Here is a 55,701-nt window from a genome sequence, read left to right on the forward strand (position 1 = left end):
CAATGATAGCATAGACAGTAATTATTTCGTTTAGCATTTTCCCCTCCGTTTTTATTCCTGGAGGGGATTTTATTGCCTTTTTGACACAAATGCGCGAGTCTCAATTTATAACTAGCAACTTGGGTTACTACAATACTACTGAAATTTTTCATAAATAAAGAATTAATCAGGCAAATCAGCAGCACTTTGGATATTTTTTAATATTAAGTCAGGGCTACTACGTTTAATTAAACCAGTTAGCACTTTACCAGGGCCAATTTCTATTACTTGCTGAATGCCGTTGGCTGGTAATTGCAGAGAAATTTCTCGCCATTTTACAGAACCAGTCATTTGTTTATTCAAGCGCTGCTTTAAAGTCGCGGCATCAATAGACGAAATTGGTTCTACATTAGACAACACTGGCACAGTAGCTGGCTGAAATTCCACAGATTCTAGAATGTCTTGGAATTCCGCAGCTGCTGGTGCTATTAAATGTGAGTGAAATGCTCCAGAAACTTTTAGGGGAATAGCACGCTTTGCTTTAACTTGACCCATCACTGCTTGTACAGCCTCAGTCGTACCTGAAATTACCACCTGAGCCGAACTATTATCATTTGCTATTACCACATCAGGCGTTTGGGCAATGACTTTTTCCAACTGTTCGCAATCAAAGTTCATCAAAGCCGCCATCATCCCACCGACGGCACTATCCATGAGTTCTGCACGGCGCTTTACTAGATATAAACCAACCGACCACTCAAAGACACCCGCTATATAAAGGGCAGTATATTCTCCCAAACTGTGACCAGCAACTAAATCTGGCTTGTGTCCTCGTTCCCGAAGCAGGTCAGCAAGAATGCTTTCAACCACATAAAGACTTGGCTGAGTGTATAGCGTCTGTGATAACTTTTCTTCTTCGTTTTTACAGATATTTATTAGAGACCAGCCCAAAATTTCCTCGGCTTGGGCAAATCTGTTTTTAGCGGAGGGTATATCTAATAAATCTATTCCCATTCCCAGCGCTTGGGAACCTTGGCCGGGAAACACCCATGCAGTTTTAGTCATTGGTCAAGAGTCAGAAAAGTGAAAAGTTAGGAGTTAGGAGTTAGGAGTGAGGAGTGAGGAGTTAGGAGTGAGGAGTTAGGAGTTAGAAGTTAGGAGTGAGGAGTTAAGAGTTAGAAATTAAAATTCATAACTCATAACTCATAACTCATAACTCTTAACTCCTAATTCTTTACCTTCCCCATTGGAAAATTGCTGCACCCCAGGTAAGACCGGCACCAAAGCCGGATGCAGCAACGATGTCATTGGGTTTAATTTTACCTTCCCGCACTGCTTCATCTAAAGCTAAGGGAATAGAAGCAGCAGAGGTATTGCCGTACTGGGCGAGATTACTTATAACTTTATGTTCTGGGACATTCAGGCGTTGGGCAACAGCATCGATAATCCTCTGATTAGCTTGATGCAACAGCAGCCAATCTATTTGGTCAACACTGAGGTTGGCTTGAAATAAAGCTTTATCAATGATTTCGGGCACTTTTTGCACAGCAAAGCGGTAGACTTCTTTGCCGTTCATAGTAATCGGTTGGTAAGTGCCTTTGGTGACATTGACACCAGTGAGCAGTTCTTGGGAAGTGCCTGTATATGCAAGGTTGAGGTGATGGTTTTGAGTGCCATCACTTTTAAGGGCAAATCCTAATAAGCGATCGCTTTTGTCAGCTTGCAATACTACAGCCCCTGCACCATCACCAAACAATACACAAGTGCGCCGATCTTCCCAATCTACCCAGCGAGAGAGGATATCTGCACCTATCAACAGCACATTTTTATAGACACCTGTTCTAATGTATTGGGCTGCTGTAACTAGACCAAACACAAAGCCAGAGCAGGCTGCTGTCAAGTCAAAAGCTACTGCGTTGGTGGCTCCCAATTGAGCCTGTACTTGACAAGCACTACCAAACAAATCATCAGGGGTGGAAGTCGCTAGCAGAATCAGGTCTAGGTCTTTTGGTTTAATTCCCGAAGCTGCGATCGCCTGACTGCTGGCAGCAGTAGCAAGTACACTCAAGGACTCAGATGGCAGCGCTAATCGCCGTTGACGAATTCCAGTTCTTGTAGCAATCCACTCATCTGATGTTTCAACTACTTCACTCAATGTCTGGTTGTGTAGGGAAGTTGCTGGTACTGCCGAGCCACTTCCGGTAATTGCTACGCCTAAGTTTTGCACTCCTAATCTCCCAAGCTATCAGCTTTTTGTCTTTTGTCTTTTGTCCTTTGTCATTTGTCCTTTGTCATTTGTCCTGTACCAGTTGTCCTTTGTCCTTTACAAATGACTAATGACTAATGACCAATGACTAATGACTAACCGCTCTCGCGCTCTAGGATATATTGGGACTGAATTCGTTGTATCACTTGGTTGTCAACGGCTTCTTTGGCCATGCGAATTGCATTAAAAATTGAAGGAGCTTGTGAGCTACCGTGACCGATAAAACAGACACCTGCCACGCCTAACAGCAAAGCCCCACCATGTTCTGCGTGATCCATCCGCTGTTTAATCCGCTTCAGGTTTGGTTTTAAGAGTGCTGAACCGATTTGACCATGCAATCCTTGGGGTAATTCTTCCCGCAGAATTTGTAGAATCACTTCTCCGACTGCTTCGGCAAATTTTAATAATACATTGCCCACAAAGCCGTCACAGACAATCACATCAAAGCGACCAGAAAGCACATCACGCCCTTCGGCATTGCCAATAAAATTAATTTGGGAATTTTCGCGTAGTAGTTGGTGGGCACGGACGGCTGCATCATTGCCTTTAGAGTCTTCTTCACCGATATTCAGCAAACCTACTTTAGGTTCGGTTGTACCTAAAACATATTGACTGTAAGCCGATCCCATGACGGCAAACTGCTCTAAAAACTTCGGACGGCAATCTACATTCGCGCCGACATCAAGTACCAACACTGGCTTACCAGCAACAATTGTCGGAAAAACAGTCCCTATGGCTGGGCGGTCAATTCCTGGCAATCGTCCTAAGCGGAGCAAAGCTGATGCCATCGCTGCCCCAGAGTGGCCGGCAGAAAATACGGCATCTGCTTTTTGCTGCTTGACTAAATCCATCGCCACATTGATAGAAGCCTTGCGTTTGCGTCTAACTGCATTTAAAGGCTCCTCATCCATAGCGATCGCTTCCTGTGCAGTCACGATCTCCACCTGCCCTAAATTCGTTTTTGGCGGCAAGGCAGCTTCTATTTGTTGAGGATCACCAACCAGTAATACATCTACACCCAATTCTTCCCTTGCTCGCAATGCGCCAGCAACGATTTCACCGGGTGCGTGATCCCCTCCCATTGCGTCAATTGCGATCCTTACGCGAGTCGATCCCATTGCTCACAGCTTCTAGAAACCTTACAAATTTTACCAGATGGCTTTGCCGAAAAAGCTTAACTTTCTGACTGCCAAATTATTTCTGTTACTATTGCAACAATTTTTGCTGGCAAGCTCAAGATAGCACGAATTTGGGCATTGGGGATTGGGCATTGGGCATTGGGGATTGGGCATTGGGCATTGGGGATTGGGCATTGGGCATTGGGGATTGGGCATTGGGGATTGGGCATTGGGCAATAGCCCGCCTCCCCTGCTCCCCCTGCTCCCCCTGCTCCCCCTGCTCCCCCTGCTCCCTGCCCCCTGCTCCCTACTCCCTACTCCCTACTCCCCACTCCCTTCTACCCAGTTAACTAGCGTCCGAACGCCGTAGCCGGTTGCCCCAGCGCCGTTGTAGCCATTTTCTTTATCTGTCCACACTGGGCCAGCAATATCTAAGTGCGCCCAAGGTGTGTCTTTGACGAATTGCTTAAGGAAAAGGGCGGCGGTAATGGAACCACCTGGACGCGGGCCAGTATTTTTCATGTCCGCAATGCCAGACTTTAGCCCTTCAAAATATTTTTCTTCCATTGGCATCCGCCAAATCTTTTCTCCTGAAGTTTGGGCAGCTTTCTCTAGCTGGGAAGCGACAGCATCATCGGGGGTGTATAAACCAGCAATATCTTCACCCAAGGCAATGACGTTAGCACCGGTCAGGGTGGCTAAATCCACGATCGCATCTAATCCCAATTTGTCGGCAAACACCAAGGCATCTGCTAGGGTCAAACGTCCTTCAGCGTCGGTGTTGTTAACTTCGATTGTTTTGCCGTTTGATGCTGTAAGAATGTCTCCAGGGTGCATAGCGCGACCGCTAATCATGTTTTCAGCCACCGCCGAGATGAAGTGAACCTCAACATCTGGCTTAATTTGAGCAATTGCTTTTGCCGCGCCCAAGGTAGCAGCTGCACCGCCCATATCCATTTTCATGGTTTCGATGCCGCTACCTGCACCTTTAATATTGAGTCCACCGGAATCGAAGGTTACACCTTTGCCAATAATTGCTAGTTTCTTTTTGGGTGTACCTTCTGGTTTGTAAGTCAGGTGAATGAATTTAGGTGGCAACTCGGAAGCTTGCGCTACCCCCAAAAAAGCACCCATACCCAACTTTTCACAGTCTTCTCTTTCTAGAATTTCTACTTGTAAACCGTATTCGTTTGCGATCGCTTGAGCAGTTTCTGCCAAAGTAATTGGTGTTACTGCATTAGCTGGTGCTGCGACTAACTCCCGTGCCAAGTTTACCCCTGACACAATTTGATTGGCGCGGGTGATGGCTGCTTCTTGTCCACCGAATCCTAGTAAATCTACGGTTTCTATTTGTGAACCTTTATCTTCTGGTTCTGATTTAAAGCGAATATCTTGGTAAAGCGCCAATTCTACACCTTCTGCGATTGCTTGGGCGCTTGCGGCTGGATCGTTATTCCACAATGGGAAACTAAATCCCAGAATTTTGCTTTTTTGCTTTTTTGCTACTCTGGCTACGGCAGCAGCAGCGCGTCGTAAAGTGTCGAGTTTTAGTGCATCTGGTTTACCTAAACCTACGAGAATCAATTTACGCACTGGGCTACCAGGATTCACACGAGTAAAGATGGTAGTGTTGGCTTTACCTTTAAATTCTTCTTCAGCAATTAGTTCTTTTAAGACCCCGGAAAACTTTTCATCTAAAGTTGCCAATTCTCCAGTTAACTCTACTGCATCTTCAAATAATCCAATTGCCAAACTATCGCCTGCCCACTCTAGCAAAGGCTTATCACTAGGTTGAATTGTCATGTTGGGATTTTGTGTAAATATTCCTTCTTGTACCAGTATTGCTCAAAATTCTTGTTTCAGGCTGAAGGGAGTGGGGGGTGAAGGAGATAAGGGAGATGAGGGAGTAGGGGCCAGTAGCTATAATTTAGTACTGAGAGTGTCAATCCATATACTCTTGAAAATGTATGACATCTTAACCATAATAAATTAGTGGAATGGCAAGTTGAGTTTCATCATGATTTCGAGTCTGAGTTCGATGCTCTACCTCAAGAAGTAAAAAATGAGTTGCTTGCTACGGCTCAGGTATTAGAAATGTTTGGCCCACAAGCAAAACGTCCTCATGTTGATACGCTCAAAGGGTCGAAGTACGGAAACATGAAAGAGTTACGATTCTCAGCTTTTGGTGGTGTTTGGCGTGTGGCGTTTGCTTTTGACCCATTGAGGCAAGCCATTTTATTGGTAGCAGGTGACAAATCCGGCGTTAGCCAAAAACTTTTTTATAAACACTTAATTCAAAAGGCTGATGCACGGTACAAGAGCCATCTTAAAAAACTAAAAGAATAAGGGTAAGAAGAATGGGCAAAAGCCTAAGAGAAAAAATTAAAGAACAGCTAATAGAAAACCAAATAAAAATTGAAAGCCGCGCTCAGGAATTAATAGCTCAGGAATTAACTAGACAAAAAATTAGACTAGAGAAACAGCAACTTAAAGTTCGAGTTAGAAAGGGAAAAGGTTTTAAAAAAAGAGAGGTAGTTATATTTGGAAAGATTAATGATAGAACATTAATTTAGTAAAACACTACAAAAGCCTGCCAAGCCGTTGGAGTTTGGCAGGCTTTAAAGTTATTAAAAATGGCTAGTTCTGGGTCTGATACTCGTGAACTCCGCTGATAACTCCACTTTTTTACCTCCTCTGCCCAATGCCCAATACCCAAAGCCCTATGCCCCAATTCCATTTTTGTCAATATCAAATTTGCTGGCGATCGCTTCTATTATTTCTTGCTCAACTGGTGTAGTCTTATTGTCAAGCTGGGCAATTTTGTAACACTGAGCCAGCAAGGGTATAGCAAAATCACGATTTAGCTGATTGAGCAGTATATCTAAAGATTTAGGTGATTTGATATTTCGCGCAATGGCATCCAAGGAGTTAGGGCTGAGGTTTAGAGTTTGTAATTCTGGCAAAATTTCTTCCCAAGTCTTCTCTGGATGACTAGCCAGGATCATGTGAACTAAAATTTGATCCATGACGGCTTCTTGAGCGATCGCAGTTTCTAAATACTTTTCACTCTCTGCTTTTAATGTTGCCAGAGTCTGAGGCGATGCTAGGGAAGTTGATTCATCTAGCTTGGCTTCGTAAAATCGACAAGCAGCATACCCCAATGAATAGATCATCGTCGCATTTGAACTAGCTGCGATCGCTGCACCTGCCAAGGGTATATTTCGCAGCAAGCCTAATCCCGCAGCTTTCAACAGACGGCCTCCACCCAAGGCCAGACCAAAAATTGCCAAAACTTCACCTTTACGGGCAGGATCTTTTAAATCTAGCCCGTAGACAGATGCAATCTGATAAAGCATTTCTGACTGTATTTTGGTTGTGGCTGTTAAATCAATTGCCAACAATGCAACTGCTATTCCTGGCAAAACACTTGTTGCTAGTCCAACTGTGCCTGCTTGAGTTGCTTTTTCGACCATGATTCGGTGAGCAATCTGGCTAGCTGATTCATTTGGATACTGTTGCTTGAGCTTGTTTACAGCTACTTCTGCTTTTTCCAAATCAACAGCGTCAGTAGTACCAATTAGCCAATTTAGATTTAATACTCCAGATAGTTTTCTAATCAGCCAATTTTCGCTCAGGCGATTCACAACCTGACCGCTACTTTGAGTTGTTTGCTCAATAAACTTGTGTGTTTCTTTCGCTGTCGCTTCTCCCACCCCTACTGCTGTGTCTAAAACTGCTTTGCCAGTCTCAGCAACAGTTTTAATAAAAAACTCTACTATAGACGGTTCATTTTCTACTGATGATTGAGCCTGGATTTGTCCTTCTGAAGTTTTTCTGGGTGAATTAACTGATTTATTCACTTCTATTTCTTGTGGTTTGTCTGCCATTGCTTGACACCATCTTGTAAAGCCTCTCTTTTGGTTGTAGCGAAAGTGTAAGTGGCTTGACATCTGCCGACAAGTACAATTTGTCAGAGTAAATAGGAATTATTCTGAGCCTTAACTATAGACATCCGAATGGTGACACAGGTTCTGATTTTATAATTGATAACCTAATGTCAACAACACTTTACCTTCCAAAATAGTGAGTATTTCTGGAGTCAGAGTCGCCACTTTTCTTTGCAATCTTGTTTTATCAATTACCCGCAATTGGTGGCAAAGAGCAACTGAATCTCGTTCTAATCCACCTTCACCACTTTCAATTAATAAACAGGTTGGCAAAGACGCACGACGTAAATTTGTTGTTAGAGGAATGGTGATAATAGTGGTGGAAAATTCGGCAATGATATTATCTTGAAAAATAATAACTGGTCTTGTGCCTCCTTGTTCAGAACCCTTGGTAGGGTCTAAATTGGCTAGCCATACTTCACCTCGTTGAACCCTCATTTCAAATCTTCTTGTATAAGAAGTTCTACATATTCATCTAATCCTGCTTCAGCTAATTGACGATCTTCCTGGGCAAACTCACTGTAAAGAACAGCCATTTGATTTTTATCTATTTGCCAGCTAATATTTCTGCTGCGGAATTTGAGGAAGGCAATAAAATCACTAACTTGTTTGAGTTGTTCTTCATTCAATTTATCTAATTCTAGAGTTAGTAACTCTTTAAGAGCAACCATTTTAGAGTCTCCAATAAATATGTGGTCAAGCTTTTTAAGGACGCAAATATTATTTGAATGTGACGAGATAATTTAGATGCCGTTTACCCTAATTTTTCACCGAACAAGGCAAAAGAAAGGTTGTGATACGCCTGAATTTATGTGAGGCAAATTTTTAGTTTTTAACTCTACCTAAATCAGCATTACTTTCTAAAAAGTCGTTATCCTTAAGAATTTCATAGAGATTAATATCTTCCTCTAGCAAGCAAGCATGTCCGCAATTGGGCAATACCACAATTTTGGTATTTGGTAAGATATTCCCTATCCGCTTCACTTCAGTTACAGAAGGTAAAAGGCGATCGCTACCACCAGCAATCAGCAAAACTGGTTGAGTTAAGCGACCTAACTGCTTGTTATCAACTTCAAATTCTCGCAGTAAAGACAACCGCCAATGAACGGTTTCTGGCGGCACAGAACGCATAGTTTTTAGCAGTTCATGGCGATCGCTCCGAGAAATGCGTGGCAAAGATGCTAAAAACGGCAACAACCCCAGTGCGCCAACATCATACAACTCGGATGGCACCAAGTAAGTGAGTTGGGATGCCCAATGCAACCAAGGGCGAAGACGAAAGGACGAAGCTGGGTTAATTAAGATAATTCGCTTAAATAAATGCGGCGTTTGGATCGCTACTTTCATTGCCAAGCAACCACCAAAGGACTCACCACACAAGTAAACTGGCCTCTGAGAGCTTTTTTCTAATTCGGCGTAGATTAAGTCCAATACACTTTTCGCTAGCACATCCCAAGTGTTAAGGTCTTTGCGTGGGATCGCTAAACAACGGACATCAAAGCCAGCTTCTAATCCAGCAGTTTGCGATCGCAATAGTTGACCAGTTCCATCCATTCCTGGCAAATATACCAACAGGGGATACTCTGGCTTTACTCGTTTAGGAGTTAGGAAACAAGGATTTAGCTCAACTTCTTGGATAGTCATTGGTCATTAGTCATTGGTCATTAGTCAATGGTATAAAACTTTTGGACTGCTGATTGTTGCTGTTACGAGCTTCGGTACTTTTGAGCAAAAACAAAAAAGGTCTTGGAACAAGGTACTGAAAGTCGTGAAGACAATCCAAAATTGAAAATCGAATGCTTTTAATAGCAACCTTGACGCAGTAAGGTGCTAATTTCACCATGACAGTGTTCTGTCAGTTCAGCCACAACAGTTTTGGCTTGCTTGCCGTGATATTTTTTTTGATGTTGGGGCGTAATCCAATAAGGGCGACCAATTAACACTGCAACCCGACGATAAAGTACCAGAGGATGCCAACCACTTTGGTTAAATAAAGGTTCTGAAGGGTCAAATAGACTCAAAAGCCTTAAGGGGAAGCCAGAAGTGTTTACTTCTTCTAAGGAGGCGATCGCGATCGGCAAAATTGCTAAATCCTGCACATCAGCCCGTAATGCCAAATGGGCAAATCCGCGCTGAAACTCACCCACCATGTTTGGGACAGTAAATTTCACCATTGGTTGAGTTCCTTCTGGAAATACTCCCACCATCTGCTTGGACTGCAATAGCACCTGCGACTGCGAAAAAAAGCTTTGCTGACGGTTTTGAGTTTCCTCCAAAGGAAAACACCCCAATTGTCCGGTGACAATCTCCCGCATTACTGGCACTTGTCCCATGTAGTGATGACAAGCAAAGCGAATCGGACTCGATAACGCTGCCATTAAAATTAGTGCATCCATAAAGCTGCGGTGATTGCTGACTACCAAAACGCTGGCATCCTGGGGAATGCGATCCTCGTAATAACGAAACATTTGCGTTGAGAGTGCCGCCACCAAAGCGCGAGAAATCTCTAGGGGGCTATTTCGACTCATACCTAATCAATATATTTTTCCGGTGAATATGGCAGTTTATCTTAAATTAATTTTTACATTTCTTTACTACTGCCATGACCGTCTTAAGATAGAAATATCTAATCCACAAAACCAGATAGATTTTCCGGATTCTGGATTATGTACTTTTGATCACAATAATTTCTAATATAAAGTATTCAAAAAAATTATGAGAATGATTCGCTATTGTCGGCAAAAATGAGTTGAATTGATGCATATTACAAAACAATTTTTGCTCTGAAAAGTTTGCTACTATTAAGGTATTATTGGAAAAAATAGAAATAATATTGTATAATTGCTTGGTTTTTCCGATAAAAGTAAAACGTTTTATAAGTTAATTTTTATTTTGCATGAATCTAGTGAAAAAAAAAGAATTGACATTTGCACTAACAACACCGCTATATTATGTAAACGATGTGCCCCATATAGGCAGTGCTTATACGACGATCGCAGCAGATGTAGTGGCGCGATTTCACAGGCTCTTGGGGCATAAGGTATTACTAATTACAGGTACAGATGAACATGGACAAAAAATTCAGCGATCGGCAGAAAGTTTAGGCAAAGCACCACAAGAGTTTTGCGATGAAATTGTCCCTAGTTTCGTTAATTTGTGGGAATTACTAGACATTCAATACGATCGCTTTAGTCGGACTACTGCACCTCGTCATGAAGCGATCGTCAAAGAATTCTTTGAACGAGTCTGGGAATCTGGTGATATCTACCAGGGACAACAACAAGGCTGGTACTGCGTATCCTGCGAAGAATTCAAAGAAGAACGGGATCTTCTAGAAGGACACCGTTGCCCGATTCATACTAACAAAGAAGTGGAGTGGCGAGACGAGCAAAACTATTTTTTCCGCTTATCCAAATATCAAACCAAGCTGACAGAATTTTATCAATCTAGACCGGATTTTATTCAACCAGAAAGTCGGCGTAACGAAGTACTCAGCTTTGTCAATCAAGGGCTGCAAGACTTTTCCATTTCGCGGGTAAATCTAGATTGGGGTTTTCCCGTACCAGTTGATCCCAAGCACACCCTTTATGTCTGGTTTGACGCGCTGTTAGGTTATGTCACAGCATTACTAGAACCAGATGCAGAACCGACTTTAGCAAATGCCTTAGAAACATGGTGGCCGATTAACTTGCACCTAATTGGTAAAGATATTCTGCGCTTCCATGCAGTTTACTGGCCAGCAATGCTGTTGTCGGCTGGCTTACCCTTGCCAGATCGAGTATTTGGGCATGGTTTTTTGACCAAAGATGGTCAAAAGATGGGCAAAAGTCTGGGTAATACCCTTGATCCTATAGCGTTAGTTCAGCGCTATGGTAGTGATGCCGTTCGTTATTACTTCCTTAAGGAAATCGAATTTGGCAAAGATGGAGATTTTAATGAAGTAAGGTTCATTAATGTTCTGAATGCAGATTTGGCAAATGATTTAGGTAATTTGCTTAATCGCACTTTGAACATGGTGAAGAAATACTGTGCCCAAAAGAATGTCCCATTAATCGGCAATGAAGGAATTTCTGACGAAAATCCTTTGAAAACAATTGGTTTGCGTCTAGGGGAAGAGGTAAAACAAGGGTATCAAGAGCTAGCTTTCAGTGAAGCCTGCGAAGCCATCCTTTCACTGGTGCAAGCCAGTAATAAGTTTATTGATGAACAAGCTCCTTGGTCATTATATAAACAAGGACAGCAAGAGTCGGTGGAAGAAGTTCTGTACGCAGTTCTAGAATCGGTTAGACTAGCAGCTTATCTGCTATCCCCAATTATTCCAAACATCAGTAGCGATATTTATCGGCAGCTGGGCTTTGGAATAAACTTTAACGATCAAATACAAAGTTCAATCACCGCTCCTTTTGCCACCCATGCAACATGGGGGATACTATCTAGTAAACAACAGTTGGGTACAGCTCAACCGATTTTTAAGCGAATAGAACCCCCGAAAAACGATTAATCCTTATCAAACTCTGATTTTGTTCAATTTCTTAATTTTCTCAAAAAATTTATCGGGGCTGAACTTAAATTAGTCCCGGAACATTATCATAAGCCGCTGTGACTAGCATCTAAAAGTTGGTAATTTGTATCAAAAATAACAGGGATAATAATTGAGGTATCACAATGATGTTGAATAATTTTGAAACCGATTCAATATTTACGCCAGAACAAGTTTTGGAGAATCGGGGCCGAGTCGCCATATTTATTGATGGCTCAAATCTATTTTACGCTGCACTGCAACTAGGGATTGAAATCGATTACACAAAGCTACTCTGTCGATTAACTGGAGGTTCTAGACTACTGCGATCTTTTTTCTACACTGGTGTAGACAGGACAAACGAGAAGCAACAAGGGTTTCTGCTGTGGATGCGTCGCAATGGCTATCGAGTCATTGCTAAGGATCTAGTGCAACTACCAGATGGCTCTAAAAAAGCTAACCTGGATGTAGAAATAGCTGTAGACATGATGGCACTAGTCGATTCTTATGATACCGCAGTTTTAGTTAGCGGTGATGGAGATTTGGCTTATGCGGTAAATTCAGTCAGCTATCGCGGCGTGCGGGTAGAAGTGGTGAGCTTGCGTTCGATGACCAGCGACAGCTTAATTAATGTAAGCGATCGCTACATTGATTTAGAAGCCATCAAAGAAGATATTCAGAAAACCCCTCGCCAAAGCTATCCATACCGGCCATTATCTGGCATCGGTTTTTTGGAAGACCCAAGAACTAGTGATGGACATCTAGAAATCCAAGAATAATGGCGTATCAATTTCATCAAAGGGGGAGACAGGGGGAGGGAAAAATTAAAAATTTCTCCTCTACTCCTCCCTTCCTTCTTTTCCCCTTAATTTTTTTCTTGATATTTGGTTTAGTAAGCTGTGGGGGTAAATCTCCCACAGCTTCTCAACAAAATACTGCGGGTTCATCTAACCAAGATAGCAATTTGACTTTCTTTGATGTCACCTTAGAACAAGCAGATGAGGTAGGACGACCGATTTGGAAAGTCAGGGCTAAACAAGCACAATACACCAAAGAAAAACAAATTGGTCAAGCTGAAAGTCCTTATGGTGAACTCTATCAAGATGGCAAAGTAGTTTACCAAATCAAGGCAGATGTCGCAGATATTGAACAAGATGGAAAGCAGTTGTTTCTGAAAGGTAGGATATTTGCTACAGATCCCCGTAATGGAATTATATTGCAAGGTAATGAATTAGAATGGCGTCCCAAAGAAGATTTGTTGATTGTCCGCAACCAGATTAAGGGTAGTCATAAACAACTACAAGCTGTGGCGCAGGAAGCGCGAGTCAAAACCCGCGAACAGCGCATGGAATTTTCTGGAAGGGTAGTAGCAAATTCCACTGATCCCCAGTTACAAGTAAGAACCGAGCATTTAATCTGGAATATTAAAGAAGAAAAACTGATTGGCGATCGCCCTTTACAAATTGACCGTTACAAAGATAATAAAATTAGCGATCGCGGCAAGGGAAATTCTGCCGTAATCAACTTAAAAACCAAAATTGCCACTATTCAACAAAATGCTCAATTAGATTTACTAGACCCACCAGTACAAATAACTAGTAACTCTATGACCTGGAACATGAACGCAGAAACTGTCACTACAAATTCCCCAGTGCGGATGTTCCAGCGTGCCGAAAATCTTACCGTCACCGCCAATCAAGCTGAAATGAAAATACCGCAAAAAACGGTTTATTTAACAGGTAACGTCAACGCCATTGGTCAGCGTCGCCAGTCTTTGAAATCTAATACATTAACTTGGTATTTAGACAATAAGTTAGTTGAAGCTCAGGGAAATGTAGTTTATCGACAAGTTGACCCACAGTTAAATTTTACAGGTGAAACAGCCGTTGGTAATCTACAAACAGAAAATATTGTTGTCAAAGGCGGCAGTTCTAGCGGTAGGGTAGTAACAGAAATCATTCCCCAAGAAAGAGCCAATCGTCAGCAGTAGAGTTAGGGGAGTGGGGAGTAGGGAGTAGGGCAGGGCAAACGCATCTAAATTACTCTTGATCGCAACGAAGGTTAAAAACTAACGGAAAAATCTTTCCTTTCGCATTTGATTATTTTTTATGCCCCAAAGCGATGCCTGCGGCGGGCTACGCCAACGCCTAAAATCTTAGCAATAAGCAAGGCTTAATGACATTATTGTTGACCCTATTGAGAATACGCTTTGCTTGTTGACATGATGCGGCCGCCCTGGGGAGTAGGGTGAGTAGGGGGGACTTGGGGACAAGGGGAAGGACTTGTCCCCAAGTCCTCTTACCCATGCTCAATGCCCCATTCCCCATTCCCCATTCCCCATTCCCCACTCCCTGCAACGCACTAGGCTAGGATCTTAGTAATACAAGTCTTCTGATAACCCATGAATGGATCAAACCGATTAGGTAAGGAATCCTTGCCAATATCCCAAGAAGCAGAACATTCCCTCCATCACGATACAGACCACGAGCATACAGATCATACTCATGCAACTGGAGAGGCGGCTCATCCTCACGTCCATAGCGAAGAGTCATTACGGCGAATTGCCAATCGATTATCGCGGATAGAAGGACATGTTCGTGGTATTAAAACAATGGTGCAGCAAAATAGCCCTTGTCCTGATGTTCTACTGCAAATTGCCGCAGTGCGAGGCGCATTAGATAAAGTAGCGCGAATTGTTTTGGATGAACATTTAACTGAATGTATTGCTAGAGCTGCACAAGAGGGTAATATTGACGTTGAAATTAAACAGTTAAAAGCTGCTTTAGATCGATTTTTACCTTAATAATTAGAAAAATAATGTAAAATACATTCGCCAAATTGGTGATGCACTAACAGCGATACATCAAAATTTAATAGTGCATCGTGATATTCACATAACATCATGTTGCGAACTAGTAAACAACCTATTTTTATAGACTTTTCCTCCTTTTCTCTCGTTCCCTACTTCTAGGCTATGGTGTACACACAAGTCGAATTACCCCCTTAATCCCCCCGATATTTTGGGGGGAAACAAGAAAAGTTCCCTCCACTTTATAAGTGGAGGGTTAGGGTGGGGTAAAACCTTGGTTAATCAGCTATTTCAGACTTGTGTGTACACCGTAGGCTTCTAAGATGGAACAAGAAAATAAAATTATTCCATAAGATAACTTGCTCTACAGCAACGATGGTTTTTAGCTAGACTATGAGTATAAAAAATTATCAATTTTACTATTCTTTAATTGGCAACCCAGATAAACCTTTAATTGTTTTTTTACACGGCTTCATGGGTAACATAGATGAATTTTATGAAGCCATAAAATTACTATCTGACGAATTTTATTATTTAAAACTTGACCTTTCTGGACACGGCAAAACTCAAGTTTTGGGTGGGGACGAGTACTATAATATGGTAAACACTGCTCATGCTTTAATCAACTTGTTAGATGAGTTAAAAATTCCTAAATGCTTTTTACTTGGTTATTCAATGGGTGGGAGATTAGCTTTATACCTCACCCTGCATTTTCCAGAACGTTTTCATAAAGTTGTTCTAGAGTCAGCTTCCCCAGGTTTGCCAACAGAAGCAGAACGATTAGAACGTATTAAAATTGATACGCAAATAGGCAGAAAATTAACAAGAAGTATAAAAAAAAGTGATTTTGCAACTTTTTTATCAAATTGGTACAATCAGCCGATTTTTGGTTATATAAAAAATCATCCAGAATACGATCGTATGATAGAAAGTCGGTTGCAGAATAATCCACATGAATTAGATAAATCATTGCGCTTCATGGGAACTGGATGCCAACCTTCTTTGTGGGAAAAGCTACAAGAGAATAAAATTCATCTGCTATTATTAGTGGGTGAATATGATAAAAAATTTATATCTATTAATACAGAAATGTCTCAACTATGTGAATTTGCCCAACTAAAAATAATTAGTAATGCTGGACATAATATTCACTTTGAAAATACCTTGGCATTTGTGGAAAATATCAAAGATTTTTTGATGCAGGAAGTTCAAAATTAGCGTAAACTCACTGCTTCCTCGGTAACTTATTCACTGCCTTGCTAGAAGGAGTTGGCGATGATGTTAAATTCGGGGCTGTTTGTTGATTAGCTGCGGTCAATTCCTCTTGCAGCATTTTCTGATAAACTTTAGGTAAAGAGCTACTAACAGAATTAGTTTCTATACCATATCCTAGACTTGTCCAAGTGGGAGAAAGCCGCCGCAAAACATCATTTAACTTTCCCTGACGCAACAGTTGAGAAATATCAGTTCCCCAAACTTTAGAATCATTTAACCAACGGTAAACTACTACATCTTGATATTCTGCTTCAAAACTATAAGCAGTCCAAAACATCATCTGGATTGGATTTGGGTGATAACGAGGAGCTAAACGATACCAAGTAATGTTAATAATTTGATATCTGCCAGCAGCAGTGGAACAATTACCTGTGTTGGGGCCTGTGACAATTGTGACGCATATCTCAGGATGTCGGCTAAGGTCGTTGACTTGCTGCCCACCATACAACAGCGAATAGGGACGATTACCACTGGCCTCACTCGCCGAGATGGTTCGCATTAAAGCGCGGATATAGGGGTCGCCCTGTTTCATGACCAGAGGCGGCTGTTGAACTGCAAAGATGGGATCAGAAGGCGATCGCAAGTCTCCAATATACCATTGCAACAAATACACAAAGCCGAGAAGCGCGGCTATTGGCCCAATAAGTTTTTCAACACCTTTGAATTCAAAGCCTTTCAGAATCCGACTCCTTGAAATTCGCTTTCTTTACTAACAAAAATTATTGACGAACTTATTCTGGCAAAGTTCACACTTTATTGTCAGTTATCATTCCCGATTCGCTGATTTTTTTAATAATTAGAAAAAATGATTATAAAGTAAGTATAGCAAGTGACATATTCCCGAAAATAATGAGTAAGTATAGCCTTGGTCGCTTCTTGTACCATTCTTTTCTCGGTAAAGAATTGAAGACGACTGTTAAGCGCATTGCTAAACCTCTACGTTTTGCTTGTGGATGGAGCGATCGCTTACCTATGTTAGGATTAAATAACTGATTTTTCCAGCAATTAGCTATGACAACGGAAATATTAAAATCTGTTGAACCTACCCTTTACGAGGAAGATTATTATTTATGGGTAGAAACAACACTTAAACAATTAGAAAATAAAGATATTCAAAATCTCGATTGGCAACATTTAGCAGAAGAAATTGAAGCTTTGGGAATTGAACAAAGACGAAAAGTAGAAAGTTACTTAAAACAATTATTAATTCCTCTTTTACTTTATCGTTATTGGGAAATTGAAAAAGAATATTGTCAAAGAGGTTGGCAAATAGAAATAACTAATTTCCGTGATGAGCTAGAATTTTCTTTTCGTTCCAAAACACTTTATAACTATTTTCTTAATTGCTTAGATGCAGTTTATATTAAAGCTAGAAGGCAAGCGATTCAAAAAACAGGTTTACCACCTGAGATTTTCCCAGAAAAATGCCCTTTTACTCCCGAAGATATTTTCAATAGTGAGTACTTTCCAGAATAAAAGTGATTTTGTATCGCTTTTTGTGAAGATGAAAGTAATGAGAGAGCGATCGCTCATCTATGGTGAATCAGTGTAGGGGTTTAGCAATGCTAAACCCTTTTGGCTGTGGGATGGGATGAAGCCTTGCAGTTAAATCAAGGGCGGTCAATTTAGATGAGGCCAGTTAATTGAGAAAGCGCGTAGGCATCGCTTTTCCATGAAAATGTAAGCCGATAATTTTGAAGAATAGAATCCTCTTGGATATCAGCACTGTTGAAATAACTCCTTAAAGCTTTTCGAGGCTGCTTCCGGTTTGGCAACAATCTCGACAATTTTATTGCGTGCATCTGCTTCAAACAGCGCCTCAACTACAACTTGGGCGACTTTCTGCCTGGGGATGCTACCGTCAAACAGTGTATCAGCACTCTGCATTACGATCGCGTCGGAGTTATCTTCATTCTTCAACCCACCAGGTCGCACAATCGTATAGGTAAGACCACTTTTCTGGATATACTCTTCAGCTTGCTTTTTCCACACTAAAATCAGCCAAAACAAGTTCAGTGGATGGAATAACTGCGAAGTACACAAAGAAGAAACTAAGACAAAATGCTCAATTCCCTTTGCCTTAGCAGCTTCTACTAAATTTTTAGTCCCTTCAAAATCTACTTTATAGGGGCCAGTGGGATCAAAACTAGGTTTTGCACCGGTAGCAACCAACAAAACTGTGCTATCTCCCAACGCAGCAGTTAAACTTTCTGGTTGTAATACGTCGCCTACCACTAATTCGGCTTCAGGAGAGAGAATACCCCTAGCTTTCTCTATATCCCGCACCAGAGCTATGACGGGAATATTCCGCGCTATCAACTCTTGCACAATCCGGCGACCTGTTTCACCCGTTGCCCCTGCTACAAATGCTTTCATGAGAAATGCTATCCTGGGAAACTATTGTGTGCTTGTTCAGTTCTTTATTTTAGTAATTCTATGGACTTGATGGTAGATTAATGAGGTTTCGGTAAAAATGGGATATTAGTGTGAAATGACCCAGGTACATGGGGAATTATTAATATAGACGAACGCTAAAATATACATTAATACATTTATGCTTTCAAGAAAAAGCGAATATAAATCCTGGGAAATAACAGAAGCAGTTTTACCTGTAGCCTCCAGCCAAGAAGCAGCCGAGGACACATTAATAGAAGCAAATGTAGCGACGGTCACTAAATTTTACGGCCGTTATCAAGATTTTATGGAAATGCCTGCCCCAGCAGAGAAGGTTGCTGAGTATCTTAATACTCACGCCTCATGGTTTTCGCGTTGCGCTGAACCCATGAAGGTGCAATTACTTGGGGAAAATGGCTACGCTCTAGTAATTGGTCGTTTTGGTGCTTTTGGTTATGATGTAGAACCTAAAATTGGTTTGGAATTGTTGCCTCCAGACGAGGGTATTTACCGCATCCGTACAATCCCTATCCCTGACTACCAACCGCCTGGTTATGACGTAGACTATCGCGCATCTCTACAGTTAATAGAAAACGATACTTCCACTAGCATTGGTGAGATTACCAGAGTTGAATGGGAATTGGATTTAATAGTTGATTTGCACTTTCCCAGGTTTATTCAGCGATTACCCAAGTCTATAATTCAATCTACAGGCGATCGCTTACTTAACCAAATTGTCCGCCAAGTCTCCCGCCGCTTAACTCGCAAAGTTCAGGAAGATTTTCATAAATCTTTGGGAATACCGTTTCCTGCTAATTCTAAGCAAAAGCGATAAGTCAAGAGTTCTTTGTCATTTGTCATGAATTATTGACAAACGACAAAGGACTACTTAACTATGCTTTAGTGAGAATTCTTTGGACAATTTGCACGCCGGTGACAGCCTGCCAAGCAAAAAGCCCCAAAAGGGTAAAATTCACCAGAATGTGAGTTGCCCGGGCCCAATTTGCCCCTTTTTGCATATAAGGCGACAAAGCAGCAGAAAATGCAATCATACCCGTCATACCCAGTCCTGCCAGCAGGTGAGGCCCGACAAATAACTTGCCATTATTGATGTAAGTGACACCCATCCCTCCAATTGCACCTACCACCATCAAAGCTAGGAGTATAGACCCGATTTGGTAGTGTCTGACGTTATATCTACCTTTAATCAGTTCTTTCTTTTCTTCCCCCTGAGCATTTCTGGTACGCTGTAGTTGCAGCCCTAAGTAGGCAGCATAGATTGAAAGTACTAATAGCGCCCACATGAGCACCGGATGGAAGAAATTCAGCCAATATTTCACCGACGCAGAAAGTTCCAGACTCATCGTGTTCTCGCCCTATTATAAAATCTTCATAAAAATTAGCATAATTCTATTTTCTGTGCTTAAAGTTGCACAAATTAAAAGGGGCTAAGAAAGAGAAGAATTTTCATCAACCCAATAGCCAGAATGTTTGCCAAGACTGCTTTTATTGAATTTGAATTTAGAATGAGTAAATTTTGAATTGCATAAACCTCTTGCCAAAGTGGATAAACAATCTCAGACTAAATTTTGAGGGTAGACGAACTAAACCCCCTGTGTGGGATCTCATCCATGATTGAAAACAACGATACTTTGCTGCTACAAGCAGCTAAAAATGGGGATATTAAGCATCTGAGTGCGCTACTGGCTGCTGGTGCGAGGGTGGACGCGTGCGATCGCCAAGGCACCACGGCGTTAATGTTTGCTGCTAATTTAGGCTATACCGAAATTGTGCGATCGCTGCTAGATGCTGGGGCAAATATCAACTTGCCCAGAAAACTCTATGGTTTGACGGCTTTGATGTTGGCGGCTAGTGCCAAACAGCTTGACATTTTGCAGCTTTTACTATCCAAAGGTGCTGATGTCAATGCCACTAATGAAGATGGCAGCACAGCTTTAATGGCAGCTGTAGTTAAAGGTCATGTCGATGTAGTGCGAGTCTTATTGGCTGCTGGTGCAAAGGTGAATATCGCAGATAAAGATGATGATACTGCGTTGAAACTCGCCGTTAAGCAGGGACAAATAGAAGTTTTACAAGCAATTCTCCAAACTGGTGTCGATGTCAATATCCGAGATGAGGAAGGTGAGACACTCTTAACATTAGCGGCAGATTTGGGACATCTGGAGGTTGTGGAAGCACTGCTAGCGGCAGGGGCTGATGTGAATGTGAAAAACGCCGATGGTGGAACTGCCCTATCGGCAGCATCTGCTGCTGGACATAGTGCGATCGCAGCAGCTTTACTAAATCAAGGTGCTGAAATTAATCTCCAAGACCAAGATGGTGAAACAGCCCTACACCTTGCCGTTGTGGAAGGCTACATTGATGTTGTGCAAGTCTTACTTAACAGGGGTGCAGATGTCCAAATTAGGAACCACCTGGGTGATACGCCACTGCTTGTAGCAGCATTGCAGGGACACAGCCATATCGTCGAAGCATTGCTGCGTTCCGGGGCAGATATTACTGAGAAGAACCTCGGTGAAGTACCTTTGACGCTGGCTGCATCACAGGGACACACCCAAACAGTAAAAGTACTGCTAGAGTATGGTGCTGATGTCAACACTGCGAGCGATGATGGCAAAACTGCTTTGATCAAGGCAACCGAACGCAAACACACGGAGATAATACATTTGTTGCTGGCAAATGGGGCAGATGTGAATTTTCAAGACTCAGCGAAGGCAACAGCATTGATATGGGCTGCTTCAGCAGGTTACGGCGAAATTGTGCAGTTATTACTGCAAGCTGGGGCAGATGTGAATTTGAAAAACCGGGGTGGTTATACTGCTTTAATGATTGCAGAATTTAATGGTTACAAAAATGTGGCGCGGAGTCTGCAAAAAGCTGGGGCGCAAGAATAGCCATTTGAATTCTTTAACTACAGCGCTTACCATTCAGATGCCGTACAACATTATATCGCAAGGTGTAGGGGCACGGCAGTGCCGTGCCCTTACGGATATACCTCACGTAAACGAGAAGCGCTATAAAATATTTTCAGAAATATGTTGACAAATCAATAAATGAAGGTTATTTCCTTAAATACCAGAGAGATTTAAAAAATCAAGTCCGGGCGAAAGAAACAAAGAAAGCAAAACTCCGTCGTAGCTGTTGTGAACTTGCTACGGCGGAGAAAAGAAAATTAAAGCGACAAGAGGGAGCAGGCGAAATGCTTGCGCCACAAGGATAGAAAGAAAGCAAAAATGAAGAAGTAAATTTACCTTTTACTTTTTACCTTGTACCTTTTACCTAGTCTCCCCCTTGGCGTTTCCTACTGTGCTAGATGTGCAAAATATATAGTTTTTACTTTAAGAGAAAAGTATTGTAACGATCATTTTTTATGTATCCTCCTAAAGGCTGAATACAAACGAATCCTGAAAAAAGGCTGATGTGCGACCATTTGGGCGATCGCTACGGAAATTAAAAGAAAAAATAAATAAAAAATTAAATTTAGTAGAATTACTCTAGTGAATCCCTAGTCACCATCGGTTTAATCATGACTTGAGCAAGCAAAAATGGCTAATGATTATAAAATTTGCAGAACAACTAGTGTCATATCATCAGTGTTTTGCTTATCAGCACCAATGAATTGCTCAACTTGGTCAAATAGGTAATCCACAATCTCCTCTGGGCCATTGCAGTACTTGCAAGCCGTATTGAAGCCAGCGACAAAGTTATCTTCATCGAAGCGATCGCCACCAGCAGCAGCAGCATCGGTCAAGCCATCTGTATAGTAAATAATTGTATCCCCAGGCTCTAATTGTGCCTGGGCATCTTCATATTGGCTGTTAGCATCCAAACCGATTAGCATTCCTAGAGTATCTAAACGGCTGACAGTTTTCGTGGCTGCGTGCCACCACAAGGGAGGATTGTGTGCCGCATTGCTATAAGACAAAATTCGGCTGTGGGGATTATATTCTGAATAAAATAGCGTTACAAAGCGGTGGGAATTTTCCAAATCCGCATACATAACTCTATTTAAGTTTTGTAGAATTCCGGCTGGGGAATTACCATGTAGTACTTCTCCCCGTAACATTCCCCGCATCATTGTCATAATCAGCCCAGCCGGAACACCTTTGCCCATGACATCTCCAATAACCAAACCCCAGCGACTATTTTCCGTGCTGTCTTTGGTTTTGGGCTGAATCTTATTGTGATTGGTAGCAATAAAGTCATAGTAATCTCCGCCGACGCGATTGGCAGGTTTACAACGTGCCGCCAGGACTGCACCAGGAATTATGGGGCATTGACGTGGCAAAAGTCGCCGTTGAATTTCTGCGCCAATTTCTAGTTCTTGGTCTAGGCGTTCTTTTTTTCTTAGTTCTACAGCTAGTTCATCGTTTTCGATCGCAACGGCTGTTTGGTCTGCTACTAACCTAACTAACTTTTGCCTGGTTTCTGTCCAACTATATTCTGGATCGCGGCTCAAAACATAGAGCCATCCGCGTTCTGTATGCTTCACTAGAATCGCCGTACCAAAGATTTGCACATCTGGCCCCAGATAGCGATGCATCTGGTCATCCAAAATACCCGTGGCATTGGCTAGAGGGGCAGCATTGGGCAGAAGCGTGATTTGACTGCTGGCTATTTCTAGCGCTTTGCGGATATTTTTTCGCTGGCCACTATCTTGCCAATGTAACTGCTCTAATCTTACTTGACCATTAGGTTTGTAGAGAAACAGGGCGCTCCCGTCTGCATCTGTCACTCTTGTTGCCATCAGGGGGATCAGTTCCAAAAACTGATTCAAATTATTGAAACTTCTTAGGGCAAATCCTAAAGAACTGAGCAAATCTTGAATTTTGTTCTGTTCCCGGTGCAACCTTGCTACGAGTTCTTTGAGTGCTACGACTGGTGTGACATCTGTCGCGGCACTACTATTGTTGTCAATGGGTTGAGAGGGCAGTTGAGACACAGGCACAGGTACTATTGCACTTTATATTGGCAGATTTTAGATTACTTATAAATCTTTTGGCTTTGGCATTGCTAAACCATATTTAGACAAGACTTGTCACTTTAGCAAGAGTATAAAGACGTAACAGGCAAGTTTTATCAGTATTTTATTTGCTTATTGTATTTCTGATGGAATATTTGTAATTTTAAATCATGTATTTTTAGCCAAAAACCAATCCGTAAAAATTACTAGTTTCAGTGATAGTTAAGAAAGCTTTTCATTTTTTCATAACTTAATTACCAAAGCATATCTCTAAAGTCATAAAAATACTTTATTAAAAGAATAATTAATAACACTTTCAGAGTAACTGTTTGGGCAGAGGCAACTAGGAGACTGGAAGTTTTTTGAGTGAAAACCCCGATTTACTAGAGAAAATATTTGTAGATACTTTCGCAAGTAAGAGCTAAGAATACACCTGGGAGTGTTGAACCAACTTACTTACACCAATTCGCTTTTTGAGTTCACAGTGGACGATTTTCCGAAGTTCTGATAGTCAGAAGCTGTCCTTTTTCTGATGTCGGCGCTGGGCAAACAGATGATGCTTGTACTCCTAAATCTTAAGCAAGTTACGTGCAGTATGCAGTTTTGCCAACTCGCTAACGCAGTTCTTTCGATCTAAGAATACAAGTTGCCATAGCCAACACCAATCACCTGCAAAGGCAAACCCCCCCACAGTGCTGGACTTTGTGCTGGCTCCCCAACGCACTCCTCACCGCTCATACTGCTGTCCATCTTGCAATAGTTGTATTTGTGGGGGTGAGCGTTTCCCTTGCCCTTTAAATTGCTGCAAGATGGAAGCTTCCGGGGTTTTGTGTGTTGCGTCTAAATGCCCATTCAGACCATGAAAAAAGGCATTAGCTTGAAATTTTAGCAAAAGTTATCCATTTATTGTGACAAACTTATGATTTATAGGACTTGATCTGTTTCTAATGAGTTCAAGTGATAATACCAGATCAGTCATCCCTAAATTTATCAGTTGTCAAGAAAAATATTTAACTCCAAATTTTTCAGTTAGCCACTTAAGAGAGCTTCGACAAACTCATAGCTAGAAAAGGGGCGCAGGTCTTCAATTCCTTCGCCAGCACCAATAAAGCGAATGGGTAAACCTAGCTGTTGCACAACGGCAAGGGCAACGCCGCCTTTGGCTGTACCATCAAGCTTAGTTAAGACAACGCCACTTAATTGGGCAGCTTGGGAGAAAACTTCGGCTTGCCGCAGTCCATTTTGCCCTAAAGTGGCATCTAGAACCAAAAGAGATTCTACTTTGGCATTTGGGGCTTTTTTGTCGATAATTCGCCGGATTTTGCTGAGTTCGTCCATTAAATTTTTCTTATTTTGCAGTCGCCCAGCTGTATCTACCAGAAGTAATTCGGTTTGACGCGCTTGGGCGGCTGCGATCGCATCAAATACAACTGCCGCCGGATCTGTATTCTTTCCCGGATTGGAAATTACTTCCACACCGCTTCTACTACCCCAAACCTTCACCTGTTCCACGGCGGCGGCTCGGAAGGTGTCTGCTGCTCCAATCAAGCATTTATAACCAGATTTTTGTCCGAGATGGGCAATTTTACCGATGGTGGTGGTTTTACCGGCACCATTTACCCCAGTGATTAACCAAATATTCAAGGTTTCTTTTTCTGGGGTAAAGATAGTTTTGTGGGATGCAATGCTTGGTGCATCCAGCATATCTCGGAGGATTTTTTTCAGATAAGCGATCGCTTCTTCAGGTGCAGTAACTTCTTCTCGAAGTTTTGTCTGTAGGGCATTGATAATAAAGTCTGTTGCTTCTACACCCACATCAGCTTGTAGGAGCAATGCCTCAATTTCTGTCACAGCAGCTTGGTTTAGCGGCCCTTGACCAACGATCGCCTTCAGTTGGTTAAGAATGCTACGACGAGTTTTATCTAACCCTTGCCGGAGCTTTTTCAGCCAGGTAATTTCTTCAATAGAAACGTCTTCTGGACTTCTACCTTGAGCTGCTAAAACTTTCGCCGACCAGACAAACCCATCATCAAATACCAGTCCAGGAATTTCCTCTCCTGTCTCTGAAGTTGCAGCTACTGACTGTACTACCTCTGGTTCTGGAACTTCAATGGCGGTGGCCATTAGTTGTTCCAGCTTGGCTTGCCGTTCTGCCGCCGCCCGTTCTAAGAAGGATAGTGCTGTTGGCTGTGTTGCCTCTGGCGTAGCTACTGGTTCGGTGGGCGTTGGTTCAGCTTCATTTGCCGTGAGTTCTGGGCTGGAGACATGTTGATCAGCAATTGCTGCCACTGAGGAATCTTCTGTGCTTTCTTCCTCAGTAGCAACTTGGATAACTTCTGGCTGTGCTGTTTCTACGGTTGTACTAACAGGTTCCTCAATTGCTTCTGGTTCGGTAATTTCCCCAATTGCCGTTTCTGCGGTTTCAGGTTGTGCTAATGCTGGTGAGGCATCTGCTGAATCAGCCGGGGTTTCTACTACCTCGGCTTGTTGTTTTTGCTGAATATTTTTGTAAGCAGCTTTAGCAAACGCTAACAAGTCTGTCGTTGTGTCTGGTGCAGTTTCAGGAGTTGGTGTTGACGTTTCGGCTGGCTCTGGCTGAGGTTCTTGTGCAGGAGGAGTTTCTTCCTGTTTCTTATCAGAGGGAGTGTCAGAGGAATCGTTATATTTACGACGGAACCAATTAAAAACCATTGCAGCAGTATTAGTTATATGAGTTATAAGTTATAAGTTATGAGTTTAATTTAACTTGGGGCATTGGGAATTGGGCATTGGGCATTGGGCATTGGTTATTAATTCTTGTCCCTCACTCCCTCACTCCCTCACTCCCTTGTCTCCCCCTGCTCCCTCATCTCCCTCATCCCCCTCATCCCCCTCATCCCCCTCACTTTGGCAAGTAAAAAAGGCTATGCTGTTTTTTCTGCTCAGTTACTCGGCGCAAAACACCGTTAATAAACCGATGACCATCGTCTCCACTGTAGCGTTTGGCTAGCTCTACAGCTTCGTTGATGGCTATACTGTCTGGAACTCCTAAGAACTTCATTTCAGCCACAGCGATTTGCAAGATATCGCGGTCAATTTGAGCGAGGCGAGTTACTTGCCAATCTACTAAGGCAGTAGAAAGGAGTTCATCTATAATCTGTCGATTTTCGTTGACGGTAATCACAAGCTCTTTAGCGTAATTCCGTACTCCCTTATCCTGATTAGCTAACTGAATCAATACTGGGAAATCAACTGCCGTACCCAACTGATTGATTGCTGTCTGGGTGCAGGCGATCGCTTCTTGCAGCATTGTTCTGGCACTATTGAGGTCGGAGGCCCGAGTTTGGCTACTTAAAAGGCGATCGTTACTGCGTTGCAGTTCACCTGCGGCATTATCGAGGGTATCTTGCACTTCTGAGGTCAGAGTGCGTACTGCTCCTAGCACCAACTTGGATACTAGTTGATCGTCTTCCAATTTATCTAATTTCTTTGGGTTGACTGGCAATTGGCTAAGGCTTAAAAGCGCCAATTCACGAGCAATTTGCTGGGGTTTACGAGGTTGCATAAAACGAGGGGTGATTGGGCGAGAACTGATTAACTAGACGGGACAAACTTACTATAATATCAATTTTTGCACAGTCAAACAACAACATTACGCATTTGCTTGTGACTATGCCAGATTGATTTTGAAGAAGAATACAGAATACAGAACAAGAAAGTGGGGGATTCAGACCCGCCACTAAATTGTAGACCACCAAATTTTCATTTACGCGCGAGTGTTTCACCGTTTATTCAGACGCTCTTGCTAGCTTGCTTCTTTGCAGAAGTACGAGTACTAGCTAATGCTGCGCTATCCGCCAGTGGTCACTAAGCTTGCGTTGCCCTGAGCTTTGTCGTTCGCGCAGCGTCTCGTAGAGAAGGGTCGAACTGTCACACACAATTCAATTCTGAATTCTGAATTCTGACGCCTTGGCGGAGCGTCTCCGGCTCCGCTCCTGAATTCTGTTTTGTTAAATTTCTTCAACGGGAATAACCTGCTGCTTGATTTCGTTGTGTTTCACTTCCAGCGTGGACTCTTTGGGGAAAACCAAGGGCGTATTGGGGGCGACAATGCCACCTGATACAACTATTTTAAAAGCGTCTTCAATCGACATGGAGAGGTTTACCACCTCATCTTCAGGAACTACTGCGTACCATCCGGTAGTGGGATTGGGGGTAGTAGGTATAAAAACACTTAGCACGGGGCGAGGCATCTGGGCTTGGATATCACTACTGATTGCACCAGTAACAAAGGCGATCGCCCAAATTCCTCGACGGGGATACTCTACCAAAATTACACGGCGAAACTTGCCATTAGAATCTTTTAGTATTGTTTCTAAAAGCTGCTTAAGGGTTTTGTATACCTGTCCCGCTAAAGGAATTGCCTGTAATAATCGCTCACCAAAATCTAACAACCACCGACCAGCAATATTGCGAGCCATCAAGCCCATCAATAAAATACTTAGTAGTGGTACAGCCAACCCTACTAATAAATTCAGTAAATTTACTAAAATTGGGTTTAACCCATCAAAGGGATTCAGTTGTTTGGGAATTTGGGTGAGGAAGTTGATTACCCAAGTAGCAATGGTAATCGTTAGCCAGATAGTGGTTGCTAGGGGAATTACTACCAACAAACCAGCGATCAGGTCGTTTTTTAAGTCCTGTTTTAGGCGTTCGATTACCAAGCCCCGATTCTCCTGTTTTAAGCTAGAGGAACTTATGTTATTGGTATTCATACCAGCAGATTTGTCAAATTCCGAAGACTTTAACTTTAGGCAGTTTCTACCGCAAGTAACTGTCCAAAACGCTAGCAGCTTGGCTGCTGACGCAAAAACACATACTTGTTGCTGGAAATCAGCTATTTTCCTACAAGCATACACATAGACATTAACCAATCTAATGCCGACTGGTTATTCTCAGAGGATGTCACTTTTCTTTATAAGACTTGTAAATGATTGTTGCAAGTCCTTAGGTATTACTAATCTACCGCGCTCAATCAAAAGCTGCTCATGATTGTGAAAGTACGAGTGGGTAAATAGAGGAATTATTTTATCTGGTCATTTGAGGAGGAGAGGCTTTTATGAAAATGTTCTGTTAAAAATATTAATTTATTATGGTAGTTTTTGTTTAGATGTAACACGCCGTAGATAGCACATCTGTGCTACCGTACTTCTAAAATTTTGCGATCGCGTACCCGTCCATCGTAGGCGATCGCTGCTTCAAATTTTAGGCCACATCAGCCTGTGTAGTTTCAGAATCCGCGCACTGTAACTGTTGTGTACTCTCCTGTGGCAGAATTGCTGTTGCGTCTAAATTAGGTTTTGGTAGATACTTCATTTCCCAGACTTTGAGCAAAATCAGATATTCGTAGAATGCCTGCAATGTACACCAAGCAATTCCGGCGCGTCCATCTAAGCAACCGCCTAAGAAAAAATACATATATACAAACCGTAGCAGAGGTCTGGCGGGTAAACGCAAAGACAAATCTTTCAGGGCGCGGCGTTTTTCGACTTCCGATTTGCCAAAGAATAAATCTTGCCAGTTGACCTTTCCCTCTTCTAGTTGATATAGCGTTTCTTGAGCTTCGTCTGTAGAATAACGGTTATGCTTGTCAATCCAGCGGCTCAATCCTTTGCTACAAGTGTAGTGTGGGTATGTCTCTTTTAAAAAGCTAGTTGCACCCTCACAAACTTCCCGTTCAGTATGACCATAGTCTGTAAACCAGACCTTACCGTGGCGGAAGAGGCGCATTTGGTAACGGGGATACTGTGTGCTGTAGCGAATCCAACGATTCATGAACATGACACGTTCAGCCACGTAGTAACCGATGTAGTCTGGACTCTGACTTGCCTTTTCGCATTCCGCGAACAGTTCTGGTGTCATGCGCTCGTCAGCTTCGAGAATATAAACCCATTCGTGCTTCGGGGGGATAGACTCTAACATCCAGGTGCGTTGGCGGCCGTGGCTTTCAAAAGCGTGTTGAATGACGCGGATGGGATAGCGACTGGCGATTTCCACAGTGCGATCGCTACTGCATGAATCGACAACAATAATGTCATCCGATAGCATCGCCGATTCGATACAAGCAGCAATATCTAACTCTTCGTTATATGTCAGGATGTAAATTGAGAACATTACCCAAGTTTTATAGCGATTTTACTAACTGATAATTGCCTTTTTATTGTTATTAGCTACTAGGCGCATGGCAGTATCAGCCGTCAGGAATTTTTGGATACGTTCTACTGCCATGCCGATAATGGATTAGCGTGCGGTAGCTCTAGGTTTACCACCTTGTACAGCACCCCTACCTCTTAAGCCTGTCCAGCCGATGATAATGTAACCAATGGACAACAGCAAACTGCTAATACCAATCCGCAGCCCAGACTTCCAAGCAGTATCTTTAGCTTGTTTCTCTGCTTCGTCTCTGCGCTGGCGAACTTGGCTCAGTTGTTGAGTTCGCAGCGTCTGAATATCTGTTTGTTGTTCGATAGCTTTGTCAAGTACTTGGGGATCTGTTTTAGCCTTCTTCAGTAACTCTTTGATATTTGCGGGAATTTGAGAGCTTTCAAGCGCTTGCTTATATCTTTGATCATCTTTGAGAATTTCACTAAACTGAGTTTTGGTTTGGGTTCGCAGTTGATTTAGTTGAGCTTTTCCTTGCTCAGTATTCAGTTGTGCTTGCAATTGCGATAACCGATTGTTCAGTTGAGTTTCTGCCTGATCTGCTTCTTGAGCGATGCGGTTGAGTGTTTGAGTCTTAGCTTGATTGACGTTATTAAGGTGCAGGGGAAAAATCAGCAAGAACATCAACCCCAAAATACTTGAGAGGATCACGGCGGGAAATCTTAAATCGATACCTTGGGGGCGATCTGCTGCATCAGCACTATCAATCCAATAGGCAGCAAACAGCAGTCCCAAACCTACGAGAGGCACAATTCCCCGATCAACTAGCGCTGTTGCTAAGTTGATTTGCCATACCCGATCTGTCGGTTGAAAGGGTAACAATAGAATAAAAAAGTCAACAAAAAAGGACAAAATGCAAATTATTCCAACTACCTTAAGTGTGAGGGCAGTACTCACGGAAGTAAAACGGTTAACCATAGTTTTTTGAACTGGCGGTGAATAGGAGTGATTTTCATATTTCAAGCTACTTGAATATTGTGCCTATGACTCTAACTGTTGTGTAGAAACATAAAGCAGAGGCATTACTGCTGAAGGCTCTCTGCCTCTTGGTTTTCAACTAGGCCACAGTAACATTTGTTATGTGCAGTGTCTTCAGGAAATTTGTGGTGTTTTAAGATACGAGCATAATGCAGGGCTGTAAGAAAAGACTCATTAATTACCTGATTTACCTTATTACAGTTCTCAATCGGTGGTAATTAGAAATTTTGTAGGGGCGCACAAATGTGCGCCCCTAGTGGGTTTTGTATCCATATAAAAATCGTTATATCTCCCTATATCTCACTTATTTTTCCATCTCCCTTGCAAGGGCTTGTTTCCAAATCGGCAGATCCTCCGGTCGGTCAACATCAGCTAAAGGCGACAAGTTCACGTATGATAAATTAAGTTTCTGGGCAATGTCCACGGTTTTCTGGAATACTTGAGCAGTTCCCCACTCGATGTTAACGAATAACTCCAAAATGGGTTGCCGCAAACCAATTAAGTAATATCCACCGTCGATCGCAGGGCCAAGTACGAGGTCAAAGGTGTGTAACTTCTCAAAGGCTGTCTCTAGAATCTGAGCATTGACTCCAGGACAATCAGTACCGATGATAATTACTTTTGTGGCATCAGATTGAAAAGCATCGAAAAGCGATCGCGCCATCCGCGAACCTAAATCCCCTTCACCTTGAGACTGGTAAACCAAATCCAACCCCAGCCAGTCTTGCATAAGTTGCGAATCCCCACCTGCAAATCTGACTTCCACAGATATGTCAATGGCTTTTTGCAATTCTTGAACTTGAAATATTGTATGTTCAGTCATTTCCCGTTGAAGATTGGCAGCACCAACTGTTCCCAAAGCAGGTATCAGTCTGGTTTTAGTCTTCCCTGGTTCTGGATAGCGAGTAAAAATAATCAGGTGCTGTTTTGAGCTTGCTGGTAAGTTCAGCACACAATACCTTATTTGAATAAACTAAGAATATCTTAATAGCAATACTTATTGTCTTTGGCTGTAGCATTATCTTTGCCCATTCGCATTGCTCCTAAAATCGTAGAAACAATCACGCAACGCTTAGTTTTACCGCCAGACTTACTCGATAGCGCTATCCGTCCTAAATCTTTAGCGTTACCTCTGTAGTCAAATCTAACTTCTTGTACAGTACTGAGTGATGGTTGGAAGTTTGTCTCAGAATCAAAGCGCACATTGGTATCTAAGTTATTCCAGTTAGCATCAGATGGGTTTACTGTAGCAGGATGAACCGCCCATTGAATAATGCCGTTTTGCTCACGAAAGCTGGCTTGCCAAGTCAATTTTTCCTTACTAGCTTGGCTTTGGGCTTGGCGCATAGCATAATAAACCTCGTTTTGGGCAGTGTTGAGGTGGCGAGTCTGCACAAAAGCCAGCCAGTTAGGTATTGCCAGCGTGGCTAATATACCAATTAATGAAACAACTACTAAAGTTTCTAATAGTGTAAAACCACTACTGGAGTCCTTATTCAAGAGATTTTTTGAATTAACTAGAGAGGGTAAATGCGCCCGGATATCCATTTTTGTCTTTTGATCGCTTTTCAACTACCCAGCCGTTGAGCAATGTTTCAGCTTCTTGCCTTCTTATTTCGCGCTGGTTAGTAATATTGTCCAGCAAGGTAGGCAGTATAAGAATTATGACAATTTTTAGTGACAGTTTTAAAGTGAAATTTATATTCTGAAGTCTTGAAGGGTCATGAATAAAATACTTCCACAAAAATATAGCAGCTGCTAGACCTTTTTTTTTATTAAACGGCTTTTGTAGCGCTTTGCAGACCAAGTATTTGTATAAATTTGCTAGGCTTATATTCCAACTATGCTTTAGTGTGGTTCGCCTAGCATCTCCTAGAGAGCGTCTTTGCTTGTACGCTCTCTCTAGCACTTGCAGGCAGGATTTTTCCTGTCTGACAAGATTGGAAGAAACGGAATTAGCACTTATGCGATATAAGATTTGTACAGATGGCACACATATAAAATCAAACTTAGAAGCTAATCGCAGCCACATATCCCAATCCTGAGCCGCACTTAAAGATTCATCAAAGCCACCTAATTTAATTAAAGCTTTTCTACAAATTAAAGGATTGGAACCATTCTCTAGAAAGTTATTTAGTAACAAATTTTCATAAACATTTCCATTTAGATTAATCCGCTTGCCTGAAAGTATAAATTCACCATTTGCATCAATATAATCAGTCCAACTGTAAGCAACTTTCGCAGTAACGTTTTCTTGCAGAATCTTTAACTGAGACTGAAGTTTATCAGGTGTCCAAAGATCATCTGCATCTAAGAAACTAACAAATTCTCCAACTGCAAGGTGTAGCCCTCGGTTACGACTAACGTTCCCGCCAGCATTAGGGTAAGAAAATACTTTTATTCGTGAGTCTTTAATTTCTGCAATAACTTCTATTGTTGAGTCTCGTGAACCATCATTTATTATAATTAACTCAAAATTAGTAAAAGTTTGCTTTAAGACAGATTGAATTGTTTCTTTAATAGTTTTTTCGCTATTGTAAGCTGGTATAATTACAGAAATAAATATTGTATTTAAAGTTGAGTTAATCATTTTGCATATTTATTTTTATTTTCTAAAATTTTGTCTAACTTCCACTTTAAAGAATAAAAAGGACTGATCATACTAGCCCAGTAAAAATTAATTTCAAAAAGTGCAATTAAATTACTTCTGGATTGACCTCGATACTTAATAATATGTTGTAATAGTCGGCGCAAATTTCCCAAGATAGTTTTAACTAAGAGTATTGGTTTTTGCCAATTTTTAGCATTGATCAAGCGCAACTGGAAAATACATAGACCACAGCCACGTGCTAGTACTAGTAAGTAGTCTTTTTCTAGCCGCCAATGTGGAATTTGATGATTAATATGCATTGCAGGATTGTACCAAATTTCCCAACCTGCTTTGTGTAAGTATAAGAGAGCTTCTGTATCATCTCCGCTCACCATCAATTTACTCAGTCTCCCCTTAAAAACTAATTCTTTAGGAACACTTTCACACCAAGCTTGCTTACGGACAACTAGCGCAGCACCAGGAGGAAGTCTTAAATTATCTGCATCAAATAAATATGGTTGTAGTCCGTGTTCCCTAATGGCTAGAAAGGCTTGGATTCTTGTAAAATCTTCTGGAGGGCTTACTTCAAAATCACCGTGGATTTGACCACTCCAGGCACCAGCTTGAGGATGCTCTTTGCCAAAAATATAAGACTGTAAAACCCAATCATTTGCTGGAAAATTATCATCATCTATGAATGCAATAAACTCGCCTCTAGCTTCATTTATAGCCCGCATTCTTGCGAATGCTATTCCCTGTTGTTTCTCTAAAAAGTACCTCAATGAAAAGTTTTGATTAGAAAATTTTTTATAAGACTCACTTACTTTATTTGTATCATCTTTACTATTATTATCAATAATAATAATTTCCCAATTCAAATTTGCTACTCCCGTCTGCTTGAGTAGCAAATCCATAACTTTTGGTAACCGATTTACTCCATTGTATGTAGGAATAGCTACAGTGAAATCTAAATTCTTAAGTTCATATTTATCCATCTTATTATTTTAATTATATTTTTTAGTTAAATAACCATTCTTCCAAAGATAAAAAGGACTAATTAAACTGCTTAAAAATAGTTGCATTTCACAAGCAGCAACTAAATCAGTTTTCAATCTAGTCCGGTATTTGAGTAGGTGTAAAGCAATTTTACGCAGGTCATTTATCATATAAGCTAAAAGAGCAACTGGTTTATATACATGTTTGACATTCACCATTCTAGTTACATAACGGCTAAGTCCAATGCCTCGAAAAAAGGGAATTAAATAGTCTTTTTGTAAGCGAAAATTTGGTATTTTGTGAGAAATTTCCATCTCTGGGTTATACCAAATTTCCCATCCTGATTTTTGGATGTAAGATAACATTTCTAAGTCTTCACTGGTAAGCATATTGCCTTTAGCTCTACCAGTTAAAATAGGCTTATCTGGTACACTTTCTAACCAGGCTTGTCTACGGACAACAAGTCCGGCAGATGGGGGTAGTAGTTTTTTAGCTGCTTCATATAATAGCGGTAAATTACCTCGCTCTGTAATTGCCAAAAATGGAGCAATTCGCTGAAAGTTTTCTGGTGGTTCTACTTCCCAGTCAGGATGAATTTGGCTACCATAAGCTCCCGCATTAGGATATTTTTCACCGAAACCATAAGCTGCGGATACCCAATTTGATACTGGGTAGTTGTCATCATCTAAAAAACCTATGAATCTACCTTTAGCTTCTGCAACTGCCCTTTTTCGGGCATAAGCTGCCCCCTGTTGTGCTTCAAAGCAATACTTTAAAGGGTAAGGACACCGCCAATTTTGTTGATAGGTTTGAACAACTTTAGCTGTGTTATCAGTGCTGTTATTGTCTACAACTATAATTTCCCAAGATAAATTTTCGGTGTGAAGTTGGTTTTGTAGCCGTTCTAATACTTCAGGCAAACGACTTTCACCGTTATAAGTTGGGATAGCTACAGTAAAGTCAAGGTTCTCAGTCATTTGACAAAAGGAATATTTGGATTAGGACGCTTTTTATATGTATGTTCAGCCAATGGCTAATTTATCAGCGACTCTTAAATAAATCTATCAAACATTAAAACTGCACCTGATGTTTTAATTTTGCGATCAACGTGCAGTTTTATGTACAGTGCGAATACGTATATTTGAATAAATATTACTACATAAATGGCTTAAGTGCATTTATCGTCTTTTGCTGTGAGCATTGAGCCTAAGAGAGTTTTCACAATGACGCATCGTTTTATGCTACTAGCCAATGTAGAATTTGTAGAGCTTGGTACTGCTACCACTATTTTTAACCCAGGTGGCTCTGTACCTGCTGGTACTGTTCCAAAGTCTGGAGTTGGTAAAGTCAAAGCTCCCATATAGTCAAAGGTAATTTTTGTTGGCGTACTTGGGGGAGGGTAGGATACAGGAGAATTAGTAGTAGAATTGGCAGCGTTTTCACCACTGAGATTTGCACCTAGCAGTAATTTATCAGAGCTAACGCCTACATCCGCCCCTAAAGGTTTCCATGTAGGGATTCCAGGATTAGTACGATAAATAGCAACCTCTACATTTTGGGTTGTGGTATTTTTCTGAAAACTTACACTGTAGCTAAGTTTTTCGTTTTTAGCTTCGCGCTGTCCTTCTTGCAGTGCGGCTAAAACGGCGTCGTTAGCCTTATTTACCTTCTGTCGATTTACAAAGGCAAACCAACTAGGAGTTGCGATCGCTGCTAGAACTCCAATCATGAGGACTATGACTACTAATTCTATCAGGCTAAATCCGGCATCTTGTTGATTGTAGCAATCGCTATAGGGTCTATTTCCTAAATATTGCTGCTTTAGTTTTGTTTTTCGGCTGTGCAACTCGAAATAATCTAATAGTCTTAAACTAGGAATATTCTGCATAGTACCCTGTTTTTAGTAATCTTTGTCCAAGATAAAAGCTATTTGCTAAAGATGAAGCTGCTTCCTTGCACCTTAATGTTTCCACTCGGGAAATAACTAGATTTGTTGTCGGCATAACGTATTTTGCTTTCATCATTTTGTATTAGGCGAGCTTGTGCATTACCTCTTAAATAAACTTCAGCAGCACTTCTATTATTTCCGTCAGATGAATCTACACAAGCATAAAAGCCTCTTCTAACAAGGTTTGCTGCTGCTGGAACTTGTCTAAAGCCAGTAGAGCAAGTTACTGCTGCTGTCGCTGTTGGGGTTTCCTGTGTTATTTCTGTTTGATCTATAAAATCAACCAGAACCACGGGAACTTGATTGTAAGTGTCCCCTGCCAAACTATTTGTCCAACTATTCATTTTTTGCTCTAATGTTTTGCCTTTTTTTGACAAATCAAAAGCTTTAAAACCTTTATCTGGACATAGGCTATATTTTTCGGTAGTAAATCCAGGACAATCAGTTTTACCACTAGTATTTGCCACACCATCTTTAATTTGCCATCTGGCGATGCGGGCAGCTTGAGACCAGTTATTATTGTTAAAATTAGTGTCTTTAATTAAATAGTAAGCTACCAATGAGTATACAAATGAATCGTCTTTAAATTGAACTACGTTGGCAGCATTTTTAGTCTCAACAGCGTCTTTGGTAAATTCTCGCTTCCAAAATACTAGAATTGGAACCCCATCTGTTACCGGACGAATTTGAGAATTGATCGCTGCGATACCTACATCATCGTATATATATAGTGCTTGTTGGAGATCGCGAGTAATATAGTCGAGGGCTGCTTTAATTTCTTGCTCAGAGTTGGCTTTGGCTTGTTCCTGTCCATCAGTGTTTAAAACGCTGATCATAAAACCTAGCAACGGCGTAATTACTAGGAATGCGAGGATCATAGCCACGAGCAGTTCAATGAGAGTGAAGCCACTATTTTTGTTTTGCTTCTGAGAAGGTTTTAGCTGAGTACTTAACAGCCACCTCAGTATATTCATTTTGCCAAAATTTCTCCTTAGTGACGGATACTGAGTCATGAAATTATTTATGTTTGCTGGGTTAATTATTGACAACCACCAAGGCGATCGCACAAAGCGCTATAGGAGGGTTGACCCCTGACAATTTCAGTTGTTATTTCTACCAATGGTGCTTTGCGATCGCCTAATCCCCCACTAAATGTTGCTGCTTTTTTTCCATCCCTACCGGCAGTTAAACTACCAAATTCAGCATCTGAACGATATACCCGAACTCCCAAACGATAGCTTTGACCTTTATCAGCGTCGCTTGTGACAGCAACGCGAATAGCCTGAATGTAAAATAGATCGCTAGTACAGCTAGGATTAGCAAGGCTGCCATTTTTGTTAAAGCAATACAAAGTATTCTTGGTTGCGGTTGTGGGAGCTTTCTCAGTACTCACTAAATAGTCACTGGTTGAACTGGATACATTTCTAGTTGTACTAGGAGCTAATGTAACGGTGATTGCCGGATCTGAGATTGTTTTAGATTTAATAGCATCAATGAAGGCTTTAGCCGCTTCTGTTGCCAATTCTACCCGTCTAGCTTGGACACGAGTTCCTGTTGATATGACTAAGACAGGTGCGATCGCAGTTAGCAAAATAGTGACTAGAAGTATTGCTACCAGCGATTCAATGATTGTAAAACCAGACTCGCTTGACTGAGTATTATAACTTACGCACAAGAGATTTTCCAATTCCATTAAAAAGTGGACTTTTGAGTTTCTCGCTTTTTTAAGGTGGACTGGAATAAATCGAAAGTTCAGGTTTTTACTGCATAAACCTTGAGTAAATAATTTTGGTAATTGGTGCAGTTTCATGGTTAATTTATCAAAATTGGTGATTCCAATCGACGCTTAAACTTAATTAGGTTGATTAACTCTTTTTTACTCAATTTGTGTGAGTGGCTTTGACTTATGTTGTGTCTAGTTGATTACCTACGGTGTTTTGTAGGCATTAACCGAACTTGATTTATACAGCCCTGACGGAATGCCAGGGCGAAAAAAGGTTACGAAGCTTAATCTGGCACTACTGGACAGGTAGTAGGACGCTGAGTTGCTGGTAACGCATAGTTAGTACTCTTAGTGGTAGTAGTATTAGCAACAGTATCTTCGATTTTGATGTCAAATCCAGAACCAAATCCATCCTTGTTTGTTGTTTCTTGGGTTGAACATAGTAAGGCTTGCACCCAACGATCATCCCGCGAAACTTCTCGGTAGTAATTATCTGGTGCATCGGTGGAGGGAGTTACGAAACGTTGAGCAAACAAATCTGGGTTTTGTGATAAAAGTGCTACATCAAAACCCCAGTTACGTAGAGGAGGCATATAGTAAGGCGCTCCCCCTTGAGGAAAGGTACTATCTGAGTGGTAGTAGAAATTATTACGCTCAGAAAACAGACTACGGGCTTCGTGGTTACCGCCTGCCCCTATTTTAATTAGGGCTTGGTAGGGAGCTGTGGCGTAAGCACTACGTTTGAACTGGATAAATGAACCTGTGATCTTGGAAGCAATACTATCCCAGTTTTCTAAAAAGCGTGGAAAGTTATGGAAACCTCCATTAGTCTCGAAAAAATTAATAGTGGAGGAATTACCCACACGCGACGGAGTATCACCAGCCGCAATCACTAAGTTAAATGTAGTTTCCACAGCTTTAGGTAACCAACTAGTGTTTTTGACGCGATTATCTACTGAATTCAGGTCAGTTATACTGCCGTAATCACTGGTGGAGTCGGGCGATTTTTTTGGGACGTTGATTTGTAGAATTGGCTCTAAAAGTGGTTGGGAAGTTCCGTCTGCACCTGATGGAAAACTGTAGAATAGGCGAGTTGTATTGTTGTAGAATTTTGAATCCGATGCTGGTGGATTGGCTGTGTCACTAGCTACAACTGTTGTAAACCATAGAGCATTACTTGTGCTAGTAGGTACAGCACCGGAAGCGTCAACTTTACTTGATACAATTCCCAAGGCAACAGGAGAGGCAGAAAGGCTAGGCTTAAAAATTGGATCACCGATTACATCAAGCAATTCCCCACTAGTTTTATCTCGCTTGAAGGCAACTCGACGAGGGAATTTCTCATACCCTGCCTTTGGAGGGTTATTCGTCGAGGTCGTACCTGCCACAAGTTTAGTGGCATCTGCATCGGCAGGTAGGTCAGCTGATTTGACTTTACTCTCACTATCAGTTATTGTGCCATCACCATTAAGATCGTAACCAACATACCAATCAGTGCATTCAGCAACATTTAAGTTAAAGCACATTTCCATGACGTACTCTGGAAAGCTGACGCGGCGCTGAATAGGAGTGACGAAGTTATTGAAATAGGAACTATTCGCAGTCGCAGCAGCACCACTTTCTTTGTAGGTGCTATCTGTAAAATTCCGAGAAGTAACAAAGTTATTGTCCCAAAAGCCGTTTTTCAGCCGTTGTTTTCTGACAACATTTTTTGTCGGATCAACTGCATCACTCGTATCTGTGCGGTTATTTCTCAAGTCAAAATCGCCCTCATTACGATAACCTTCCTTGAAGCTAGACGACAATAAAGTGACGGCATCAGCAAGGACTGATGCTGGTCGCCACGTCTCGCCTGCGGTACATTTAGGTAGTCTAGGGTCTTTGGGACGGCAAGCAAAGTTGGGATTGCGATTGGTAGCATAACGTGCATAAAAGTTGCTGTCCCAGTCAGAGCCGGAATTTAGAAGAGGGGTTGTAAATTCTTGTTGACTGTGGATATTAAATGCATCTTTGACGTAGGCGGGTAAGTCTGTAGCAAGAATTAAGCCCTTTTCCTCTGGTCTATAATCGTTTTCGGTTCCTCCGGTTCCCCGATTCAATTGACTGCCATTGATCAACATAATGGCATTAGGACGACGGTTAGGATCGAGTTTATAGTCACTGGCGCTGACATCAGCACTGGTTGGGTCACTGGTATCAGGTTGGGCATCATCACGGGCAGCGTAGATAATGCCACTATTGGGTAGTAAGTATTCGTTAGCCCATGTACCAGTAATTGCTGTTTTACGGAGTAGATTTAAATCAAGAACGGTAGCGCGAATTTCTAGCGGCTGACGCTGTTCAATTTCCAGGTCGTATTGTCCTGATAGCGCAACTTTATCTATGGCTTTAATTTGTCTGGCATCAAGAAAAGCTGTTTCTTTAATTGCCTTATCAGGAACTATGCTGTTATCCCGCGTGAGAGTGCCATCAGTAATTTGTAAAGCACAAATAGTAGAGTCAATCGCTGATTGCTCTGAGAGGGTAAGAGGTTGGTCAGTTGCTTTCTTCAATGCCTGACGCAAGAGGGGGTTAACAAACTGACTATTAGGGAATACCAAATTAGCTTGGTACTTCAAGCGTTCTTGCAAATCAAAGGCTTTTGTAGCGACATTATCCTTAGTACCTGTTGTGGTAAATAGTCCATCGCTATTTGTTGTCAGTCCTCTAGTAACATTAGCAGATGTAGTGGTAGAAACTGTGTAGCTAAAACCATTATTAGATTTGTCTGCCTTGGTTGGGTCACTGGGGTCGTAACCGTCTGTTGTGGCTGTAGCTAAATTTGTGGGGTTATAGTAGCTACTGACACAGGCGATCGGTTCTTGGTAATTATCGTCTTTCAACGGGTCGTAGGGGTCTTTGTTGTAGTGATAAACCGCCGTAGCACGCATTACCAAATGACCACGAGTTTGTTTGCTAGTGTCTAGGGGAGCGGTAGGGTCTGGTACTACCATTTGCATGGCATCAGACCAGACTACTGGTGCTTTATCCTCGTTTTCTGGGGTATTGGTATTATTAGCAGCTGCTGATGGTGTGGGCAAGTTAGAACCCCCTGGACTATACACCCCAGCACCTGTAACTACTCGAAGACCACCAAGAACATCAAGTACATCGGCACGACTATTAGCTGCTGATGTTTCCCAATAACCGTCACGTCCACTAGCACCGAGGTCTGCTAACTGTTTAACGCGGGTGGTACGGGTACGGGTTTTAGTGCTATCTTTCCACGTTTGACCAGAAATTTCTTGCGGAACATCTTCACCAAGGAATTCTTTAAGTGTGCTATCCCATCGGAGTTCTGGTAAATTGTTGCCTACAAGGATGCGATCGCCTAATTCTTTTTCTTCCACAGGACTCTTATCGACCGTCTCCGGATCAATAGCAGTCAACTGTGATGTACTTAAGGTTAACTTAGTATTTGTATCTGTAGGGTACATCCACACATCCAACGGTCGTAGATCATCATTACTCTTATTAGCAGTATTATCTTTGCCTTGTAAGACTTCAGTTGTAGCATACAGTGTGCTAGGAGCAGTTTTAAGAATGCCGGATGTACCCAAAAAAACTTCTCTAAATGGCACACGCCTAGTACGCTGACGAAAGTAAACTTGTAATTCTTGTTTTCTTACTTTCTCTGCGTCTAAACTAGGGTCTTTAGTGGTGCGTCTATCAATATTATCTTTTACAATTTGAGGGTCATTACCTTTATCACGAGCGAATTGTGCTTTTACTAACAAATCAATACGTTCTGCGTAAGCCCTACTGTTATAAGCAATTTCATTAGGTATGTTAGTAGTAGATTTCTCAGGCGATGTAAGAGCCTTAACGGCAGGAACAGCATTATCTTTGAATAAATCTATGGAGCTTCCCCCTACCTCAGAATCAGTTATAGCGCCATTTGTTGCAACGTTACCACCAATGATGATTTTGCCGTTTTCACGTTCATAATAGCAGGACTCTATACTGCTGACCTGAAAGAACCTAATCGGATTCGGATCTGTGTTTTTTCTGGTGAAGAAGTTACTGTTAGTAAACATACGTCCATTCATACGGAACGCAGGCCCAGGTGTGATATCTAAATCATCTTCATAAACTACAGAATTGTTCGTCAATGGTATTTGCTTGCGGTCTTGTTGCAGTTCTATAGCCGAAAAGCCTTGATTACCTTTGTAGGCTTGATATTTATCCTTAATAGTACTGTCAAAAGAGCTTATATCTGTAATCGGAACTATTGCAGTGTAGATAAAAAAGCTTTTTTTCAATTCTCCAGTTGTGACTTTATACCAACTAGAACCACCAATCAAGCTAGCACTCGTGTCACCGCTAGAATCACAAACTTTACCAGCTAAAGGAACAGTTCTTGCTTCAAGAGGACTGCGTTTACGTTGAGGAGCACTACTTGCATAAGGAGGGTTTCGGAAGTAAATACCGTAAAGTGTAAAACTATCAAATTTACCGTCATTATCAGTATCTACAGGAAACTTCCATGCAGTTTCCAGAACTTCTTTTGATTCTAAAAGACCGTCTTTAGGTGCTTCAATATTGTTATCTTTATCCAGGTCATATCCTACAATTAGAGAAGTTTCATCACCTAAAGTATAGGTTGTTAGTTTATTAATCATAGTGCTATAAAGTGTCCCATCAGATGGTACCGCCCGTGGTAATGTTGGGTCGGCAAAGAGTGCAGTAATTTTTGCTTTTGCCCGATCCAATGCAGGTGTAGCTGCTTGAAGTACAGTTTCATTTACTCGGACATTACTAGCGTTTTTAGAACGTTCAAAAGAGCGAAATAAAATTGCAGTTGTTAACAGCACGACTACCAAACTTACCATCGCCACTGTCGGCAACAAAAACCCAGCATTCTCTGAGCTGCGTCTTCTTCTAATCCCAAAAATAGTTCGTAGGAGCCAAATAATTTGCTTGTTAATTGCAGATAAAAATTTCTTGCTAATTTGTCTGAAGCTTTTTTGAAGTGCCTTTACTAGCTTAGATTTTCGAGACATAGACGCTTCCCTGTTAAGTGGTTTATGTATGGCGGATTTTCTAGTTTTTTATACATCTTAAACTATGCCTGTAAAGTCTTTTTATAGGCACAAACTGAGGCTATATTTCTTATTTAACTACTGCATCTTGTTTGACTAACTTCCAAATAAAGTAGCTACAACAAAAGACAATTTATTAAAGTTATACCATTCATTAAGTGTTAATTTTATCCGGTAAATACTGATTTTTTGATAATTATTTGATTTAAGTTCGATAAAGAGTAAGAACATAACTTCACAGTAAATTTGCGGAATGTATCTTATCTAAAAGCAAATTTATGAAGATGTTGTTAAGAGAGTAAGCTTATAATACCCATCTGTTAAAGGAAAGATATCAGGTGGCTGCAAAATAATTATATTCTATAGCTAACTTTAATTCAGAACTATAAAAATCTATAACAAATTTATCCACACTATATTGTCGGCGAAATTTACAGTTTTCCAACTGTCTATCTCTGATTTTATCCCAAATAATTTTCTCGGCTTTTGTTATATTTTGGCGTAATCGTCGCCTTTTTTCTATTTCACTATTTTTGTTATAAAGTTTAGTCATTTTTATTTCAAATTCCAGTCCTCTCTCTTTTATAAGGAGAGGGTTGGGGTGAGGTCAAGCGATCGCTGTAAATGTTTATCCCGCCTTGATTGAATTGCTCACAATATAATAACCTCACCCCGCCCTTCGGGCACCCCTCTCCTTATTAAGGAGAGGGGGAGGGGATATGATGGATTAAGCGCTAAAGTATTTTGCTAGTGGGTGGTAAGCAATAATCGCAGTGGTAGACTGTTCTGGATAAAGTTGTTCACTTTCATCCATATACAAGTTAATCCTGTCAGTCTGCAATAACTCCAGTTGCTTGTACTGGTCTTGAATATTTGGACAAGCTGGATACCCAAAGCTATACCGCGAGCCACGATAGCGTTGTGCTAATATATCCCGAATATTGTCGGGTTCAGACGCTCGAGTACTCGCTACCGCTTCGCTATCAGTAGCAAAACCTAACTCTCGGCGTATTCTGGCGTGTGTCCACTCAGCTACAGCTTCCGCTACCTGTACCGCCATGCCGTGGAAATACAGATAATCGGTGTATTGATTGGCAACAAACAGCTTTTGGGCGAATTCTGTCGCAATCTCCCCTACAGTCACCGCCTGCATCGGGAAGACATCAATAATTCCCGACTCCTTCGGTGCAAAGAAATCTGCTATGCACAGCCGCCTTAAAGACTTTTGTCTGGGAAACTCGAAAGTTGCAACCTGTTGTGATTGCTTCTTTGAGTCATATATATGTAGAGAATTTCCCTCGGCTTGACAAGGAAAATACCCATAAATCACCTGGGGATGCAACAAATTCTCTTCAATAATTCGCTGTTTCCAAGTTTCTAAAATTGGGTACACTTTCTCAGCTAAGAAAGCCTGATATTCTTCCTTAGATTGTTCCTTTGGTTTACGGAATTGCCACTGTCCAGCAATTAAAGCTTGTAAATCTAAATGCCAGAATATTTCCTCGATGGGAATATCACTAGGCTGCAATAACTGCGTTCCCCAGAAAGGCGGTGTGGGACGTTCAATATCTATCGCTACAGCATCAGAACGTCTTGTATCTATGGGGAGTGGGGAGACGCGATTAATCGCGTCTGTACTGAGTGGGGATTCTTCAGTAGCGATTTTTGATTTTTGGTTATTAGTCTCTAGTTCAGCAGTTTTGACTTCGTTCAAAAATCCCTGCAAATCTTCCCAGTTACCAGCGGCCTTTGCTGGCATTAATTTATCCATGAAGTGCAAGTCAGAAAAGGCATCTTTGCCATACACAACTTTACCTTTGTAGGTCTTTTGGCAATCTTCATGCACAAATTTCGGAGTCAGCGCCGCACCACCTAATATGACGGGGACACTAATTCCCTTTTCGTTGAATACCTCCAAGTTCTCTTTCATAAAGGCGGTGGATTTTACCAGTAAACCACTCATGGCTATACAATCAGCTTTGTGCTGTTCGTAAGCGTTGATGATGTTTTCCACTGGCTGTTTAATTCCCAGGTTAATCACCTTGTAGCCGTTGTTGGATAAGATGATATCCACCAAGTTTTTACCAATGTCGTGGACATCGCCTTTCACTGTGGCAATGATAAAGGTTCCCTTGGCATTGTTGCCTGATTCTGATTTTTCCATGAACGGTTCTAGAAACGCCACCGCCGCTTTCATGGTTTCCGCAGATTGCAAGACAAAGGGTAGCTGCATTTGTCCAGAACCGAATAATTCCCCGACAACTTTCATGCCATCTAGCAGGAAGGTGTTGATAATTTCTAAGGGGGGATATTCTTCTAAGGCTTTTTTCAGATGTTCTTCTAAGCCTATGCGTTCGCCGTCGATGATGTGACGTTTTAGACGTTCTGGGATGGGGAGACTTTCATCTAAGGAGCGATCGCGTTTTGTTGTCACCCCAGCAAACGCTGTGGTAAGCTCTCCCAAGGGATCGTAAACGCAAGCATTACCCTCAAACTTCCGCTCATCATAAATCAACTGGCGACAGATTTCTTGATGGCGTGCCTCAATCTTAGAGAGCGGTAAAATTTTGTTAGCACTGACAATGGCTGCATCCATTCCCGCCGTTGTCGCCTCGTGCAAAAACACTGAGTTCAGCACTATCCGCGAGGCTGGATTCAAACCAAAGGAAATATTAGAAACACCCAAAATCACATGGCATCCAGGCAATTCTTGACGAATTCGCCGGATTGATTCAATTGTCGCTTTACCGTTTTCTCGGTCTTCTTCAATCCCGGTGGAAATTGGTAACGCTAGGGTATCAAAGAATATTTCTGTGGGTGGTATGCCATATTCTACAGCTTGACGGTATGCGCGTTGGGCGATCGCAAACTTTCTGTCTGCTGTCCGCGCCATTCCATCTTCATCGATAGTACCAATGACTACACCAGCACCGTATTTTTTCGCTAACTCTAGCACCTTCAAAAAGCGCGGTTCCCCATCTTCGTAATTGGTGGAGTTAAGCAAGCACTTACCACCGGCAACTTTTAAACCCGCCTCCATCTTTTCCCATTCGGTGGAGTCAAGCATTAAAGGTAATGTCACATTATTAACAATGCGCGAAACTAATTCGTGCATATCTCGTACACCGTCACGTCCCACATAATCGACGTTGACATCGAGGATGTGTGCGCCTTCTTTTACTTGCGCCCTCGCCATTGAAACGAGTCCATCCCAATCTTCGGCATTCAGTAAATCGCGGCACTTCTTGGAACCACTGGCGTTGAGACGTTCACCAACAATCAAGAAGGAATTATCTTGGTCGTAGGGCTGAGTGGTGTAAATTGATGCTGCTGCTGGTTCTAAGCTAGGATGTCTAACTTTTGGCTTCAGGTCTTTAGCGACTTCTGCCAATTGTTGAATGTGTTCTGGACGTGTCCCACAGCAACCCCCGATCACTTGGACACCCAAATCTTCAACAAAGTGCATCAATGACATCCGTAATTCCAACGGTGTCAGGCGGTAGTGCGCTTGACCGCCGACGTTCTCAGGTAAACCCGCGTTGGGAATACAGGAAACGATGAAAGGTGAATGTTCTGCCAGATACTTGATATGTGGTTTCATCAAGTCTGGGCCTGTGGCACAGTTTAAGCCGAGAATGTCAATTGGGTAAGGTTCCAGAATTGTCAGCACAGCACTGATTTCTGAACCAACCAACATTGTGCCCATGCTTTCCATTGTCACAGACACCATCAACGGACGGCGATCGCCTTTTTTGGCAAACACTTCTTCAATAGCATTCAGCGCCGCCTTAATTTGCAGCACATCTTGGCAAGTTTCCACCAGGAATAAATCGACACCACCATCCCACAGCGCTTCTGCTTGTTCGGCAAAAGTAGCTTTCATGGTATCAAAGTCAATATGTCCCAAGGTAGGAAGTTTTGTTGTGGGGCCGATAGAACCTGCAACAAACCGGGGTTTTTCTGGCGTGGAAAATTCCGCAGCGACACGCTTCGCCAATTCTGCTGCTGTCTTGCTGAGGTAGTAGGCTTGGTCTGCCAAGTCATATTCTGCCAGCACAAGGGACGTACTGCCAAAGGTATCCGTTTCAATGACATCTGCGCCAGCAGCGAGAAAGTCACGGTGAACCTTAGCGACTGCTTCGGGTTTAGTGTGGACTAAGTATTCGTTACAACCTTCATACTGTGGGCCGCCGAAGTCTTCAGCAGTGAGGTTTTGGGTTTGTAAGTTGGTTCCCATCGCCCCGTCGAAGACAAGGACTGGGCTATCTGGACTACGCAGGCGTTCAAGGAAAGGATGAGTCATATTTTCCTAGAAGAAATGAGGATATCAAGTGAGTCATGTGATACTCGACTTACTTTATTATTTTCCAAAATTATGATATTTTTGGCACGTTTTAATAAAGTCTGTTTTGCTGAAACTCACCTTTGGCTCATTTTGACCTGATTTATCAAGATTGGCGATGACAGAATTATGCAAAAGCGCCCTTATATCATGTCGCTTGATTGCTTATTAAACTCGAAGAACCCCACCCCGCCAAAGCTACGCTTTGTTTCCCTTCCCGAAGAGCCTACGATGTACACACAAGTCTTACCGCAGCCATATCTTTATTAATAAATCTCGCACTGCGTTTCTATCCCGCCTCGGAATGAATTCCGAGTCTGATAGCTAAAGTCCACTCAAGTGGACTAAATAATCAATTCAGTCCACTTGAGTGGACTTCAGCTATGAGCCGCTGAACTTCAGTTCTGGGCGGGATGTCGGTGAGTGTGACAGTTTAGCTTTGACAAAAATGTGTGTAGAGAATTTTTCGACTTATGCGTATACCGTAGCCTGCTTGCGGGGAGGGGTTGAAGGTCGTGAAACCCAACAAAGCCCTGAAAATGTTGGGTTGAGGAACGAAACGCAACCTACATTGGAGTTATTTTTTAGGCAAAACCTACGCAGTATTGACACAGGTGGGGTTTGACTGAATTCTACACATAGTCAGATGAAATATTTTCGCCAAGTTTCTTATCTTGGGATCACAGCTTAGAGTTGTTACTCCGTTCAGCTCAAAGATGGAAAAAACACCAGGAGTATAACTTGAGTCTTACTATGGATTTAAATTCTTTGTTCAATCTAAATACATTTATTGAATTATTACTGGGGATTAGTTTGAGCGCGGCGGCTGGCTTCAGAGTATTTGTACCACTGCTAGCATTGAGTGTGGCTTCAGTTTTTGGACATTTTGATTTGCCAACTGACTTTGATTGGCTGGAAACACCTCAAGCTGTAATTGTATTTGCAGTCGCTTGTTTGCTGGAAATTACCGGTTATTACATTCCTTGGTTGGATCATCTGCTGGATATTGTAGCCACTCCTGCGGCATTTATCGCCGGGACAATCGTAACAGCATCTGTTGCTCCAGAGATGAATCCACTGGTGCAATGGACGTTAGCTTTAATTGCTGGTGGTGGAACCGCAGGATTAACTCAGGGATTAACGAATATATTGCGGATAAGTTCTACAGGCGTTTCAGGTGGATTAACCAATCCAGTTGTGTCAACCATTGAATTGCTCATCGCAATCGGACTGTCTGTGCTGGCGCTAGCTTTACCAGTGGTAGCTGGAGTGATTGTGATTGGTTTTCTAATAATAGCTATTCAAAGACTCTGGAATTTCTTCTTGAATAAACCAACTTCTCAAACTAACCAAACCGTCTCTCCATCAAGAGAATTGGGATAAGTACTTATAGATGTTGTTTCATAGCTGCGATCGCAATTATAAAGCGATCGTAGTCATAGGGTGTGTTAGCGCGAAAGTTAAGGAGAATCGTATTGCTACCTAACCCGCCTGGAACTCAAAGTTTCAGGCTAATAGCCCAAGTCCACTTTAGTGGACTAAAACCGCTTCTGAGTCTTCTTTAGAAGACTTTAACTATTAGCCTCAGAATGAATTCTGAGGCGGTTGTTGGGAATGGGCGCGAAAGCGTAACGCACCTTTAATACTCGCCGATGAGTCTTTGATACTCGTGAATGAGTCTTTGATACTCGTGAGCGAGTCTTTAATACTCGCCGATGAGTCTTTGATACTCGTGAACGAGTCTTTGATACTCGTGAACGAGTCTTTGATACTCGTGAGCGAGTCTTTGATACTCGTGAGCGAGTCTTTGATACTCGTGAGCGAGTCTTTTATACTCGTGAGCGAGTCTTTGATACTCGTGAGCGAGTCTTTGATACTCGTGAGCGAGTCTTTGATACTCGTGGATGAGTGAATGTTATTGCAAGAGTTGCGATGTCTACGACGGGCTACGCCTACGCACTTTACTAATTTCAACATTACAGCCCTTTCTACGCAGATAGAACACATTAATCTAGCCCCACTCCCCATAACCTGCGATACTGGTAAATATCGCTACAGAGTTGGTAAGGTTTGCAGGTGACAAACGAAGAACTGTTGCAAATTATTGAAAAAGCTGCCAGAGAAAAGGCAACGGAGCTAGACCTCGATAACAATCAACTCAGCAACCTGCCGCCAGAATTCAGCCAACTCTCCAACTTAACTGAGCTATTCCTCGATAACAATCCACAATTAAGGTCGCTACCGCCTGAAATTGTTGAGCAGGGAAGGCAGGCAATTTTGACCTATCTTCGAGCCAGGTTAGAAGGTAAACAATAATATCTTTCTAAGCTGCTAGTAGTTGGTGAAGGGGGTGTGGGTAAAACTATCCATCCTTATTAATAAGAGCGCTACGTGATGAAGACTTTGATACCCACGAATCTGCTTGCTACCCACAACATTGAAATTAAATGGCTCGTAACAGCACTATTGCAGGGATTATAAACGTATATTTAACTAGAATTAAGGTGTTATGGCAATACTGCTCGGTTAAGGGAAATTGTAGGTTGGGTAGAGCGTAAGCGTTACTCAACAAATCTAGGTAAATGTTGGGTTTGTTCCTCAACCCAACCTACATTAACGTAAGTTTTTCGCTTAACCGAGCAGTATTAATATCTATTGTTTTACGGCTATTAAAAAAATGAGGTTTAAAGACTGGGCGACTAGGGTGCTACTAATCTCACTGATGTTCATGGCTTTAATTGTAGTGCTGCTAATTGGACGAGCGACAAAATTACAAAATAATCCGACTACATCCCATACATCCAATCCACAGGTTACAGCCTGGAGTCAATATCCCCAAGCGCAATTTCAATCAGCGAAAGAGCCAGAGAAGAAATCTCAAAATGTTATTAAGTCCCCAGTGAAGATTAACAAGCCTGTAGCAAGGTATGTAACCACTCAAGCTTTTGCACAGTACAGACCTAATTATCAAGTTGTCTCAGTTAACCCAACTAACTATGGAGAACGGTACGCCCAAGATGTTAACGGCGTTCTTCTCAACAACCAACCAATTATCGTCCTCCATGAAACTGGTTATTCTGCTTCCAGCGCGATTAATTTCTTTCAAGTAGCCCATAACGATGAAAGTGTGCAAGCAAGTTACCACGCCTTAATCAAGTTAGACGGAACGGTGGTTTATCTAGTACCGCCAGAAAAGCGGGCTTTTGGTGCAGCTAACTCAGTATTTGATAGTCCTGATGGAGTGGAAACTGTGCAGACTAACCCAAATTTGCCCTCGTCTGTGAATAATTTTGCCTATCACGTTTCTTTGGAAACACCGCCAGATGGTTATGACGGTAGCAGCCAACAAACCCATAGCGGCTATACGGAAGCTCAATATAATTCTCTTGCTTGGTTAATTGCTCAAAGTCAAGTTCCAGATGATCGCATTACTACCCACAAGCTAGTAGACCGTTCTGGTAAAAAAGTTGACCCGATAAATTTTGATGGTAATAAATTTCTGAGCTTACTTAATACTTATCGTCAGGTCAGACCAATATATAGAGTAAGTAAATAATTTAACGTGAGTGAGTTTGACAAACCTCTCCCTGCCTTGAACTAAAGTTCAAGTCTGTCCCTCTCCGAGTCGGAGAGGGACAGGTTTTGCGTAGTAAAACCAGGGAGAGGTATATTCAACCAAGCTATTTGCTAAAGCTATAAATTTGCTGTGTCTTGAGGCGATCGCTAATCGATGAAGGCAGTGTACCATCTGAAAATGTCTGTCGATCCAGTTGGACTTGTAGATTACTCAAGGGATCGCTACCAGAAGAAATCAGAAATTCTAGTTTCTGGATGTAAGGCAAAGTTGCTAGGTTGTCCAGAATTTGGAAGATAGCTTGTATGTAAGGATGACCACTTTGGCTATACCAATCACAGCTAGCAACTTTTGGCTGATCAAAACCCAAGTGTACTGTCAAAGATGGCTCGTCAAATATAGCGATCGCTAAGGGACGCGCTTCTTCCTGCAACAATAAATCATTACTTTTCCCTAAGTGTCGCAGTTTTTCTAAGCGTTCATAACGTTCTGTCACAGCTTCCGGGTCATCTTGCCAATGGATTGCTACTGTTACCAGATAAGTTTGTAACAGCATGTGGCCCAGCTTTTTCGCTTTTGTTGCCAGGTAATAAGAATTGTAGTCATTGGCCTCAATCAATAACGGCAAGCGATCGACTACTTCCATCCCATAGCCCTTAACTCCAGCAATTTTACGGGGATTATTGGTAATCAGACGTATCTTTTTGATACCCAAATCCATGAGCATTTGTGCGCCCATCCCGTAGTCTCGCAAGTCGGCAGGAAATCCCAAACGCTCATTTGCCTCTACTGTATCCAGTCCCATATCCTGCAATGAGTAGGCTTTCAGCTTGTTAATCAAGCCGATTCCCCGTCCTTCTTGACGCAGGTATACAACTACACCTTGACCAGCAGACTCAATCATTTTCAGTGCAGCTTGTAACTGCATTCGACAGTCGCAGCGCAAAGAACCCAAAGCATCACCAGTTAAGCATTCTGAGTGCATCCGCACCATTACAGGCTCATCTTTGAAGTTAGCTGGATCACCCTTGACAATTGCAACGTGTTCTGTATTATCCAGGGTATGGCGGTAAGCGTAAATTTCAAACTGACCGAATTGACTAGGCAGCTTAGTAATTACCTCACGATACACGAGGCGATCGTGCTGTAGGCGATAACTGATTAAATCCGCAATACTAATGATTTTTAAATTGTGAAGTTTCGCATATTCGACTAACTGCTGCAACCGCGCCATTGAACCATCGGAGTTTTGAATTTCACAAATTACTCCTGCTGGGTATAGCCCTGCTAGTCGGGCTAAGTCCACAGCCGCTTCCGTATGTCCTGCACGTTTGAGTACGCCTCCAGCTTTAGCCCGAATCGGGAAAATATGACCAGGACGACGTAAATCGGTGGGTTTTGTCGCTGGGTTGAGAGTAACCTGGATAGTGCGGGCGCGGTCTTCTGCCGAGATGCCAGTGGTTACACCCAATTCTGGGCCGGCATCAATACTTACAGTGAAGGCAGTTTGGTTAGTATCTGTAATGTTGCTTACCATCAAGGGTAAGTCTAGCTCGTCTAGGCGATCGCCTGTCATTGCCAAACAAATCAGCCCTCTAGCTTCTACCGCCATGAAATTAATCATGTCGGGTGTGGCAAATTGGGCGGCACAAATTAAGTCGCCTTCATTTTCTCTATTTTCATCATCTACCACTACAATGACGCGACCAGCTTTTAGGTCTGCTAAGGCGGCATCAATCGAATCAAATTTAAAAGCTTGGTTAGTATTAGGCTGTGACACAGAAAGATTTCCAGCTACCAACGTAAATTTTTTTAACAATTTCTTCTTTTAGATTGTAGCTCCTTTATAAGGCAGAGGAGTAGACTAGCAATGATTTGATAACCTAGCAAAAATTTCTGCCTCTAAAATTGGGGTTTATTAAAAGGGTGCAACGACAATCAAGGATGAACATGACAAGGGAGACAAGAGAGACAAATAAAATATTTGACAATTTCGCCGCGTCACTCCTTCTCGGCATCTGAAAAAAGTAGAGGGGTTTCAGCTGTTTTGTACGCTGTGCGTCTAGTCGCTGATATTGTTGATAGCTGATAACGAATTCACCATTCATGGGATAAGGATTTCAGATCATGGGCAAATTTAGACGCGTACCCGTTGGGATTGTTGGCGCGTCGGGCTATGGCGGAGTACAGTTAGTACGGCTACTCATGGATCATCCAGAAGTCGAACTGGTTTATTTAGGCGGTGAGAGCAGTATCGGAAAATCCTTTGGGGATCTCTACCCGCATCTGGCTCATGCAACTAACCTGCTAATAGAAGCAGTAGAACCAGAAATAATTGCTCACCGCTGTGAAGTAGTTTTCCTGTCTTTACCAAATGGTCTAGCTTGCCAAATCGCGCCCAAACTGTTGGAAAAAGGATGTAAAGTAGTAGATTTGAGTGCAGACTATCGGTTTAGTAATTTGACAACTTATACAAATTGGTATGGCATTGAGAGAAGCGATCGCACAATTGCAGCTACAGCAGTTTATGGATTACCAGAACTTTATCGCGATCGCATTGCCGAAGCTCAACTCGTTGGCTGTCCTGGTTCCTATCCCACTGCTAGTCTTCTTGCACTTTCGCCGCTCTTAAAGCAAGGCTTAATCAGACCAGAAACAGCTATTATTGATGCCAAGTCTGGTACATCTAGCAGTGGACGGCAACCTCAAACAAACTTATTACTAGCTGAAGCAGACAACTCTATAGCAGCTTTCAATATTGGCCGTCACCGTCATACCCCAGAAATTGAGCAAATTTGCAGTGACTTAGCTGGTCACGAACTCATGATCCAATTTACACCGCACCTTATCCCAATGGTACGCGGTATTTTGGCAACGGTATATGCCACAATGAGCGATCCCGGTCTAGTGCGAGATGATTTAATTACAATTTTCTCAGCCTTCTACCGCAACTCTCCTTGGGTGAAAATCTGCGGTAGCGGCATTTACCCCCAAACCAAGTGGGCTAGTGGTAGCAATCTTTGTTATATCGGTGTAGAAGTTGACCCGCGCACAGGTCGCGTCATTGTCATGTCAGCAATTGACAATCTAATTAAAGGACAGGCGGGACAAGCGATTCAGTGCCTAAACCTCATGATGGGCTGGGATGAAACTTTGGGGTTGCCCAAGTTGGGGTTTTATCCCTAAATCAGTTAGGAGTTAGGAGTGATTAGTTATGAATTAAAACTCCTAACTCCTAACTCTTAACTCCTAACTCTATTTAGGCCCTAAACCTACAGCACCAGCATAAACAGCGCGATCGCCTAGTTCATCTTCAATTCGCAGCAAGCGATTGTATTTTGCTACACGTTCGCTGCGACACAGGGAACCTGTTTTAATTTGACCGGCACGGGTTGCTACGGCTAAATCAGCGATCGTTGTATCTTCAGTTTCACCAGAACGATGGCTAATTACTGAACGGATACTGTTGCGAGTTGCCAAATCAATTGTTTCCAAGGTTTCGGTGAGAGAACCAATTTGGTTGAGTTTAATCAAAATGGCATTAGCAGCTTTTTCCTGGATGCCTCTTTGCAAGCGAGTAGCGTTGGTAACAAATAAGTCATCGCCTACCAATTGCACCCGCGAACCTAACTTCTGGGTGAGCAATTGCCAACTTTGCCAATCTTCTTCATGCAAGCCATCTTCAATTGACACAATTGGGTATTGGTCAACTAGTTGTCCTAAATAATCAATAAATTCAGCCGGGGCGTGAGGTTTACTATCGTAAACATACTGACCATTCTTGTAAAATTCGCTAGCCGCCACATCCAACGCTAAAGCTACTTCTTCCCCTGGCTTGTAACCAGCTTTCTTAATGGCAGCAACTAGCAATTCCAAAGCCACCTGATTAGACTCTAGGTTAGGTGCAAAGCCACCTTCATCGCCTACACCAGTCAGCAAACCCTTTTCATCTAATACTTGACTGAGGGTGGCAAACACTTCTGCACCCCAGCGTAAGGCTTCCCGGAAGGAAGTTGCGCCAATTGGCACAATCATAAACTCTTGAAAATCCACGTTGTTTGATGCGTGTGCGCCACCGTTAATCACGTTCATCAACGGCACTGGTAGCAAATTCGCTAAAGGGCCACCCAAATAGCGATATAAAGGAATTGCTAAAGACTCAGCACCAGCTTTGGCTGCTGCTAGGGAAACCCCCAAAATCGCATTAGCCCCCAAATTTTTTTTGTTCGCAGAACCATCTATAGCGATCATTGTCCGGTCTAGCAGTTCTTGGTTGAGGACATCCAAGCCTAACAATTGAGGTGCAAGTGCTTCCTTGACGTTTTGTACTGCTTTGAGTACGCCTTTGCCCCCATAACGGCTTTTATCGCCATCACGCAGTTCGTGAGCCTCAAAAGTGCCAGTAGACGCACCACTGGGAACCTGCGCCAGTCCTACAACACCATTGGCTAAATGCACTTCGGCTTCAATTGTCGGTCTACCGCGTGAATCAAGAATTTCACGGGCTGCGATCGCAACAATTGCAGTATCTAGAAATTTACTCATCTGTACTTTATCCTTTGTTCGAGTCTGTTACGCATATAGTCCATCTGCCTAACCCAATCGCTAGCATAGGCGTTTAAGAGACTTTATTGGCTGAGATTAAAGAAGATTTCCATTATATGGATGGGGATCAACGCCAAAAATGGGTAAGAGAATAGACCTCTTGCATAAATCAAAAATAAAGAACCCCACCCCGCATTTGCTCACGCAAACGCTCCCCTCCCGAAGAGCGGGGCTACCGTGTACACACAAGTCGAATTTCTTCTTAAATCCCAAAGATTACTACTTAATCGCAGTGATGGTTAGGATGGGGTAAAACTAAAGCTAAAACCTTAGTAAATCAGGTTTCAAGTGAGGTTTTGAGAATTTATGCAATAAATATATTGAATTCGGGTGGTCGTTTATTGAATTCGGGTGGTCGTTTATTGAATTCGG

General features: G+C 42.1%; 49 protein-coding genes. 16 read left to right on the forward strand and 33 right to left on the reverse strand.

From position 1 onward, the window contains the following. Positions 1-162: 162 nt before the first annotated feature. The 5 genes from fabD to LC586_RS23815 all read right to left on the reverse strand — a co-directional run bounded on the left by fabD (position 163) and on the right by LC586_RS23815 (position 5,166). Positions 163-1,044 carry an ACP S-malonyltransferase gene (gene fabD / locus LC586_RS23795; protein ID WP_229487127.1) on the reverse strand — a complete coding sequence of 294 codons (882 nt, stop codon included), beginning with the start codon at positions 1,042-1,044 and terminating at the stop codon, positions 163-165. A gap of 169 nt (positions 1,045-1,213) precedes the next feature. Then, positions 1,214-2,206: a beta-ketoacyl-ACP synthase 3 gene (locus LC586_RS23800; protein ID WP_229487128.1), complete on the reverse strand. Its 993-nt coding sequence runs from the start codon at positions 2,204-2,206 to the stop codon at positions 1,214-1,216. Positions 2,207-2,340: 134 nt separating this feature from the next. Further along, positions 2,341-3,363, reverse strand: a complete 1,023-nt coding sequence (gene plsX / locus LC586_RS23805) for a phosphate acyltransferase PlsX (protein WP_229450992.1) — start codon at positions 3,361-3,363, stop codon at positions 2,341-2,343. A gap of 56 nt (positions 3,364-3,419) precedes the next feature. Next, complete coding sequence (locus LC586_RS23810) at positions 3,420-3,593, reverse strand: hypothetical protein (protein WP_229487129.1); 174 nt, start codon at positions 3,591-3,593, stop codon at positions 3,420-3,422. A 91-nt stretch (positions 3,594-3,684) separates the two neighbouring features. Next, entirely contained in the window at positions 3,685-5,166 is a 1,482-nt protein-coding gene (locus LC586_RS23815; RefSeq protein WP_229487130.1) for a leucyl aminopeptidase, read from the reverse strand. 189 nt (positions 5,167-5,355) lie between these two features. Between LC586_RS23815 and LC586_RS23820 the strand changes: the two genes are divergently transcribed. Further along, positions 5,356-5,709: a type II toxin-antitoxin system RelE/ParE family toxin gene (locus LC586_RS23820; RefSeq protein WP_229487131.1), complete on the forward strand. Its 354-nt coding sequence runs from the start codon at positions 5,356-5,358 to the stop codon at positions 5,707-5,709. An 11-nt stretch (positions 5,710-5,720) separates the two neighbouring features. Next, positions 5,721-5,936 carry a hypothetical protein gene (locus LC586_RS23825; protein WP_229487132.1) on the forward strand — a complete coding sequence of 72 codons (216 nt, stop codon included), beginning with the start codon at positions 5,721-5,723 and terminating at the stop codon, positions 5,934-5,936. Between the two features lie 147 nt (positions 5,937-6,083). On the opposite strand, the gene LC586_RS23830 is transcribed toward LC586_RS23825, so the two are convergent. The 5 genes from LC586_RS23830 to LC586_RS23850 all read right to left on the reverse strand — a co-directional run bounded on the left by LC586_RS23830 (position 6,084) and on the right by LC586_RS23850 (position 9,838). After that, a complete protein-coding gene (locus LC586_RS23830; RefSeq protein ID WP_229487133.1) occupies positions 6,084-7,250 on the reverse strand; it encodes an EcsC family protein in 1,167 nt (388 codons plus the stop codon). 150 nt (positions 7,251-7,400) lie between these two features. After that, the gene (locus tag LC586_RS23835; RefSeq protein WP_229487134.1) at positions 7,401-7,748 is read right to left on the reverse strand and encodes a type II toxin-antitoxin system PemK/MazF family toxin; all 348 of its coding nucleotides are present in this window, start codon (positions 7,746-7,748) and stop codon (positions 7,401-7,403) included. Next, positions 7,745-7,981 carry a hypothetical protein gene (locus LC586_RS23840; RefSeq protein ID WP_229487135.1) on the reverse strand — a complete coding sequence of 79 codons (237 nt, stop codon included), beginning with the start codon at positions 7,979-7,981 and terminating at the stop codon, positions 7,745-7,747. The genes LC586_RS23835 and LC586_RS23840 overlap by 4 nt, the downstream gene beginning before the upstream one ends. A gap of 154 nt (positions 7,982-8,135) precedes the next feature. Beyond that, positions 8,136-8,954 (reverse strand): alpha/beta fold hydrolase, encoded by an 819-nt coding sequence (locus LC586_RS23845; RefSeq protein ID WP_229487136.1) that lies wholly within the window; start codon positions 8,952-8,954, stop codon positions 8,136-8,138. Positions 8,955-9,112: 158 nt separating this feature from the next. Then, positions 9,113-9,838 (reverse strand): lysophospholipid acyltransferase family protein, encoded by a 726-nt coding sequence (locus LC586_RS23850; RefSeq protein ID WP_229487137.1) that lies wholly within the window; start codon positions 9,836-9,838, stop codon positions 9,113-9,115. Between the two features lie 368 nt (positions 9,839-10,206). Here LC586_RS23850 and metG point away from each other — a divergent pair, with 368 nt between their 5' ends. The 5 genes from metG (at position 10,207) to menH (ending at position 15,856) form a co-directional block, all read left to right on the forward strand. Then, a complete protein-coding gene (gene metG, locus LC586_RS23855) occupies positions 10,207-11,811 on the forward strand; it encodes a methionine--tRNA ligase (protein ID WP_229487138.1) in 1,605 nt (534 codons plus the stop codon). Between the two features lie 167 nt (positions 11,812-11,978). After that, on the forward strand, positions 11,979-12,608 hold the full coding sequence (locus LC586_RS23860; RefSeq protein WP_041565095.1) for a LabA-like NYN domain-containing protein: 630 nt from the start codon (positions 11,979-11,981) through the stop codon (positions 12,606-12,608). Continuing rightward, complete coding sequence (gene lptC / locus LC586_RS23865) at positions 12,608-13,819, forward strand: LPS export ABC transporter periplasmic protein LptC (RefSeq protein WP_229487139.1); 1,212 nt, start codon at positions 12,608-12,610, stop codon at positions 13,817-13,819. The genes LC586_RS23860 and lptC overlap by 1 nt, the downstream gene beginning before the upstream one ends. 411 nt (positions 13,820-14,230) lie before the next feature. Then, positions 14,231-14,632: a metal-sensing transcriptional repressor gene (locus LC586_RS23870; protein WP_229487140.1), complete on the forward strand. Its 402-nt coding sequence runs from the start codon at positions 14,231-14,233 to the stop codon at positions 14,630-14,632. 399 nt (positions 14,633-15,031) lie between these two features. Continuing rightward, positions 15,032-15,856, forward strand: a complete 825-nt coding sequence (gene menH / locus LC586_RS23875; protein WP_229487141.1) for a 2-succinyl-6-hydroxy-2,4-cyclohexadiene-1-carboxylate synthase — start codon at positions 15,032-15,034, stop codon at positions 15,854-15,856. 7 nt (positions 15,857-15,863) lie between these two features. Here the strand turns inward: menH and LC586_RS23880 are convergent, their stop codons facing one another. Continuing rightward, positions 15,864-16,526 (reverse strand): glycoside hydrolase family 24 protein, encoded by a 663-nt coding sequence (locus tag LC586_RS23880; RefSeq protein WP_229487142.1) that lies wholly within the window; start codon positions 16,524-16,526, stop codon positions 15,864-15,866. A 236-nt stretch (positions 16,527-16,762) separates the two neighbouring features. Between LC586_RS23880 and LC586_RS23885 the strand changes: the two genes are divergently transcribed. Both LC586_RS23885 and LC586_RS23890 read left to right on the forward strand, forming a co-directional pair. Then, complete coding sequence (locus LC586_RS23885) at positions 16,763-16,906, forward strand: hypothetical protein (protein WP_229487143.1); 144 nt, start codon at positions 16,763-16,765, stop codon at positions 16,904-16,906. 18 nt (positions 16,907-16,924) lie between these two features. After that, complete coding sequence (locus LC586_RS23890) at positions 16,925-17,389, forward strand: DUF29 domain-containing protein (protein ID WP_229487144.1); 465 nt, start codon at positions 16,925-16,927, stop codon at positions 17,387-17,389. Positions 17,390-17,632: 243 nt separating this feature from the next. Here LC586_RS23890 and LC586_RS23895 read toward each other — a convergent pair whose 3' ends face one another. Beyond that, a complete protein-coding gene (locus tag LC586_RS23895; protein ID WP_229487145.1) occupies positions 17,633-18,289 on the reverse strand; it encodes an NAD(P)H-binding protein in 657 nt (218 codons plus the stop codon). Positions 18,290-18,467: 178 nt separating this feature from the next. Between LC586_RS23895 and LC586_RS23900 the strand changes: the two genes are divergently transcribed. After that, positions 18,468-19,142 (forward strand): DUF1997 domain-containing protein, encoded by a 675-nt coding sequence (locus LC586_RS23900; RefSeq protein ID WP_229487146.1) that lies wholly within the window; start codon positions 18,468-18,470, stop codon positions 19,140-19,142. A gap of 58 nt (positions 19,143-19,200) precedes the next feature. Here the strand turns inward: LC586_RS23900 and LC586_RS23905 are convergent, their stop codons facing one another. Then, entirely contained in the window at positions 19,201-19,671 is a 471-nt protein-coding gene (locus tag LC586_RS23905) for a DUF4079 domain-containing protein (RefSeq protein WP_229487147.1), read from the reverse strand. Between the two features lie 267 nt (positions 19,672-19,938). On the opposite strand from LC586_RS23905, the gene LC586_RS23910 reads away from it, so the two are divergent. Beyond that, positions 19,939-21,222, forward strand: a complete 1,284-nt coding sequence (locus LC586_RS23910; protein WP_229487148.1) for an ankyrin repeat domain-containing protein — start codon at positions 19,939-19,941, stop codon at positions 21,220-21,222. Between the two features lie 662 nt (positions 21,223-21,884). Here the strand turns inward: LC586_RS23910 and LC586_RS23915 are convergent. The 18 genes from LC586_RS23915 to metH form a co-directional block, all read right to left on the reverse strand. Further along, on the reverse strand, positions 21,885-23,276 hold the full coding sequence (locus LC586_RS23915; RefSeq protein ID WP_229487149.1) for a PP2C family protein-serine/threonine phosphatase: 1,392 nt from the start codon (positions 23,274-23,276) through the stop codon (positions 21,885-21,887). Between the two features lie 742 nt (positions 23,277-24,018). Next, positions 24,019-24,183, reverse strand: coding sequence for a hypothetical protein (locus tag LC586_RS23920; protein WP_229487150.1), 165 nt, complete (start codon positions 24,181-24,183; stop codon positions 24,019-24,021). 137 nt (positions 24,184-24,320) lie between these two features. Further along, positions 24,321-25,982, reverse strand: a complete 1,662-nt coding sequence (gene ftsY, locus LC586_RS23925) for a signal recognition particle-docking protein FtsY (RefSeq protein ID WP_229487151.1) — start codon at positions 25,980-25,982, stop codon at positions 24,321-24,323. A 190-nt stretch (positions 25,983-26,172) separates the two neighbouring features. After that, complete coding sequence (nusB, locus tag LC586_RS23930; protein WP_229487152.1) at positions 26,173-26,835, reverse strand: transcription antitermination factor NusB; 663 nt, start codon at positions 26,833-26,835, stop codon at positions 26,173-26,175. Between the two features lie 445 nt (positions 26,836-27,280). Beyond that, positions 27,281-28,045 carry a DUF502 domain-containing protein gene (locus tag LC586_RS23935; protein ID WP_229487153.1) on the reverse strand — a complete coding sequence of 255 codons (765 nt, stop codon included), beginning with the start codon at positions 28,043-28,045 and terminating at the stop codon, positions 27,281-27,283. A 490-nt stretch (positions 28,046-28,535) separates the two neighbouring features. Beyond that, positions 28,536-29,444, reverse strand: coding sequence for a glycosyltransferase family 2 protein (locus LC586_RS23940; RefSeq protein ID WP_229487154.1), 909 nt, complete (start codon positions 29,442-29,444; stop codon positions 28,536-28,538). 126 nt (positions 29,445-29,570) lie between these two features. Then, the gene (gene hpsJ-B, locus LC586_RS23945; protein WP_229487155.1) at positions 29,571-30,410 is read right to left on the reverse strand and encodes a hormogonium polysaccharide biosynthesis protein HpsJ; all 840 of its coding nucleotides are present in this window, start codon (positions 30,408-30,410) and stop codon (positions 29,571-29,573) included. Positions 30,411-30,774: 364 nt separating this feature from the next. Then, positions 30,775-31,422 (reverse strand): TIGR04282 family arsenosugar biosynthesis glycosyltransferase, encoded by a 648-nt coding sequence (locus LC586_RS23950; RefSeq protein WP_229487156.1) that lies wholly within the window; start codon positions 31,420-31,422, stop codon positions 30,775-30,777. Between the two features lie 32 nt (positions 31,423-31,454). Beyond that, positions 31,455-32,018, reverse strand: coding sequence for a pilus assembly FimT family protein (locus tag LC586_RS23955; protein ID WP_229487157.1), 564 nt, complete (start codon positions 32,016-32,018; stop codon positions 31,455-31,457). After that, entirely contained in the window at positions 31,984-33,060 is a 1,077-nt protein-coding gene (locus LC586_RS23960; RefSeq protein ID WP_229487158.1) for a glycosyltransferase, read from the reverse strand. Before LC586_RS23960 ends, LC586_RS23955 begins: the two co-directional genes overlap by 35 nt. Next, the gene (gene hpsE / locus LC586_RS23965; protein WP_229487159.1) at positions 33,057-34,055 is read right to left on the reverse strand and encodes a hormogonium polysaccharide biosynthesis glycosyltransferase HpsE; all 999 of its coding nucleotides are present in this window, start codon (positions 34,053-34,055) and stop codon (positions 33,057-33,059) included. The genes LC586_RS23960 and hpsE (LC586_RS23965) overlap by 4 nt, the downstream gene beginning before the upstream one ends. A gap of 9 nt (positions 34,056-34,064) precedes the next feature. Then, on the reverse strand, positions 34,065-35,033 hold the full coding sequence (gene hpsE / locus LC586_RS23970; protein WP_229487160.1) for a hormogonium polysaccharide biosynthesis glycosyltransferase HpsE: 969 nt from the start codon (positions 35,031-35,033) through the stop codon (positions 34,065-34,067). A gap of 191 nt (positions 35,034-35,224) precedes the next feature. After that, on the reverse strand, positions 35,225-35,944 hold the full coding sequence (locus LC586_RS23975) for a prepilin-type N-terminal cleavage/methylation domain-containing protein (RefSeq protein WP_229487161.1): 720 nt from the start codon (positions 35,942-35,944) through the stop codon (positions 35,225-35,227). Positions 35,945-35,982: 38 nt separating this feature from the next. Next, positions 35,983-36,978: a hormogonium polysaccharide secretion pseudopilin HpsC gene (hpsC, locus tag LC586_RS23980; RefSeq protein ID WP_229487162.1), complete on the reverse strand. Its 996-nt coding sequence runs from the start codon at positions 36,976-36,978 to the stop codon at positions 35,983-35,985. A gap of 65 nt (positions 36,979-37,043) precedes the next feature. Further along, positions 37,044-37,814: a hormogonium polysaccharide secretion pseudopilin HpsB gene (gene hpsB / locus LC586_RS23985; protein WP_229487163.1), complete on the reverse strand. Its 771-nt coding sequence runs from the start codon at positions 37,812-37,814 to the stop codon at positions 37,044-37,046. A 197-nt stretch (positions 37,815-38,011) separates the two neighbouring features. Further along, entirely contained in the window at positions 38,012-42,769 is a 4,758-nt protein-coding gene (hpsA, locus tag LC586_RS23990; protein ID WP_229487164.1) for a hormogonium polysaccharide biosynthesis protein HpsA, read from the reverse strand. 373 nt (positions 42,770-43,142) lie between these two features. Further along, positions 43,143-43,361, reverse strand: coding sequence for an endonuclease domain-containing protein (locus LC586_RS23995; RefSeq protein WP_229487165.1), 219 nt, complete (start codon positions 43,359-43,361; stop codon positions 43,143-43,145). A 174-nt stretch (positions 43,362-43,535) separates the two neighbouring features. Beyond that, positions 43,536-47,111 carry a methionine synthase gene (gene metH / locus LC586_RS24000; protein WP_229487166.1) on the reverse strand — a complete coding sequence of 1,192 codons (3,576 nt, stop codon included), beginning with the start codon at positions 47,109-47,111 and terminating at the stop codon, positions 43,536-43,538. A 780-nt stretch (positions 47,112-47,891) separates the two neighbouring features. Between metH and LC586_RS24005 the strand changes: the two genes are divergently transcribed. The 4 genes from LC586_RS24005 (at position 47,892) to LC586_RS24020 (ending at position 50,706) form a co-directional block, all read left to right on the forward strand. Continuing rightward, a complete protein-coding gene (locus tag LC586_RS24005) occupies positions 47,892-48,533 on the forward strand; it encodes a DUF4126 domain-containing protein (protein ID WP_229487167.1) in 642 nt (213 codons plus the stop codon). A 286-nt stretch (positions 48,534-48,819) separates the two neighbouring features. Continuing rightward, a complete protein-coding gene (locus LC586_RS24010) occupies positions 48,820-49,062 on the forward strand; it encodes a hypothetical protein (RefSeq protein ID WP_229487168.1) in 243 nt (80 codons plus the stop codon). Positions 49,063-49,226: 164 nt separating this feature from the next. After that, positions 49,227-49,466 (forward strand): leucine-rich repeat domain-containing protein, encoded by a 240-nt coding sequence (locus LC586_RS24015; RefSeq protein WP_229487169.1) that lies wholly within the window; start codon positions 49,227-49,229, stop codon positions 49,464-49,466. Between the two features lie 361 nt (positions 49,467-49,827). After that, positions 49,828-50,706, forward strand: coding sequence for an N-acetylmuramoyl-L-alanine amidase (locus tag LC586_RS24020; protein WP_229487170.1), 879 nt, complete (start codon positions 49,828-49,830; stop codon positions 50,704-50,706). 124 nt (positions 50,707-50,830) lie between these two features. Here LC586_RS24020 and ribBA read toward each other — a convergent pair whose 3' ends face one another. Next, positions 50,831-52,504, reverse strand: coding sequence for a bifunctional 3,4-dihydroxy-2-butanone-4-phosphate synthase/GTP cyclohydrolase II (gene ribBA, locus LC586_RS24025; RefSeq protein WP_229487171.1), 1,674 nt, complete (start codon positions 52,502-52,504; stop codon positions 50,831-50,833). Positions 52,505-52,851: 347 nt separating this feature from the next. Here ribBA and argC point away from each other — a divergent pair, with 347 nt between their 5' ends. Continuing rightward, the gene (gene argC, locus LC586_RS24030) at positions 52,852-53,910 is read left to right on the forward strand and encodes an N-acetyl-gamma-glutamyl-phosphate reductase (RefSeq protein WP_229487172.1); all 1,059 of its coding nucleotides are present in this window, start codon (positions 52,852-52,854) and stop codon (positions 53,908-53,910) included. A gap of 69 nt (positions 53,911-53,979) precedes the next feature. On the opposite strand, the gene eno is transcribed toward argC, so the two are convergent. Further along, positions 53,980-55,269 carry a phosphopyruvate hydratase gene (gene eno / locus LC586_RS24035; protein WP_229487173.1) on the reverse strand — a complete coding sequence of 430 codons (1,290 nt, stop codon included), beginning with the start codon at positions 55,267-55,269 and terminating at the stop codon, positions 53,980-53,982. Between the last annotated feature and the right edge of the window lie 432 nt (positions 55,270-55,701).

This window comes from Nostoc favosum CHAB5714 (genome assembly GCF_020829495.1).
Lineage (GTDB): Bacteria > Cyanobacteriota > Cyanobacteriia > Cyanobacteriales > Nostocaceae > Nostoc > Nostoc favosum.

Excerpts from the sequence above, each read along its gene's own strand:
- fabD (WP_229487127.1), bottom strand. The coding sequence starts at position 1,044 with ATGACTAAAACTGCATGGGTGTTTCCCGGCCAAGGTTCCCAAGCGCTG.
- plsX (WP_229450992.1), bottom strand. The coding sequence starts at position 3,363 with ATGGGATCGACTCGCGTAAGGATCGCAATTGACGCAATGGGAGGGGAT.
- LC586_RS23810 (WP_229487129.1), bottom strand. The coding sequence starts at position 3,593 with ATGCCCAATCCCCAATGCCCAATCCCCAATGCCCAATGCCCAATCCCC.
- LC586_RS23815 (WP_229487130.1), bottom strand. The coding sequence starts at position 5,166 with ATGACAATTCAACCTAGTGATAAGCCTTTGCTAGAGTGGGCAGGCGAT.
- LC586_RS23825 (WP_229487132.1), top strand. The coding sequence starts at position 5,721 with ATGGGCAAAAGCCTAAGAGAAAAAATTAAAGAACAGCTAATAGAAAAC.
- LC586_RS23830 (WP_229487133.1), bottom strand. The coding sequence starts at position 7,250 with ATGGCAGACAAACCACAAGAAATAGAAGTGAATAAATCAGTTAATTCA.
- LC586_RS23835 (WP_229487134.1), bottom strand. The coding sequence starts at position 7,748 with ATGAGGGTTCAACGAGGTGAAGTATGGCTAGCCAATTTAGACCCTACC.
- LC586_RS23840 (WP_229487135.1), bottom strand. The coding sequence starts at position 7,981 with ATGGTTGCTCTTAAAGAGTTACTAACTCTAGAATTAGATAAATTGAAT.
- LC586_RS23845 (WP_229487136.1), bottom strand. The coding sequence starts at position 8,954 with ATGACTATCCAAGAAGTTGAGCTAAATCCTTGTTTCCTAACTCCTAAA.
- LC586_RS23850 (WP_229487137.1), bottom strand. The coding sequence starts at position 9,838 with ATGAGTCGAAATAGCCCCCTAGAGATTTCTCGCGCTTTGGTGGCGGCA.
- metG (WP_229487138.1), top strand. The coding sequence starts at position 10,207 with ATGAATCTAGTGAAAAAAAAAGAATTGACATTTGCACTAACAACACCG.
- LC586_RS23860 (WP_041565095.1), top strand. The coding sequence starts at position 11,979 with ATGTTGAATAATTTTGAAACCGATTCAATATTTACGCCAGAACAAGTT.
- lptC (WP_229487139.1), top strand. The coding sequence starts at position 12,608 with ATGGCGTATCAATTTCATCAAAGGGGGAGACAGGGGGAGGGAAAAATT.
- LC586_RS23870 (WP_229487140.1), top strand. The coding sequence starts at position 14,231 with ATGAATGGATCAAACCGATTAGGTAAGGAATCCTTGCCAATATCCCAA.
- menH (WP_229487141.1), top strand. The coding sequence starts at position 15,032 with ATGAGTATAAAAAATTATCAATTTTACTATTCTTTAATTGGCAACCCA.
- LC586_RS23885 (WP_229487143.1), top strand. The coding sequence starts at position 16,763 with ATGAGTAAGTATAGCCTTGGTCGCTTCTTGTACCATTCTTTTCTCGGT.
- LC586_RS23890 (WP_229487144.1), top strand. The coding sequence starts at position 16,925 with ATGACAACGGAAATATTAAAATCTGTTGAACCTACCCTTTACGAGGAA.
- LC586_RS23895 (WP_229487145.1), bottom strand. The coding sequence starts at position 18,289 with ATGAAAGCATTTGTAGCAGGGGCAACGGGTGAAACAGGTCGCCGGATT.
- LC586_RS23900 (WP_229487146.1), top strand. The coding sequence starts at position 18,468 with ATGCTTTCAAGAAAAAGCGAATATAAATCCTGGGAAATAACAGAAGCA.
- LC586_RS23905 (WP_229487147.1), bottom strand. The coding sequence starts at position 19,671 with ATGAGTCTGGAACTTTCTGCGTCGGTGAAATATTGGCTGAATTTCTTC.
- LC586_RS23910 (WP_229487148.1), top strand. The coding sequence starts at position 19,939 with ATGATTGAAAACAACGATACTTTGCTGCTACAAGCAGCTAAAAATGGG.
- ftsY (WP_229487151.1), bottom strand. The coding sequence starts at position 25,982 with ATGGTTTTTAATTGGTTCCGTCGTAAATATAACGATTCCTCTGACACT.
- nusB (WP_229487152.1), bottom strand. The coding sequence starts at position 26,835 with ATGCAACCTCGTAAACCCCAGCAAATTGCTCGTGAATTGGCGCTTTTA.
- LC586_RS23935 (WP_229487153.1), bottom strand. The coding sequence starts at position 28,045 with ATGAATACCAATAACATAAGTTCCTCTAGCTTAAAACAGGAGAATCGG.
- LC586_RS23940 (WP_229487154.1), bottom strand. The coding sequence starts at position 29,444 with ATGTTCTCAATTTACATCCTGACATATAACGAAGAGTTAGATATTGCT.
- hpsJ-B (WP_229487155.1), bottom strand. The coding sequence starts at position 30,410 with ATGGTTAACCGTTTTACTTCCGTGAGTACTGCCCTCACACTTAAGGTA.
- LC586_RS23955 (WP_229487157.1), bottom strand. The coding sequence starts at position 32,018 with ATGGATATCCGGGCGCATTTACCCTCTCTAGTTAATTCAAAAAATCTC.
- LC586_RS23960 (WP_229487158.1), bottom strand. The coding sequence starts at position 33,060 with ATGATTAACTCAACTTTAAATACAATATTTATTTCTGTAATTATACCA.
- hpsE (WP_229487159.1), bottom strand. The coding sequence starts at position 34,055 with ATGGATAAATATGAACTTAAGAATTTAGATTTCACTGTAGCTATTCCT.
- hpsE (WP_229487160.1), bottom strand. The coding sequence starts at position 35,033 with ATGACTGAGAACCTTGACTTTACTGTAGCTATCCCAACTTATAACGGT.
- LC586_RS23975 (WP_229487161.1), bottom strand. The coding sequence starts at position 35,944 with ATGCAGAATATTCCTAGTTTAAGACTATTAGATTATTTCGAGTTGCAC.
- hpsC (WP_229487162.1), bottom strand. The coding sequence starts at position 36,978 with ATGAATATACTGAGGTGGCTGTTAAGTACTCAGCTAAAACCTTCTCAG.
- hpsB (WP_229487163.1), bottom strand. The coding sequence starts at position 37,814 with ATGAAACTGCACCAATTACCAAAATTATTTACTCAAGGTTTATGCAGT.
- hpsA (WP_229487164.1), bottom strand. The coding sequence starts at position 42,769 with ATGTCTCGAAAATCTAAGCTAGTAAAGGCACTTCAAAAAAGCTTCAGA.
- LC586_RS23995 (WP_229487165.1), bottom strand. The coding sequence starts at position 43,361 with ATGACTAAACTTTATAACAAAAATAGTGAAATAGAAAAAAGGCGACGA.
- metH (WP_229487166.1), bottom strand. The coding sequence starts at position 47,111 with ATGACTCATCCTTTCCTTGAACGCCTGCGTAGTCCAGATAGCCCAGTC.
- LC586_RS24020 (WP_229487170.1), top strand. The coding sequence starts at position 49,828 with ATGAGGTTTAAAGACTGGGCGACTAGGGTGCTACTAATCTCACTGATG.
- argC (WP_229487172.1), top strand. The coding sequence starts at position 52,852 with ATGGGCAAATTTAGACGCGTACCCGTTGGGATTGTTGGCGCGTCGGGC.
- eno (WP_229487173.1), bottom strand. The coding sequence starts at position 55,269 with ATGAGTAAATTTCTAGATACTGCAATTGTTGCGATCGCAGCCCGTGAA.